This window comes from Cupriavidus sp. 05N38 (assembly GCF_056397345.1).
The window spans coordinates 1-49,163 of sequence record NZ_JBFTNF010000056.1 but is presented as its reverse complement, the minus strand read 5'-3'; the positions used below and the strand labels follow the sequence as shown (position 1 = coordinate 49,163).

43 protein-coding genes and 1 riboswitch are annotated in these 49,163 nt (G+C 66.9%); of the genes, 14 read left to right on the top strand and 29 right to left on the bottom strand.

Annotated features, from left to right (window positions below; all coding sequences use genetic code 11):
• Positions 1-200: 200 nt before the first annotated feature.
• Together AC1DK4_RS30655 and AC1DK4_RS30650 are read right to left on the bottom strand one after the other, a co-directional pair.
• Positions 201-1,202: a Bug family tripartite tricarboxylate transporter substrate binding protein gene (locus tag AC1DK4_RS30655; RefSeq protein WP_441622454.1), complete on the bottom strand. Its 1,002-nt coding sequence runs from the start codon at positions 1,200-1,202 to the stop codon at positions 201-203.
• 71 nt (positions 1,203-1,273) lie between these two features.
• Positions 1,274-2,698 (bottom strand): amidase, encoded by a 1,425-nt coding sequence (locus AC1DK4_RS30650; protein ID WP_441622452.1) that lies wholly within the window; start codon positions 2,696-2,698, stop codon positions 1,274-1,276.
• Positions 2,699-2,972: 274 nt separating this feature from the next.
• Between AC1DK4_RS30650 and AC1DK4_RS30645 the strand changes: the two genes are divergently transcribed.
• Positions 2,973-3,665, top strand: a complete 693-nt coding sequence (locus AC1DK4_RS30645; RefSeq protein ID WP_441622450.1) for a GntR family transcriptional regulator — start codon at positions 2,973-2,975, stop codon at positions 3,663-3,665.
• A 36-nt stretch (positions 3,666-3,701) separates the two neighbouring features.
• Here the strand turns inward: AC1DK4_RS30645 and AC1DK4_RS30640 are convergent, their stop codons facing one another.
• The 7 genes from AC1DK4_RS30640 to araD all read right to left on the bottom strand — a co-directional run bounded on the left by AC1DK4_RS30640 (position 3,702) and on the right by araD (position 10,904).
• Positions 3,702-3,836, bottom strand: coding sequence for a hypothetical protein (locus tag AC1DK4_RS30640; protein WP_441622448.1), 135 nt, complete (start codon positions 3,834-3,836; stop codon positions 3,702-3,704).
• 238 nt (positions 3,837-4,074) lie between these two features.
• Positions 4,075-5,013: a 2-hydroxyacid dehydrogenase gene (locus AC1DK4_RS30635; protein ID WP_441622446.1), complete on the bottom strand. Its 939-nt coding sequence runs from the start codon at positions 5,011-5,013 to the stop codon at positions 4,075-4,077.
• Between the two features lie 63 nt (positions 5,014-5,076).
• Positions 5,077-6,072 (bottom strand): Bug family tripartite tricarboxylate transporter substrate binding protein, encoded by a 996-nt coding sequence (locus AC1DK4_RS30630; RefSeq protein ID WP_441622444.1) that lies wholly within the window; start codon positions 6,070-6,072, stop codon positions 5,077-5,079.
• Positions 6,073-6,159: 87 nt separating this feature from the next.
• Entirely contained in the window at positions 6,160-7,146 is a 987-nt protein-coding gene (locus tag AC1DK4_RS30625) for a tripartite tricarboxylate transporter substrate binding protein (protein WP_441622442.1), read from the bottom strand.
• Positions 7,147-7,327: 181 nt separating this feature from the next.
• Positions 7,328-8,335 (bottom strand): Bug family tripartite tricarboxylate transporter substrate binding protein, encoded by a 1,008-nt coding sequence (locus AC1DK4_RS30620; RefSeq protein ID WP_441622440.1) that lies wholly within the window; start codon positions 8,333-8,335, stop codon positions 7,328-7,330.
• A 91-nt stretch (positions 8,336-8,426) separates the two neighbouring features.
• Positions 8,427-9,155 (bottom strand): ribonuclease activity regulator RraA, encoded by a 729-nt coding sequence (locus AC1DK4_RS30615; RefSeq protein ID WP_441622438.1) that lies wholly within the window; start codon positions 9,153-9,155, stop codon positions 8,427-8,429.
• A gap of 9 nt (positions 9,156-9,164) precedes the next feature.
• Entirely contained in the window at positions 9,165-10,904 is a 1,740-nt protein-coding gene (araD, locus tag AC1DK4_RS30610; RefSeq protein ID WP_477131974.1) for an L-arabinonate dehydratase, read from the bottom strand.
• A 270-nt stretch (positions 10,905-11,174) separates the two neighbouring features.
• Between araD and AC1DK4_RS30605 the strand changes: the two genes are divergently transcribed.
• The gene (locus AC1DK4_RS30605) at positions 11,175-11,870 is read left to right on the top strand and encodes a GntR family transcriptional regulator (protein WP_441622434.1); all 696 of its coding nucleotides are present in this window, start codon (positions 11,175-11,177) and stop codon (positions 11,868-11,870) included.
• A 260-nt stretch (positions 11,871-12,130) separates the two neighbouring features.
• Here the strand turns inward: AC1DK4_RS30605 and AC1DK4_RS30600 are convergent, their stop codons facing one another.
• Positions 12,131-13,204, bottom strand: coding sequence for an alpha/beta fold hydrolase (locus AC1DK4_RS30600; RefSeq protein WP_441622432.1), 1,074 nt, complete (start codon positions 13,202-13,204; stop codon positions 12,131-12,133).
• A 241-nt stretch (positions 13,205-13,445) separates the two neighbouring features.
• Positions 13,446-13,871 (bottom strand): hypothetical protein, encoded by a 426-nt coding sequence (locus AC1DK4_RS30595; RefSeq protein WP_441622430.1) that lies wholly within the window; start codon positions 13,869-13,871, stop codon positions 13,446-13,448.
• 689 nt (positions 13,872-14,560) lie between these two features.
• Between AC1DK4_RS30595 and AC1DK4_RS30590 the strand changes: the two genes are divergently transcribed.
• The 4 genes from AC1DK4_RS30590 to AC1DK4_RS30575 are packed head-to-tail and all read left to right on the top strand — an operon-like array spanning position 14,561 to position 19,444.
• Positions 14,561-15,778 (top strand): CaiB/BaiF CoA transferase family protein, encoded by a 1,218-nt coding sequence (locus AC1DK4_RS30590; protein WP_441622428.1) that lies wholly within the window; start codon positions 14,561-14,563, stop codon positions 15,776-15,778.
• Between the two features lie 27 nt (positions 15,779-15,805).
• Positions 15,806-17,611 carry an acyclic terpene utilization AtuA family protein gene (locus AC1DK4_RS30585; protein WP_441643416.1) on the top strand — a complete coding sequence of 602 codons (1,806 nt, stop codon included), beginning with the start codon at positions 15,806-15,808 and terminating at the stop codon, positions 17,609-17,611.
• Positions 17,608-18,408, top strand: coding sequence for a GntR family transcriptional regulator (locus tag AC1DK4_RS30580; RefSeq protein WP_441622424.1), 801 nt, complete (start codon positions 17,608-17,610; stop codon positions 18,406-18,408). The genes AC1DK4_RS30585 and AC1DK4_RS30580 overlap by 4 nt, the downstream gene beginning before the upstream one ends.
• A 55-nt stretch (positions 18,409-18,463) precedes the next feature.
• Positions 18,464-19,444 carry a Bug family tripartite tricarboxylate transporter substrate binding protein gene (locus AC1DK4_RS30575; protein ID WP_441622422.1) on the top strand — a complete coding sequence of 327 codons (981 nt, stop codon included), beginning with the start codon at positions 18,464-18,466 and terminating at the stop codon, positions 19,442-19,444.
• A 40-nt stretch (positions 19,445-19,484) separates the two neighbouring features.
• On the opposite strand, the gene AC1DK4_RS30570 is transcribed toward AC1DK4_RS30575, so the two are convergent.
• Both AC1DK4_RS30570 and AC1DK4_RS30565 read right to left on the bottom strand, forming a co-directional pair.
• Positions 19,485-19,946 carry an N-acetyltransferase family protein gene (locus AC1DK4_RS30570; protein ID WP_477131973.1) on the bottom strand — a complete coding sequence of 154 codons (462 nt, stop codon included), beginning with the start codon at positions 19,944-19,946 and terminating at the stop codon, positions 19,485-19,487.
• A 92-nt stretch (positions 19,947-20,038) separates the two neighbouring features.
• Entirely contained in the window at positions 20,039-22,012 is a 1,974-nt protein-coding gene (locus tag AC1DK4_RS30565; protein ID WP_441622418.1) for a sensor domain-containing diguanylate cyclase, read from the bottom strand.
• Positions 22,013-22,300: 288 nt separating this feature from the next.
• Here AC1DK4_RS30565 and AC1DK4_RS30560 point away from each other — a divergent pair, with 288 nt between their 5' ends.
• Positions 22,301-22,759 (top strand): CopD family protein, encoded by a 459-nt coding sequence (locus AC1DK4_RS30560; protein ID WP_441622416.1) that lies wholly within the window; start codon positions 22,301-22,303, stop codon positions 22,757-22,759.
• A 105-nt stretch (positions 22,760-22,864) separates the two neighbouring features.
• On the opposite strand, the gene AC1DK4_RS30555 is transcribed toward AC1DK4_RS30560, so the two are convergent.
• Complete coding sequence (locus AC1DK4_RS30555) at positions 22,865-24,025, bottom strand: GGDEF domain-containing protein (protein WP_441622414.1); 1,161 nt, start codon at positions 24,023-24,025, stop codon at positions 22,865-22,867.
• A 266-nt stretch (positions 24,026-24,291) separates the two neighbouring features.
• Here AC1DK4_RS30555 and AC1DK4_RS30550 point away from each other — a divergent pair, with 266 nt between their 5' ends.
• The gene (locus AC1DK4_RS30550) at positions 24,292-25,170 is read left to right on the top strand and encodes a transcriptional regulator (protein ID WP_441622412.1); all 879 of its coding nucleotides are present in this window, start codon (positions 24,292-24,294) and stop codon (positions 25,168-25,170) included.
• A 54-nt stretch (positions 25,171-25,224) separates the two neighbouring features.
• On the opposite strand, the gene AC1DK4_RS30545 is transcribed toward AC1DK4_RS30550, so the two are convergent.
• Together AC1DK4_RS30545 and AC1DK4_RS30540 are read right to left on the bottom strand one after the other, a co-directional pair.
• Positions 25,225-26,355, bottom strand: a complete 1,131-nt coding sequence (locus AC1DK4_RS30545) for a sensor histidine kinase (protein WP_477131972.1) — start codon at positions 26,353-26,355, stop codon at positions 25,225-25,227.
• Positions 26,356-26,551: 196 nt separating this feature from the next.
• Positions 26,552-27,127 (bottom strand): hypothetical protein, encoded by a 576-nt coding sequence (locus AC1DK4_RS30540; protein ID WP_441622408.1) that lies wholly within the window; start codon positions 27,125-27,127, stop codon positions 26,552-26,554.
• A 96-nt stretch (positions 27,128-27,223) separates the two neighbouring features.
• On the opposite strand from AC1DK4_RS30540, the gene AC1DK4_RS30535 reads away from it, so the two are divergent.
• Complete coding sequence (locus AC1DK4_RS30535; RefSeq protein ID WP_441622406.1) at positions 27,224-27,571, top strand: LexA family protein; 348 nt, start codon at positions 27,224-27,226, stop codon at positions 27,569-27,571.
• Between the two features lie 67 nt (positions 27,572-27,638).
• Here AC1DK4_RS30535 and AC1DK4_RS30530 read toward each other — a convergent pair whose 3' ends face one another.
• From AC1DK4_RS30530 to AC1DK4_RS30495, 8 genes are all read right to left on the bottom strand, one after another.
• Positions 27,639-28,124, bottom strand: a complete 486-nt coding sequence (locus AC1DK4_RS30530; protein ID WP_441622405.1) for a hypothetical protein — start codon at positions 28,122-28,124, stop codon at positions 27,639-27,641.
• Positions 28,125-28,516: 392 nt separating this feature from the next.
• Positions 28,517-28,858 carry a hypothetical protein gene (locus AC1DK4_RS30525; RefSeq protein WP_441622403.1) on the bottom strand — a complete coding sequence of 114 codons (342 nt, stop codon included), beginning with the start codon at positions 28,856-28,858 and terminating at the stop codon, positions 28,517-28,519.
• A 557-nt stretch (positions 28,859-29,415) separates the two neighbouring features.
• On the bottom strand, positions 29,416-30,201 hold the full coding sequence (locus AC1DK4_RS30520; protein ID WP_441643420.1) for an SDR family oxidoreductase: 786 nt from the start codon (positions 30,199-30,201) through the stop codon (positions 29,416-29,418).
• Between the two features lie 8 nt (positions 30,202-30,209).
• Positions 30,210-31,037: an SDR family NAD(P)-dependent oxidoreductase gene (locus tag AC1DK4_RS30515; protein WP_441622401.1), complete on the bottom strand. Its 828-nt coding sequence runs from the start codon at positions 31,035-31,037 to the stop codon at positions 30,210-30,212.
• A gap of 76 nt (positions 31,038-31,113) precedes the next feature.
• Positions 31,114-31,539, bottom strand: a complete 426-nt coding sequence (locus tag AC1DK4_RS30510; protein ID WP_441622399.1) for a MaoC family dehydratase — start codon at positions 31,537-31,539, stop codon at positions 31,114-31,116.
• A 1-nt stretch (position 31,540) separates the two neighbouring features.
• On the bottom strand, positions 31,541-31,993 hold the full coding sequence (locus AC1DK4_RS30505; RefSeq protein ID WP_441622397.1) for a MaoC family dehydratase N-terminal domain-containing protein: 453 nt from the start codon (positions 31,991-31,993) through the stop codon (positions 31,541-31,543).
• Between the two features lie 11 nt (positions 31,994-32,004).
• Positions 32,005-33,189, bottom strand: coding sequence for a lipid-transfer protein (locus tag AC1DK4_RS30500; protein ID WP_441622455.1), 1,185 nt, complete (start codon positions 33,187-33,189; stop codon positions 32,005-32,007).
• 170 nt (positions 33,190-33,359) lie between these two features.
• Positions 33,360-34,397, bottom strand: a complete 1,038-nt coding sequence (locus tag AC1DK4_RS30495) for a tripartite tricarboxylate transporter substrate binding protein (RefSeq protein WP_441622395.1) — start codon at positions 34,395-34,397, stop codon at positions 33,360-33,362.
• Positions 34,398-34,754: 357 nt separating this feature from the next.
• On the opposite strand from AC1DK4_RS30495, the gene AC1DK4_RS30490 reads away from it, so the two are divergent.
• The 3 genes from AC1DK4_RS30490 to AC1DK4_RS30480 all read left to right on the top strand — a co-directional run bounded on the left by AC1DK4_RS30490 (position 34,755) and on the right by AC1DK4_RS30480 (position 38,308).
• Positions 34,755-36,293 (top strand): acyl-CoA synthetase, encoded by a 1,539-nt coding sequence (locus tag AC1DK4_RS30490; RefSeq protein ID WP_477116999.1) that lies wholly within the window; start codon positions 34,755-34,757, stop codon positions 36,291-36,293.
• A 207-nt stretch (positions 36,294-36,500) separates the two neighbouring features.
• The gene (locus AC1DK4_RS30485) at positions 36,501-36,893 is read left to right on the top strand and encodes a ferredoxin reductase domain-containing protein (RefSeq protein WP_441622391.1); all 393 of its coding nucleotides are present in this window, start codon (positions 36,501-36,503) and stop codon (positions 36,891-36,893) included.
• A 290-nt stretch (positions 36,894-37,183) separates the two neighbouring features.
• The gene (locus AC1DK4_RS30480) at positions 37,184-38,308 is read left to right on the top strand and encodes a hypothetical protein (RefSeq protein ID WP_441622389.1); all 1,125 of its coding nucleotides are present in this window, start codon (positions 37,184-37,186) and stop codon (positions 38,306-38,308) included.
• Positions 38,309-38,433: 125 nt separating this feature from the next.
• Here the strand turns inward: AC1DK4_RS30480 and AC1DK4_RS30475 are convergent, their stop codons facing one another.
• The 4 genes from AC1DK4_RS30475 to speB all read right to left on the bottom strand — a co-directional run bounded on the left by AC1DK4_RS30475 (position 38,434) and on the right by speB (position 43,899).
• The gene (locus AC1DK4_RS30475; protein WP_441622387.1) at positions 38,434-39,687 is read right to left on the bottom strand and encodes a D-amino acid dehydrogenase; all 1,254 of its coding nucleotides are present in this window, start codon (positions 39,685-39,687) and stop codon (positions 38,434-38,436) included.
• A gap of 149 nt (positions 39,688-39,836) precedes the next feature.
• A riboswitch (glycine riboswitch) is annotated at positions 39,837-39,936 on the bottom strand.
• 87 nt (positions 39,937-40,023) lie between these two features.
• Positions 40,024-41,394: an MFS transporter gene (locus AC1DK4_RS30470; protein ID WP_441622385.1), complete on the bottom strand. Its 1,371-nt coding sequence runs from the start codon at positions 41,392-41,394 to the stop codon at positions 40,024-40,026.
• Between the two features lie 266 nt (positions 41,395-41,660).
• A complete protein-coding gene (locus AC1DK4_RS30465) occupies positions 41,661-42,809 on the bottom strand; it encodes a branched-chain amino acid ABC transporter substrate-binding protein (protein ID WP_441622383.1) in 1,149 nt (382 codons plus the stop codon).
• Between the two features lie 112 nt (positions 42,810-42,921).
• Complete coding sequence (speB, locus tag AC1DK4_RS30460) at positions 42,922-43,899, bottom strand: agmatinase (RefSeq protein WP_441622381.1); 978 nt, start codon at positions 43,897-43,899, stop codon at positions 42,922-42,924.
• 125 nt (positions 43,900-44,024) lie between these two features.
• Here speB and AC1DK4_RS30455 point away from each other — a divergent pair, with 125 nt between their 5' ends.
• Positions 44,025-44,927 (top strand): LysR family transcriptional regulator, encoded by a 903-nt coding sequence (locus tag AC1DK4_RS30455; RefSeq protein ID WP_441622379.1) that lies wholly within the window; start codon positions 44,025-44,027, stop codon positions 44,925-44,927.
• A 224-nt stretch (positions 44,928-45,151) separates the two neighbouring features.
• Positions 45,152-48,577 carry an AAA family ATPase gene (locus tag AC1DK4_RS30450; protein WP_477131971.1) on the top strand — a complete coding sequence of 1,142 codons (3,426 nt, stop codon included), beginning with the start codon at positions 45,152-45,154 and terminating at the stop codon, positions 48,575-48,577.
• A 232-nt stretch (positions 48,578-48,809) separates the two neighbouring features.
• On the opposite strand, the gene AC1DK4_RS30445 is transcribed toward AC1DK4_RS30450, so the two are convergent.
• Positions 48,810-49,139 (bottom strand): zinc ribbon domain-containing protein, encoded by a 330-nt coding sequence (locus tag AC1DK4_RS30445; RefSeq protein WP_477131975.1) that lies wholly within the window; start codon positions 49,137-49,139, stop codon positions 48,810-48,812.
• Positions 49,140-49,163: the final 24 nt, after the last annotated feature.

Sequence of the window (49,163 nt, the reverse complement as noted above, 5' to 3'; positions counted from 1 at the left end):
GCGTATGAGCGCGGCGGCGCGGCGGTGTGGCTTCGCGCCGACGCCCCGGCGTGCGCGCCGGCCGCGCCGGCCGCGCCGGCCGCAATACGCGCAGCCCATCGCATCCTGCGCGGCGATCTCCCGCCGGTCCAGGTCGCGCTCGCGCACATCCAGCACGTGATCTGGAGCCTGCGCGGAAACAGCGCAGGCTCAGGCCGCGCTCAGTCCTCGGCCACGAACCCCGTGGCTTCCACGATGGGCTTCCACGCGGCGCGCTCGATCTGGATGCGGTGGCGCGCTTCCTGCCCGGACTTGGGCGCCACTTCCAGCCCCAGCGCTTCGAGCTTGGCGGCGGTGGCGGCATTGCCCGAGGCGGCGATGAACATCTTCTCCACCCTGGCCACCACGTCCGGCTGCGTGCCGGCCGGCAGGAAGGCGCCGTACCAGCTGGTGGCGTACTCGTACTGGCTGAAGCCCTGCTCCTTCATGGTGGGCACTTCCGGCAGCGCCTTGGCGCGGCGCGTGCCGCTCACGCCCAGGAACTGCAGCTTGCCGCCCTTGTACAGCGGCATCATGCTGGCCACCGCATCCCAGCCGATCGACACATTGCCGCTGATCACGTCCACCAGCATCGGCGACGCGCCGCGGTAAGCCGCCGGCGTGATGGCAATCCCGGTGGCCTTGCCCAGCGCCACGGTGCCGAGGTGGCCGGCGCTGCCGATGGTGGCCAGGCCAAGGCTGGCGCCGCCCGGGTTGCGGCGCGCCCATTCCACGTACTCCTTCATGTTCTTGTACGGCTGCTGCGCGCCGGCCGCCACCACGGTGGGCACGTCGGTCAGCACGGCGGCGGGGACGAGGTCCTTGTCGGCGTCGTAGCCGAGCTTCTTGTACGTGAGCGGGAAGATGGTGAACAGCGGCGACGGACCGATGAACACCGTCTTGCCGTCGGGCTTGGCGCGCTTGACGTAATCCAGCGCCAGCCGCGCGGAGGCGCCGGGACGGTTCTCCACGATCACGGTGCCGTGCCCGTCCTGGCGCAATTGCTCGGCATAGAGCCGGGCCAGGCTGTCGGCCGCGCCGCCGGGCGCATAGCCGACGATGATGCGCATCGGCTCGCCCGAATCCGCCGCGGACGCCGGGCGGGGCAGGGCCAGCACGGCAACGGCGCAGGCCGACAGCGCCAGGGTGTGGAGCACGAGTTTGCGGCGGGAGGCTTGGATCATGGCGCGGGCGGGTTGTGTCATTCGGGAGGGGGGAAGGGTACGGCTGGCGCCGGCGGCGGGCCGGCGCGCGGTCATGCCTGCGGCCACTGGCCGAGCAGGCCGTGCGCGGATTCGAACAGCGCGGCGGCGCGCAACAGCCCGGCATCGCCGCGGAACTGCCCGACCAGCTGGAAGCCGATCGGCAGGCCGTCGCTGCCAAAGCCGCAGTGCAGGCTGATGGCGGGGTGGCCGGTCATGTTGAACGGCATGGTCCACGGGAACCAGTGCGCGCGCACGTTCTCATAGGCCTGGCCGTCGATGTCGATGGTGCCGAACAGGTCCTGCCCGATGGGCAGCGCGGTGCGCGTGAGCGTGGGCATGGCGAGGAAATCGCCGCGCGCCAGCAGGGCCTGCACGCGCTGGAACAGCTGCGAGCGGTCGAACATGGCCTGCTGGTACTCCACGCCGCTGACCTGCGCGGCCGATGCCACTTGCCTGAGGAAGGTGGCGCTGAGCTGCTCGCCGTGCTCGGCGGCGATGGCGGCGAAGCGCGCGCGCCAGACCGTATGGTTGATGGCCCGCCAGATCGGTTCCACGTCGAAGCCTTCGCCGGAGAACGCCTCCAGTTCCGCGCCCAGGCCGGCCAGCTTCGCCAGGCTGGCCTCGAACGCGCGCGCCACTTCGGCCGCTACCGGCCGTCCCGGCGGYGCCAGGCAGTAGAGGATGCGCTTGCCGCGCAGGTCGCCCTGCGCCTGCGCCGCGCCCGCGTAGTCGGGCTTGGGCACGCCGATGGACCACGGATCGCAGGCATGCTCGCCGGCCATGGCCTGCATCATCAGGCCGGTGTCGGCCACCGTGCGCGTGGTCGGGGTGACATAGGTCTGGTTGCCAAACAGGTCCTGGGCCTGGCTGTGCGGAATCACGCCGTTGCTCTGCTTGATGCCGACCACGCCGTTGCACGCCGCGGGAATGCGCGTGGAGCCGCCGCCGTCGGTGGCCACCGCCAGCGGGGCGATGCCGCTGGCCACCGCCACCGCCGCGCCGCCGCTGGAGCCGCCGCTGGTGCGCGCGGCGCTCCAGGCGTTGCGGGTGCGGCCGAACAGCGGCGAGTCGGTCAGGCATTTCGAGCCGAACTCGGGCGTGGTGGTCTTGCCGATCAGGATGGCGCCTTGCTCGCGCAGGCGCGCCACCGCGACGGCGTCGGTGTCGGGGATGTTGTCGCGGTAGGGCGCCACGCCGAAGGTGGTGCGCACGCCTCGCGTGTTGACCAGGTCCTTGGCCGTGAAGGGGATGCCGTGCAGCAGGCCCAGCGGCTTGCCGGCCATGACCGCCTGCTCGGCCGCGCGGGCCGCGTCCATGGCCTGGTCGGCGCACAGCGTGATAAAGCAGTTCAGTTCGGGCTGCAGGCGCGCCGCCCGTTCCAGCACCGCTTGCACGAGTTCTACCGGGGAGATCTCCTTGCGCGCGATGCGGCCTTGGAGTTCGGTGGCGGACAAGAAGCAAAGCGCATCGCTCATCGGCGGGCGTCTCCAGATAATGTCTCGGAGCGGATCGAAGGCACCGCCATGGCGCGGCCGCGGTGTGACGGTCGCGCCATTAATCGCGGCATCAATCGGGCGTCAATCGGGCGTCAATCGGGCGTCAATCGGGCGTCAATCGGGCGTCAATCGCGCCATTGGTTTTTGGATCCAGAATCCATTCTTTGCAGCTATAGTAGACGTGTGTCATGCGCTTGTAAACCGCGCCGACAAACTCCGGAGTTTCACTGCGCCGCGGCGCTCAGAGAGGCAAATGGCAGAAACGTTCGAATGGCAGGGGCGCACGCGCCTGGTGGAAGAGGTGGCACAGGTGCTGCGCCAGCGGATCTACCGGGGCGTCTATCCGCCCGGCAAGGCGCTGCGCCAGGTGGAGATTTCCGAAGACCTCAAGATCAGCCGCACGCCGCTGCGCGAGGCCCTGCGCATGCTGGAGCGCGAAGGCCTGGTCAGCGCCGAGACCGCGCGCGGCGTCACCGTGGTCAGCGCGGACTTCCGGCAGCTGATGGATGCCTACGCCTTGCGGGAGGTCATCGACGGCCTGGCCGCGCGGCTGGCGGCCGCCCGCGCGGGCAAGCTGGCCGGCGCGCCCTTGCGCGCCATCATCGGCACGCAGCGGGGCAGCCTCGCGCCATGGCAGCCCGAGGTCTATACGGCTGCCAACGTGGAGTTCCACACCGCGATCATCGGCCTGGCATCGAACGAGTACCTGGCGCGGCAGGTGCCCATCGTGCATATGACATCGCAGGTGTTCGCGCCCAGGATCGTGTTCGCGCAGGACCGCGCGCTGGCCGCCATCGGGGAACACGAGCAGATCGTGGCCGCCATCGAGAGCGCGGACGGCGACCAGGCGGAGTATCTGGCCAGGCTGCACATCCGTAACTCGATGGCGCGGCTCAAGGTGCTGGCACGGTCCGCCACGGACGAAAGCGCGGCGACGGGGTCCTGACGGCTGCGTTGCCGGGCCCCTGGCGGGAGAGAGCGCTCAGGGCTGCTGGCCTTCCAGCGTCGGCGGGGTATCCTGGCGCAAGGCCGGGTGATGACGGCTGACGCTTCTCGCCCCGATCAGCACTGCCAGCAGGAACGCCAGGATATATGCAGCAAAGGTGATTGCTTCCATGGTTGACCCTCTCCACTCGCCGTTGTTCTGTTTCTTCTGGTGAGCGACAAGTATGCGTAGGGGCGCACATGCCTGGATACCACTCGGCAGTGGGGGATACGGGTCAGATCGTGCGATTTTCTGACCCGTTCGGGGGAAAAATGCGGCTAAAACCGTAAATCTTCGTGTCGGCGGTGTGAGCCGGCAGGGGCGGCGCTCCGCAAGGACCGGCCGCCGCCCCGAGGCCGGCAACCCGGCTTCAGATTGCGCTCTGCTGCACGGCGCCGGTGGCGAAGAAGCGCTGCAGGTTCTCGAACACCAGGTTGGCCATGGCAATGCGGGTTTCATTCGTGCCGCTCGCGATATGCGGCAGCAGCACGACGTTGTCCAGCGCGAACAGCGCCTGGGGGACCTGCGGCTCGTTCTCGAACACGTCCAGCCCCGCCCCGGCGATGCGCTTGTTCACCAGCGCATCCACCAGCGCCGCTTCGTCGACCACGGTGCCGCGCGCGATATTGATCAGGAAGCCCTGCGGGCCGAGCGCCTCGAGCACGCTGGCCGACACCAGGTGGCGGGTTTCCGGGCCACCGGCGGTGGCGATGACGAGGAAGTCCGCCCACTCGGCCAGCGCCGCCAGCGACGGCTCGTGGCGATAAGGCACGTCGCCCGCCGGGCGGCGGCTGTGGTAGCTCACCTCCATGTCGAAGCCCAGCCCGCGCCGCGCGATCACGCGGCCGATGCGCCCCATGCCGATGATGCCCATGCGCTTGCCGCTCACGCGGGTGGTCAGCGGGAACTGGGCCTTGGGCCATTCGCCGCGCCGCACGAAGCGGTCTGCCGCGCTGAAGCCGCGCGCCACGTCCATCAGCAGGCCGAAGGCGGTGTCGGCCACGCAGTCGTTGAGCACGTCCGGCGTATAGCCGACGGCGATGCCGCGCTTGCGGGCAGCGTCCAGGTCGATCTTGTCGAGCCCCACGCCAAAGCTGGAGATGACCTTGAGCGCCGGCATGGCGGCCATCATGGCGTCGTCGGCGCCGATCGCCGCGCGCGTGGTCATGGCGGTGAACTCGCCGCCGCGGGCGGCCAGGAATGCCGCGGGATCGGTCTCGGCCCAGAACGGGTGGACGTCGTAGTGCTCGGCCAGGCTGGCTTCGAGCGCGGCCGGCAGGCGGCCGTGCTGGAGGAGGCGTTGTTTCATGAAGAGAGATCCCTTGTCGTTGATCGGGTTTGATGGGTTGGCGCCACCGTGGTGTCGATATGTTCAGTCTGCGCTGAGCTTGTTGTCCAGGATGATCCTGGCGTAGCGCTTGCGGTCGGTGGCGATCAGCTCGGCGAACTGCGCCGGCGTGCTGCCCACGGGGATGGCGCCCTGGGCGATCAGTTGCTCGCGCACCGCGGGCATGGCCACCACCTGCTTCACGCCGGCGGCGATCTTGTCGACGACCTCGGCGGGCGTGCCGGCCGGTGCCAGCAGCCCGACCCAAGATCCCGATTCGGCCCCGCTGATGCCGGTCTCGGCCAGCGTGGGCACGTCCGGCATGGCGGGCGAGCGCACCTTGCTGGTCACCGCCAGCGCACGCAGCTTGCCAGATTTCACATGGCCGGCGGTCTCCAGGATGGAGGCGAACAGCATGTCGACATTGCCCGCCATCAGGTCGCTCATGGCCGCGCCGCCGCCCTTGTAAGGCACGTGCAGCATATCAGTGCCGGTGGCGATCTTGAAGATCTCGGCCGACAAATGCGGCGAGCCGCCGCTGCCCGAGCTGGCGTAGGTGAGCTTGCCGGGCTGCGCCTTGGCCAGTGCCACCAGTTCCTTGGGCGTCTTGGCGGGCAGCTTGGGCGTGACCACGATGGCAAACGGCAGCTCGGCCATCAGGCTGACCGGCACCAGCGCGCCGGGATCGTAGCTCAGTTTCTTGTAGAGCGTGGGGTTGATCGACTGCGTGCCGACATTGCCGGCCACCAGCGTGTAGCCATCCGGCCTGGCCCGCGACACCAGCTCCAGCCCGACGTTGCCGGCCGCGCCGGGGCGGTTGTCCACCAGCACCGGCTGGCCCCACAGTTGCGACAGCCGCAGCGCCACCAGGCGCGTGCCCACGTCGGTGCCGCCACCCGGGGCGAAGGGCAGGATGATGGTGACGGGCTTGGTCGGCCAGGCAGCGCCAGGCTGGGCCTGCGCGGCGGGCACGCAGGCGCTCGCGGCCAGGGCGATCAGCAGCGCGCGGCGGCGCAGCGAGGGGGGTGTGAAGGGGCGCATCTTGTCTCTCCGTCTATGCTTGCTGACAACCGGTCTGACAACCGGTCTGACAACCAGTCGCTGGTTGCGTGAAGGCCGGGCTGGTCCTTACTCGGGCTGGATGCCGGCATCCTTGGCCACCTTGGCCCACTTGCCCATTTCCACCTGCACGAAGCTGCCGAACTGCGCGGGCGTGCCGCCGGCCGGCTCGATGCCTGCGTGCTGCAGGCGCTCGCGCAGGTCGGGCGCGGCCAGGGCCTTGTTGATCTCGGCGTTGAGCTTGTCGATCACCGCCTTTGGCGTGCCGGCCGGGGCGAGCACGCCGCCCCAGGTGCTGGTCTCGTAGCCGGGCAGGCCGGCTTCGGCCATGGTCGGCACCTGCGGCGCGATCGACGAGCGCCTGGCGGTGGTCACCGCGAGCGGGCGCACCTTGCCGGCCTTCACCTGCGGGCCGATCGCGGCCACGGTATCGAACATCAGCGACACGCGCCCGCTGGTCAGGTCCGGATGCGCCAGCGTGCTGCCCTTGTAGGGGATGTGGATCATGTCGATGCCAGCCATGCTCTTGAACAGCTCGCCGGAGAAATGCGGCGCGCCGCCCGAGCCGCTCGACGCGAACGACAGCTTGCCCGGATTGGCCTTGCCATAGGCGATCAGTTCCCTGACCGTCTTCGGCGGCAGCGAGGGCGACACCACCAGCATCAGCGGCACCACGTGGGTCAGCGCCACCGGCTCGAAGCTCTTGAGCGTGTCGAACGGCAGCTTCTTCACCATGCTGGGATTGATGGCGTGGCTGCTGGCCACCAGCGCCAGCATGTAGCCATCGGGCGGGGCCTTGGCGACGAGGTCGGTGCCGATGATGCCGGTGGCGCCGGGCCGGTTGTCCACCACCACCGGCTGACCCCAGTCCTCGGTCATCTTCTGGCCCACCAGGCGCGCCACCAGGTCGATGGCGCCGCCGGGCGAGGCGGGCACGACGATGGTGATGGACTTGGTCGGGAAACTGGTCTCGGCGGCGTGCGCGGCGGCCGTCAGCGCCACTGCCGCGACGGCGCCCGCAAGTGTGCGGAGGATGGGGTGGGGGTGATGCTGCATAGTGTCTCCTGCCGTGTTTTTGTGGCTTGTATGGTGGTGTTGCGGTGACTGCGTTGTTTCCTTTGCGGTGGACAGAGGGCTTGGGCTCGTGCAAGCCCAAGCCCAAGCCCTCTCCCCGGCCCCCCTCCCAGGCGCGGGAGCGGGAAGCAAGCCAGCGGTGCCGCTGCGCCGTGCCGCCGTATCAGTCCGCCGTCGCGCCCGATTTCTTCACCAGCTCGGCCCAGCGCGGGATTTCCTTGCTCATGAACGTGGCCAGCTCGGCCGGGCTGCTGCCCACCACTTCCATGCCGAGCTGCTGCGTCATCCGTTGCTGCACGGCCGGCTGCTTCAGGGCACGCACGACTTCGGCATTCAGCCGCTGCACGATGTCCTTGGGGGTGCCGTGCGGAGCGTAGAGCGCCTGCCATGACACCATCTCGAAGCCAGGCACGCCGGCTTCGGCCATGGTCGGCACACCGGGCGCCAGCGCCGAGCGCTTCGGCGAAGTCACGGCCAGTGCGCGCAGGCGGCCGGCCTTGATCATGGCGTCGCCCGCGGTGAGCTGGTCGAACAGGAAGGGCACCAGGCCCGAGGCCACGTCCTGGATCGCCTGCGGGCTGCCCTTGTACGGCACATGGGTCATCGGCACCTTGATCAGCTCGGAGAACAGTTCCCCGGCCAGGTGCGTGGAGGTGCCCGCGCCGGACGAGGCAAAGCTGAGCTTGCCGGGTTGCTTCCTGGCGTAGGCGATCAGCTCCTGCACGTTCTTCACCGGCAGCTTGGCGTCGACCATCAGTACGTTGGGTACGTAGGCGATCAGGCTGATTGGCTCGAAATCCTTGACCGGATCGTAGGAGAGGTTCTTGTAGAGGCTGGGGTTGATGGCGTGCGTGCTGATGGTGCCGCCGAACAGCGTGTAGCCGTCGGGCTTGGCGCGCGCCACATAGCCCGCACCCACCGCGCCGGCCGCGCCGGGGCGGTTTTCCACCACCACCGGCTGGCCCAGCGCCTTGGAGATTTCCTGGCCGATGGTGCGCGCGACGATATCGGTCGAGCCGCCCGCGGCGAACGGCACGACCCAGGTGATCGGGCGCGAGGGCCATTTGTCCTGCGCTTGCGCGGCGCCGCCGAATGCGCCGAGCGTGCCCAGGGTGGCCAGCGCGCAGGCGGCGCCGGCGCGGCGCAATGCGCTTCGCTTGCTGTGATTCATCGTGTCTCCGTCGTTGGCCGCCTTGCCCCGGCGTGTGCGGGGCGGCGGTCTCTTGCGTTTGTCCGCGCTTGTGTGCGCGGCCGTGGAAGTCCTAGCGGCCGTTCGCCTCGCGCCAGGCGGCGAAGTCCAGCCGGCTTTGCTCCTGCGTCGGCGGATAGAGGCCGATGATGGAGCGGCCCTTGTCGACTTCCTCGGTGACGAAGTCTTCGAACGCGGTCATCTCCACGGCCTCGGCCGCGATCTCGTCGGCCAGGTGGCGCGGGATCACGATCACGCCCTCCGCATCGCCCACCATCACGTCGCCGGGGAACACGGCCACGTCGCCGCAGCCGATCGGGCCGTTGATCTCGATGGCCTGGTGCAGCGTGAGGTTGGTCGGCGCGGACGGGCGGTGGTGGTACGCGGGCATGGCCATGCGAGCGATTTCCGGCGAGTCGCGGAAGCCGCCGTCGGTCACCACGCCGGCCGCGCCGCGCCGCATCAGGCGCGTGATCAGGATCGAGCCGGCCGAGGCCGCACGCGCGTCCTTGCGGCTGTCGATCACCAGCACGGCGTCCGGCGGGCATTGCTCGACGGCCTGGCGCTGCGGATGGGCCGGATCCTGGAACACCGTGATCTGGTTGAGGTCTTCGCGCGCCGGGATGTAGCGCAGCGTGAAGGCCTCGCCGACCATGTTGGCGCCTTCCGGGTTGAGCGGATGCACGTCCTGGATGAACTGGTTGCGCAGGCCGCGCTTGAACAGGGCGGTGCACAGGGTCGCGGTGCTGACGGTCTTGAGCAGGTCGCGGGTTTGCTGGCTGAGCGGGTTGGCTTGGGTCATGGCGTCAGGTCAGTAGATGCTGGGCTCGCCGGTGGGCGCGCCGAAGTCGGTTTGCAGGAAGTCGAAGTCGCAGCCGTCGTTGGCCTGGCGGACATGCTTGGAGAACATCCAGCCATAGCCGCGCTCGAAACGCGGTGGCGGCGGCGTCCACTCGGCGCGGCGGCGCGCCAGTTCTTCGTCGGACACCTCCAGGTGAATGCTGCGGCGGTCGATGTCCACGGAGATCATGTCGCCGGTGCGCACCAGCGCGAACGGGCCGCCGACATACGATTCGGGCGAGACGTGCAGGATGCAGGCGCCGTAGCTGGTGCCGCTCATGCGCGCGTCGGACATGCGCAGCATGTCGCGCACGCCTTGCTTGACCAGCTTCTTGGGGATCGGCAGCATGCCCCATTCCGGCATGCCCGGGCCGCCCTGCGGGCCGGCGTTGCGCAGGATCAGGATGTGGTCGGCGGTGACGTCGAGATCGTCGCGCTCCACCGCTTCCTTCATCGACGGGTAGTCGTCGAACACCAGCGCCGGGCCGGTGTGCTTGAAGAAGCGTGGCTCGCAGGCGCTGGGCTTGATGACGCAGCCGTCCGGCGCGATATTGCCCTTGAGCACGGCCAGCGCGCCTTCCTGGTACAGCGCGTTCTCCGGCGTACGGATGACGTCGTCGTTGTAGACCTCGGCGCCGGCGATGTTCTCGCCCAGCGTGCGCCCGGTGACGGTCAGCGCGCTCAGGTCCAGCTTGTCGCTGATGCGGTTCATCAGCGCGGGCAGGCCGCCGGCGTAGAAGAAATCCTCCATCAGGTACTTGTCGCCGCTGGGCCGGATATTGGCGATCACCGGCACGCGCCGGCTGGCCGCGTCGAAGTCTTCCAGGCCGATCTCGCAACCGGCGCGGCGCGCCATGGCGATCACGTGGATGATGGCGTTGGTGGAGCAGCCCATCGCCATGGCCACCGCGATGGCGTTCTCGAACGAGGCGCGCGTCTGGATCTGCTGCGGGGTCAGGTCTTCCCACACCATGTCGACGATGCGGCGGCCGGCCTCGGAACACATGCGGATATGGTTGGCGTCGGCGGCGGGAATCGACGAGGCGCCCGGCAGCGTCATGCCGATGGWCTCGGCGATGGCSGTCATSGTGCTGGCCGTGCCCATCGTCATGCAGGTGCCGTGGCTACGGGCGATGCCGCCCTCGATGCCGATCCATTCGGTCTTGCTGATATTGCCGGCGCGGCGCTCGTCCCAGTATTTCCAGGCGTCCGAGCCGGAGCCCAGCACGTTGCCCTTGTAGTTGCCGCGCAGCATCGGGCCTGCGGGCACGTAGATGGCCGGCACGCCGGCGCTGGACGCGCCCATCAGCAGGCCCGGCGTGGTCTTGTCGCAGCCGCCCATCAGCACGGCGCCGTCGATGGGGTGGGAGCGGATCAGCTCCTCGGTCTCCATCGCCAGCATGTTGCGGTAGAGCATGGTGGTCGGCTTGACCGAGCTTTCGGACAAGGAAATGGCGGGCAGCTCGATGGGGAAGCCGCCGGCCTGCAGGATGCCGCGCTTGACGTCGTCAACGCGCTGCTTGAAGTGCGAGTGGCAGGGGTTGATGTCGGACCACGTGTTGATGATCGCGATGATCGGGCGGTCCAGCCACTCGTCGGGCGAGTAGCCCATCTGCATGATGCGGGAGCGGTGGCCGGAGGAACGCAGGTCGTCAGGAGCGAACCAGCGCGCGCTGCGCAAAGTCTCGGGCGTCTTCTTTCGTGACGTCATTGTCTCTTCCACGGATGTTGTTATGGGGCCTCCACCCGGAGTGGAGGTATGACATCTGATATCGATGGAGCCAATTAAAGCACTAATATATTAGTGTGTCAAACCAGGAAAGTTTCCACTAGAATGCGGGGCAGGGCGCCTCGCCGCCGGTGTACGTGGCCGCATGAACCATAAGTGCACCACAGTGCGCCGCGCTGCGGCCCCGCTTTTCGCCAAACCTGATATTCCGGAGACGCATACCGCCGCCGGAGAAAGATCGCCGCTACCCCGATGGAAGCCACCGCCCCGCAAATCCAGTTCCAGTTCGACCGCACGCGCCATGCCGCGCCGCAGGTGTTCGAGCACATGCGGGACCTGATCATCTCGATGACGCTGACGCCCGGCACCGTGCTGTCGCGCACCGATCTCGCCGCGCAGTACGGCATCAGCCAGACGCCGGTGCGCGACGCCCTCATGCGCCTGAGCGAAGAGGGCCTGGTCGATATCTTCCCGCAGCACGCCACCGTGGTCAGCCCCATCAGCATCGCGCTGGCCCAGCAGGCGCATTTCCTGCGCCGCTCGGTGGAGGTGGAGATCGTGCGCACGCTGGCCGAGGCGCCGGACCCGGCGCTGGTCGAGCGCCTGCGCCTGATGGTGGCGCGCCAGCAGGCGCTGCTGGCCGCCGAAGACTATGCCGAATTCTCCCAGTTCGACCAGGCTTTCCACCGCCTGATGTACGACGCCGCGCAGGTACCCGACCTGTGGCTGCTGGTGCGCCGGCAGAGCGGCCACCTGGACCGCCTGCGCCGCCTGCATCTGCCGATTCCCGGCAAGGCCAAGGCCGTGGTGGCGGACCATACCGCCATCGTCGATGCCATCGCGCGGGGCGATGCCGGCCAGGCGCAGGACTGCCTGCGCCGCCATCTCTCCGGCACGCTGGCCAATCTCGACGAGATCCGCGCGCGCTTCGAGGACTACCTGCAGTAGGTCCGCTTGCGGGCCGCTTCGCATCTCCGTACGCCCGCACCCCGCGCTTGCACGCGTGGATGGCGGCGCGCGTGGAGACGGGCGTCTATCCCTGCGTCCGCTGCCTGCTCGCATATGGCCCTGAGCGGCGCGTCTCAGGCGGGCGTGCGGAACGGCTCCGGGAGCCGCACCAGGCGGGTCTGCCGGCGGCCCAATGCACGGCGCGCCGGTCATCATCAACATTGATGAGAGCCGTGCCGGGAATCCGCGGCAGCGGGCTGCTAAGCGCTCAGGTTGCCGAAGCCCGCCGTGCGCGCCAGCACGATGGCCTGCCCGCGGTTTTCCACTTCGAGCTTGGAGAAGACGCTGGTGATGTGATTGCGCACGGTTTTCTCGCTCAGGCCCAGGCGGGCGGCGATCTGGGCGTTGTCACGGCCTTGCGCGATCAGCTCGACGATGTCGCGCTCGCGCCGCGTGAGCACCGGGAAGACGCCGTCGGCGCCGGCGTGCGTGGGGGGCAGGAAGGCATGGACTTCGTCCAGCCAGCGCAGCCACGCCGGCTCGGTCTCCAGCAGCAGGTGGTTGTCGCTCTCCAGCGGCACGAAGTGCGCGCCGGGAATCATGCTGGCGATCAGGCGGCCTTCGTCGAAGGGCACGCGCGCATCGCGCACGGCATGCAGCACCAGCGTCGGGCAGGTGACCTGCGGCAGCAGCGAGACCACATCGATGTCGTTGAAGATGCGCATGAAGCGCGCCGCGTTGGCGGGAGAGGTGGAGACGCGCTCCAGTTCGTTGAACCACCGGTGCTGCTCGGCAGTGCCGCCGGGAATGAACTGCGTGGTGAAGAACTGGCGGAAGGCCGGGTTCTCCTGGCCCCAGCCGATCTCGGCCAGGCGGTTCATCAGCTCGGCCTCTTCGCGCAGGCGCGGGTCGGGGCTGCGCTTGAGCCTGCCGCGCGCGTAGCCGCCGTGCAGGATCAGGTGGCTGACACGCTCGCTGTGCGCCACCGCGTAGGCCACGGCGATCGATGCGCCTTGCGAAATACCCAGCAGCGGAAAGCGGTCCACGCCGGTCGCGTCGACGATGGTCTCCAGGTCGCGCAGCCAGGCCTCGAAGGAGAGTTCGACATCGCGGTCCGACAGGCCGCAGCCGCGCTCGTCGTAGCGCACCAGGGTGTGCGAAAGCGACAGCTCATTGAGCAGGTGGCTCCACACCGGGCTCTCCACGTCGAACTCCAGGTGGCTCATCCAGTTTGCGGCCTTCACCAGCGGCGGGCCCTGGCCGCTGATGGCGTAAGCCAGCCGCACGCCATCCTGGCTCGTGCATAGGTGGATCTGTTGCTTGCGCGTGGGCATGGCATTCACGCGGGCATGGGTTGACGGCGCGGCCGGCCATGGCTGGGCCGTCGCGCGGGTGACGCCGCGTGCTGCATGTAGATTAGCAAAGGAACACCGCCGCGAAAGGCGCGCGGCGAGGGTCAGGTGACGGTGGCGTGCCACGCGCGCAAAAAGCGCGCGGCACGCCCGCCAGCGCGCAGGGACGGCTGGCATTTATGGCGAAGCGCGCTGGTGGCGCGCTCCGTCTTGTCGCGCGGTGCTATGCCGCGCGTTCATCGTGGCTTGCGCCGCCCCCGTGCTGCAGGGCCGAGACGCACTCGGCGCCACTCGAGTACGGATCGGCCTGGGAGCCGCGGGCGCCGTCCGTGAAGGCATCCCGCTGCCCCATGCGGCCACCGTCCGCATAGGGGTCGCGCGGTGTTGAGCGCAGGCCGTCCTGGTAGGAATCGAACTTGCGCGATATGCATGCCGACAGGCCCTGGCGACCCAGCGCGGCCAGAGGTATGGCCTCGGGGTGCCCCGTACGCGCGCCGTCGACGAAGGCGTCGCGTTGGCCGGTGTGGGCGGGCGCGGCAATGGCGGTGGGTGCGGGTACACGCGCCTCGGCGCGTGCAAGGGCCGTGCAGAGCACGGTAGATGCCAGCGCGGAAGCGGTGAGCAGGGTCTTGGAAAAAATCTGGTGCATCTCGTTCTCCAACTGGGGTTGCCGCCCGGCGATGCGGGTCAGGCAGAGCCTCTGCGGGCAATCTGGTCAAAGCCGGCGCCGCACGGGATGCCCTTGCCGTGCGGTGGCTACCAGCGCCAGCCTGACCAGCCGCCATCCCATCCCTGGCGGGGCTTGCAGCGCTTAGCTGAATGCCTTGTGGTTCTTGATGCCTTGATGTCTCGAGTCCTGGTGTCCGCGGCCTGCCCGGCGGTGCGGTGGCCTTGATGGCGAGGACGTATTGTCGGGCGCCGCCCGCGCCGCAGCCATGAGGCCAGTGTCCCGGTTGGCGGGCATCGGCCGTCCCGGGGCCGGGACATCAGTCCCGCCGCGGGGCGGGAGTCGTCCGCGGCCAGCCTGGAATGTCTCGGATATGCCATGAAACCTTCAACTTGCTGAAACATTAGGCAGTCCGAGCGCTTTGGCGGCGGCAAGCGGGTTTGCAGGTTCCGGAGGTGCTGTTATCCACAGTAATTGTGGATAACGCGGCCCAAAAAAATGGGCTGGAGGCACAGGCCAGGCAGGCTTGTCAAGGTATCGCGCCCGCGCCCGCGACGATGTCCGCCGCTGCCGGCGCGCGCCGGTGAGGGTGCATTCTTGCCCTTGTGTCGCGGCTGCGTATTGCCCTATAGTTCTATTTATAGAACTAAACAAATATACGGAGCGAGACAATGGAGATGACGGCTGGCGCGCTGTCCGGCGTCAAGGTGGTGGATATCACCGCCGTGTTCATGGGCCCTTCGGCCACCCAGATGCTGGGCGACCTGGGCGCCGACGTGATCAAGGTGGAGTCCCCGGAAGGCGATGTCACGCGCGGCATCGGTCCCTGCGGCGACGAGAAGATGGGACCGCTCTACCTGGGCCTGAACCGCAACAAGCGCAGCGTGGTGCTGGACCTCAAGCGCGCCGAGGGACGCGAGGCCTTGCTGCGCCTGGTCAAGGATGCCGACGTGCTGGCCTACAACGTCAGGCCGCAGGCCATGCAGCGGCTGGGGCTGGACTACGAGACGCTGGCCGCGCTGAACCCGCGTCTGGTCTATGTCGGCATGTTCGGCTTCTCGCAGCGCGGGCGCTACGCGCCGCAGGCCGCCTTCGACGACCTGATCCAGGCAGCCAGCGGGCTGCCGCAGGCCGTGGCGATGGGCAGCGGCGACATCCCGCGCTACCTGCCCATCACCATCGCCGACCGCTCGGTGGGGCTGTACGCCTTCGGCGTGATCTGCGCCGCGCTGTACGCGCAGGCGCGCACCGGCCGCGGCCAGCGCGTGGACGTGCCGATGTTCGAGACCATGGTGCCCTATGTACTGGGCGACCACCTCTACGGCGAGACCTTCGTGCCGGCGCGCGGCGGCTTCGGCTACCCGCGCCTGCTCTCGCCGGAGCGCCGGCCGTACAAGACGCGCGACGGCCACGTCTGCTGCCTGATCTATCACGACCATCACTGGCGCACCTTCCTCAAGGCCATCGGGCGCGCGGACCTGTTCGACACCGATCCGCGCTTTGCCAGCATCACCACGCGCACCGCCCATATCACCGAGCTGTACGCCATGGTCAGCGACGAGATGGCCAGGCGCACCACCGAGGAATGGCGCGTGCTGCTCAGGGAAGCCGATATCCCGGTCTTTCCCATGCATACCTTCGAGACGTTGCTCGACGATCCGCACCTCGGCGATATCGGCTTCTTCCGCGAGACCGAGCATCCCGGCGTCGGCCGCATCCGCGAGATGGCGGTGCCGAGCGAATGGTCTGGCACGCCGCCCACCAGCCGGCGCCATGCACCCGCGCTGGGCGAGCACAGCCGCGAAGTGCTGCGCGAGGCGGGCTACCACGACACCGACATCGATCGCATGATGGCAGCCGGCAGCACGGGCGAGCCCGCGAAGGCTTGAGCGAGCATAAAAAGGAGACAGGCAAAGATGAATGCAAAGACCACGGCTGAGCAAGCCGCCCGCACCGTTCGCATTGGCGGCGCTTCCGGCTTCTGGGGCGACAGCAGCGTGGGCGCCCCGCAACTGGTGCGCCACGGCGATATCGACTACCTGGTGTTCGACTACCTGGCGGAGCTGACCATGTCGGTGCTGGCGGCGGCGCGCCTGCGCAAGCCGGAACTGGGCTACGCCACCGACTTCGTCGCGGTGACGATGAAAAGCCTGCTCAGGGAGATCGCCGAGCGCAAGATCCGCGTGGTCAGCAATGCCGGCGGCATCAATCCGCAAGGCTGCGCGCAGGCGCTGGCCGCCATCGCCGCGGAGCAGGGCATCGACGTGCGCATTGCCGTGGTGGAAGGCGACGATGTCATGCCGCTGCTGCCCGCGCTGCGCGAGGCCGGCGTGACAGACATGCAAAAGGGCCTGCCGCTGCCGGACAAGCTGGTGAGCGCCAACGCCTATCTCGGCGCGCTGCCGATCCGCCAGGCGCTCGACGAGGGCGCGCAGATCGTCATCACCGGCCGCTGCGTGGACAGCGCGGTCACGCTCGGCGTGCTGATGCACGAATTCGGCTGGGGGGCCGGCGACTACGACCGGCTGGCGCAGGGCAGCCTGGCCGGGCACATCATCGAGTGCGGCTGCCAGGCCACCGGCGGGCTGCATACCGACTGGGAAAGCGTGCCGGACTGGCCCAATATCGGCCACCCGGTAGTGGCGTGCCGCGCCGACGGCAGCTTCCTGGTGGGCAAGCCGCCGGGCACCGGCGGGCTGGTCAGCACCGCCACCGTGGGCGAGCAGATCCTCTACGAAATCGGCGATCCCGCCGCCTACCTGCTGCCCGACGTGACCTGCGATTTCACCGCCGTGACACTGGCGCAGGCCGGCCCGGACCTGGTCGAGGTCAACGGCGCGCGCGGCCGCGCGCCCGGCGGCCAGTACAAGGTATCGGCAACCTATGTCGACGGCTTTCGCTGCAATGCGCAGCTCTCCATCGTCGGATTCGACGCGGTGGCCAAGGCAGAGCGCACCGCGCAGGCCATCCTCGCGCGCACGCGCACGCTGTTCGCCGGGCATGGCCTGGGCGACTACAGCCGCACGCATATCGAAGTGCTCGGCGCGGAATCGTGCTACGGCCCGCACGCGCAGACACGCCACACGCGCGAGGCCATCATGCGCCTGGCCGTGATGCATCCCGAGAAAGCCGCGCTGGAACTGTTCGCGCGCGAGATCTCCGCGGCCGGCACCAGCTGGTCGCCCGGCACCACCGGCTCGGGCGGCGGCCGGCCCAGCCCTTCGCCCTCGATCCGGCAGTACGCCTTCCTGCTCGACAAGACCCGGCTATCGCCCACCGTGCTGATCGATGGCGAGCGCAAGCCGGTGGCCATGCCAGCCGCGTCGTCCGCCGAAGGCGGGCGGCCCGCGCAGGTTGCCCTGCCCGATGCGCTGCCGCCCGGCGGTGATTTCGAGGAAGTGCCGCTGATCCGCCTGGCCTATGGCCGCAGCGGCGACAAAGGCGATATCTCCAATATCGGCCTGATGGCGCGCCGCCCGGAGTATCTGCCGTGGTTGCGCGCGGGCGCCACCACCGAGCGCGTCGCGCAATGGCTGGGGCACCTGGTGAAAGGACCGGTCACGCGCCACGACCTGCCCGGCATCCACGCCATCAACCTGGTCTGCGAAGAGGCCCTCGATGGCGGCGGCATGGCCTCGCTGCGCAACGATCCGCTCGGCAAGGGCATGGCGCAGATCCTGCTGGGCATGCCGGTGCGCGTGCCGCGAGGCTTGTTGTCGTGAACCGTGCCGCGCAAACGCCTTCAGCGCAGCTGCCCGAGGACGGCGGCGGCGTGGCACGCTATCGCCAGCTGGCCAGCGTGCTGCGCCATCGCATCGTGTCAGGCGAGTGGCCGCTGGGACATCGCCTGCCCACCGTGGAGCAGCTCGCACAGGCCTATGGCATTGCGCGCGTCACGGTGCGGCAGGCCTTCGCCGTGCTGGCGGAAGAAGGCCTGGTCAGCAGCCAGCGCGGGCGCGGCACGCACGTCACGGGCCTGCCGCCGGGCCCCAGCGCCGGCATGCGCTCGGTGATCAACGACGAGCTGGTCGGCGGCAGCGACCTCGAAATCCGCATCCTGGAAAAGCGCAAGGACGTGCGCCTGCCGGCCGGCCTGCCCACGCGCGGCACGCCGCTGGACCAGTATGTGCTGCTGCGCAAGCTGCATCTGCATGATGGCGAACCGTTCTGCCTGATCGAGTTGTACGTGGCTGCCGCGGTCTTCAACCAGTTTCCGCGCGGCGCCGAGAAGCACCGCAAGATCGCGCGCCTGCTGCGCGAGGCCGTGGGCGAGCGCCTGGGCATGATGCACCAGACCATGACGGTGGAACCGGCCGACTACGCGCTGGCCCGCGAGCTGGCCTACGGCTTTGCCGCGCCCATCGCCAAGATCGTGCGCACCACGCTCGACACCGACGGCAACGTGCTCACCGCCGGCTGCTTCTGGTATCGCGGCGACCGCTTCATCCTCGACGTGGAATTCCCGGCGCAGCTCACCGAACGCTATCCGGCGCTGGCCGTACCCGACAGCCGCAGCTGACGCGGGCGCGACCCGCAAATCCGACAGATGCCGAAAAGGCACGCAAGGAGACAAGATGAACAAGCCGTACCCTTCGCGCAGGCTTGCCGGCCTGCTGCTGCCGCTGTTCATGCTGGGCGCCGCGCCAGCGCAGGCGGCCACCGACTACCCCGCCAGGCCCGTGCGCGTGATCGTGCCGTTCCCGGCGGGCAGCGGCACCGACAGCAGCGCGCGCTACGTGGCCGAGGCCGTCACCGGCCAGACCGGCAAGACGGTGGTGGTGGACAACCGGCCCGGCGCCAACGGCTTCATCGCCGCGCAGGCCGTGGCCGGCGCGCCCGGCGACGGCTACACCATGYTGGTCACCACCAACACCACGCATGCGGCCAATGCGTCGCTGTTCAGGAAGCTGCCCTACGACCCTGTCAAGGACTTCGCGCCGGTCTCGCTGATCGCCCGCAGCGGGCTGGTCCTGGTGGTGCCGCCCGAYAGCCCGGTGCATAGCGTGGCCGACCTGACGGCGCTGGCCAGGGAGAAGCCCGGCAAGCTCACCTTCGCCAGCGGCAGCTCGTCCACGCGCATCGCCAGCGAGTTGTACAAGATGATGGCCGGCGTGCAGGCGCTTCACGTGCCGTACAAGGGCGTGCCGGCGGCGCTGACCGACCTCATGGGGCATCAGGTGGATTTCATGATCTCGGACGTGTCGCCCGCCATGACGCTGATCCAGGGCGGCAAGCTGCGCGCCGTCGCGGTCACCACCGCGCAGCGGCATCCGGTGCTCAAGGACGTGCCCACCATGGCCGAGAGCGGCCTGCCCGGCTACGAGATGGTGGCCTGGTCGGCGGCATTCTTTCCCGCCGCCACGCCCAGGGCCGTGGTGGAGCGCATGAACCAGCTGGTGCGCAAGGGCCTGGCGGATCCCAGGGCGGCCGACTACTTCGGCCGCACGGGCGGCGAACCCGCGCCGTCGTCGCCGGACGAACTGGCTGCCTTCGTGCGCAGCGAAACCGCGAAATGGGCGAAGGTGATCAAGGCGGCGGGGATCGAGCCGGAGTGAGCACCGCTGCCCGGCCGGCGAGCGTCGCCTCGGCGCCGCCTCAGAACTGCTTGCGATACACCACGAAGCCCGATTTCTCCGCCACCTTGTCATAGAGCCGCATGGCCGTCTCGTTGGTCTCGTGCGTCTGCCAGTAGACCCGCTTCGCTCCCGCCGCCGCGGCGCGCTGGTAGACGGCCTCGATCAGCGCGCGGCCCACGCCGGTGCCGCGCGCGGCATCGGCGGTGAACAGGTCCTGCAGGTAGCAGCTCGGTCCGATCTGGATGGTGCTGCGGTGATACAGGAAGTGCACCAGGYCCAGCAGTTGCCCGCCGCGTTCGGCCACCAGCGCGTGCATCGGCTCGTAGGCATCGAAGAAGCGCGACCACGTCATGCGGGTGATGTCTTCCGGCAGCGCGGTCGGCCCCTTGCGGCCGTAGAAGGCGTTGTAGCCATCCCAGAGCACCTTCCAGGCCGGGTAGTCTTCCGGGCTGGCGGGGCGGATCAGGATCGGGTCGGTCACGGTGTCATCCTCATGGGTGGGGTGGTGGGCGGGCGGGTACGACAACACACACATCGGGCGGCCAGCGCCAGCCGCCGGCTCGGGCGGCCAGCTCAGGCAGCCGTGTTCGATACCGGCGGCGTGTAGCGGGCCTTGCCCGCGCGCTTGGCTTCGTACAGCGCCATGTCGGCGCGCATGAAGAGTTCGTTGGCGGTCTGGCCGTCGTCGGGGCGGTGCACGGCGATGCCGACGCTGGCCGTCGCCACGATGGTATGGCCTTCGATGAAATGCGGGCGCTGGGCGGCATGCACGATGGCCTGGGCAATGCGCTCCAGGCTCGCCGTGCTGGCGGCGTCGTCCAGCACGATGCCGAACTCGTCGCCGCCGATGCGCGCCACGCCGTCGCCCGCGCGCACGCAGGCTGACAGGCGCTCGCCGAAGGCCGCCAGCAACTGGTCGCCCACCGCGTGGCCGTAGCTGTCATTGATGGTCTTGAAGTCGTCCACGTCCACCAGCAGCAGGGCTGCGTTGAGGCCGCTGTTGCCGGCGCACGCCATGGTCTCGGCCAGGCGCCGGTCGAAGCCCTTGCGGTTGAGCAGGCGCGTCAGGTGGTCGGTCAGGGTCTGCGCTTCCAGGCTGCGGATCTTCTGGCGTTCGGTGGTCACGTTGCGGGCGAACATGTACAGGCCCTGCACGGTGTCGCGCGCGTCGTTCCACGCGGGCTGGTAGGTGACTTCCATGCACTCCGCGCCTTCCTGGCCTTCGAGGCTGAAGGTGATCGACGCCCCAAGGTAAGCCTGCGCCAGGTAGGGCTGCGATGCCAGGTACGCGGGCGTGCCCCACAGCTCCCGCACGGTCAGGCCGACGATCTGCCGCACGGGCAGGTCGAAGCGCTGCGCGTAGGCCTCGTTGACGAAGACATAGCGCTCTTGCGTGTCGATGAACGAGACAAAGTCCGGCACGTGGTTGGCGATGGCCTCGATGCGCTTCTCGCTCTCGGCGGCGCGGTCCTTGGCGGCGCTGAGCGCCGCCTCGCGCTCGGACAGCTGCTGCATCACCGTGCCGAAGGTGGTGGCCAGCTCGCCGATCTCATCGTTGCGCCCGGTGGGCAGCGCGGCCAGCGCGGCCGGATCCTTTGGCACTTCGCCCACCACGCGATGCAGCAGCTCCAGCGGCGCCAGCAGCCGGCGTATCACCAGCCACATCAGCAGCGCCGCCAGCACCAGCGAGAAGCCGGCGCTCACGATGGTCTTGTGGCGCGCCTCGATCAAGGGCGCATAGGCTTCGCTGGCCGGCAGCACGGACACGACCTCCCAGCCGTTGGCCTCGAGCAGGTAGCGCGCCACCACAGGCTGGGTGGGATGCAGGGGTTCCCAGTCGGTCTGCGGCACTTCGAGCCCGCAGCTCTCGCCCAGCGCCTTGGCCGGCGTCATGACCTTCCATGGCTCGGCATGCATGGCGTAGCGCGGGTTGCCGCCGGAGGAAACCAGGCAATAGCTGCCGGTGAGCCCGACCCGGCTATGGGCGATCTGGTCGAGGAAATTGCTTTCCGAGAAGTTCAGCGCGCCGCCCACCACGGCCAGCAGCTTGCCGTCGGGCGCGCGCAGCGGCACGGCCAGCACCACGCCGGGAGAGTCGCTCAGCCTGCCGCGCAGCAGGTCGGACATGGCAAATTCCGCACCGTGGGCGACGTCGCGGAAGTAGTCGCGGTCGGCCAGGTGGATGCGCTGCCCGTCGGGCACGGCGGTACTGAATGCCATGTCGCCGTCGGGCCAGGCGAGGAACACGGCATTGAACATCTGCGGCATGGCCACGGCGTCGGCGGCGAAGCGCTTCATGGTGGCGGGCGGCTCGCCGAGCATGGGCTGGAGCTGGTGTGCCAGGCGGCGCAGGGCCGTGGCGCGCATCTCGAACTTTTCGTCGAGCTGTTCGGCGACCAACTTGACCAGCGTCTCCTGCTGCGCCTGGCGCAGTGCCTTGAGACCCTGGAAGGCGTAGTACTGCGCAAAGAGCGCGCGCGCCAGGACGATAAGCGTCACCACGACCGCGGTCGCGATGGCCACCCGATATTTTAAAGAGTGCCGCATGGTTATCTTATTCTTCGTGTGCGGATTAGTCCTGCTGCCAGGCTTGGCTCAGCCCGGCTGCCCGTCCTCCGCCGCGGGCGACTGACCCGGTTCACAGGTTAGCAGAAGCAGGGCTACGGACCGGGCTTGCCGCAGCCTCGCGGCAGGGTATGCGTGACGCATCAGGCGCTCGCGGTGACGCGGCCGGCTCCCATGTGTGGAGTGCAGGGCTAGAATGCGGCATTCTTCCAACAGTTTTTTCTTGTCCATACATTCCTTGCGCCGCGCTTCGGCGGAGAGCCGTCATCCATGAACCTCGATCCCGTGCTACGTTTTCTGCACATTGCCGGCGCCACCCTGTGGGTGGGCGGCATGTTCTTCGCCTATGTCTGCCTGCGTCCGGCGGCGGGCAGCCTGGAGCCGCCGCAGCGGCTGCGCCTGTGGCGCGGCGTGTTCGCCCGCTTCCTGGCGTGGGTGTGGGTGGCCGTCATCGTCATTGCCTGCAGCGGCGCGGTCATGATCGCGCGGGTCGGGTTTGCCGCCGCGCCGGTCCACTGGCATCTCATGCTTGGCACGGGCCTGCTCATGATCCTGATCTTCGTCTACGTGTTCGCCGGCCCCTACGGCGCGCTGCGGCGGGCCGTGGACGCGCAGGACTGGCCATCCGCGGGCGCCGCGCTCGGGCGTATCCGGCAGGCGGTCGGGCTGAACCTCCTGCTCGGCGTGTTCACCATCGCCGTGGCGACCCTCGGCCAGATCCTGCGCTAGATCTTGCGTTAGATCCTGCATTAGATCCTGCGTTAGATCCTGCCCTGGATCTCGCGCCTGGCCCCGGGCGCGCCGGAACCGGAACGCCACGCCTGGCCTTGCGGCTCAGGCCGCCTCCATCACTGCCTCCACCCGGTTGCGGCCCGCGCTCTTGGCGCGGTAGAGCGCCAGGTCCGCGCGTCCGATGCCGGCATCGAGCCGGCTCTCGGTCTTGTCGACGCTGGCCACGCCGATGCTGATGGTGAGGTCGGCAACGCGCCTGCCGAAAAAGCGCGACGAGGTGACCCGCAGGCGTTCGGCCAGGGCCAGCGCGGCCGCCATGGTGGTGCGGGGCAGCAGCACCAGGAACTCTTCGCCGCCGAAACGGCCCGGATACGCGCCGGGCGGCAGCTCGCGCTTGAGCATGGCCGAGAAATCGCTCAGCACGCGGTCGCCTTCGGCGTGGCCCATGCTGTCGTTGATGTGCTTGAAATGGTCCAGGTCGATCAGCAGCAGCGCCATCTCGCCGCCATGTTCGGCCATGCGGGCCAGCTCTTCCTGGCCGGCATCGTAGAGCGCGCGGCGGTTGAGCAGTTGCGTAAGCGGGTCGGTCCTGGAGAGCACGTCGAGCTCCACATGCAGGCGCCGGGTGATGACCAGCATGAAGGCGACCGCCAGCGCCAGGTCCATCAACGTGTAGGCGCACAGGTAGATGGTCTGGATCACGTCGGCGGTGGCGAACAGTTTCTGCTCGGTCAGGCCCGTGAACAGGCTGGCCACGCAGCGTGCCACCATCACCACGGTCTGCACGAGCAGCAGGCAGCCAAAGAAGCGCGCGCTGAAATGGCGTCCGCCATGGCGCATCACCAGCACGCATTGCGTGCCGAAGAAGACCGACATGAGCAAGGTCACGATGGTGACGCGCGCATCATAGTCGGCGCGTCCATAGACAAACCACGCCAGCAGCAGGGTAGCCAGCACGACCACGATGGCCGCGGGCTTGCGCGCCTGCGGCCGGCCGTAGAAGGCCTGCGTGCCGAGCATCCACAGCGCCACCGCGCCGAGCAGCAGGGCGTTGCCCGCCACGATGGAGATCCAGTCCGGCGCGATATCGCGCAGCCAGAACAGGATCGGCGTGACCACCAGGACCAGCGAGCCGGCCACCCACTGGCCGATGCCCTTGATGCTCCGGGGAAAGCTGTTGTACGCGGACAGCAGCACCACGGACATCAGGGCCGACATGATCGATGCAAGGAAGACCGTCGTCTTGAGATCAAGCTGCGGCATCGCGGTGCGCACATCCCTGGCAGTGGCAAGCGGCCATGTTAACAAAGACCGGTGCCAGTTGGCATTACGTGGCAACCCTGCATGGACCCGTGCAGGCACGCTTCGCGCACCCCGGGCGCCGGCGGCATCCCGCCCGCGGATATTGGCCGATGACGGCCCGCCGATCTTATTGTTATAATTTTTATATCAAAAAAACAAACGGCGCATGACAGGCCGTCGATCGGCGCAGCGGGCTTGATGGTGCGGGCAATTGCAAGGGGAGCGGCATGAGTGACGGGAGTGAAGGACAACCCGCCTGGACCGGGGCCGGTGACCGGGCACGGTTTCCGGCGTGGCAGGACGCGATGACGACTGCGGGCCGGCGACCGCCAGCGCCGGCGCGCGGCTATCGGGAAGCCGATCCGCACAACCAGCAAGCGGCCATATCGAGCCAGTGCCTGGACGCCTACCTGGGCTCGTACTCGGGCATGGCAGGAAATCCTTCGGCTGATCTGTGGTTCTGCGATGTCAGGGCCCATGCCGAACCGGCGCCGCTCGCGAGCCTGCTGGCGCCGGTGGCCGCGCCGCTGGTCTGGGACACGGATTTCCGAATGCGGCACAGCGAGATGCTCGCGCGCTGGGCCACCCAGCAGAAGCTCGCACGCATCGCGGCAGCGGTGCGCAGTGCCGCGGATAGCGTGGAGCCGTGCGAAGCGAAACAATATTTCGAACAGCGCCTTTATGGCCCCTCGGGCCACGAGTTCAAGCTCTCGCTGTTTCCGCTGCCAACGCTCGAGGCCGGCGCAAGAGGCTGGACCCGGCTCTATGGCCACCAACCCGTGCTCAATCCGCAGGAGCGCTACCTCGGCCTGTGCCGCGAAGGCAGCCGCTTCAGGTTCATCGCCGCGCTGCGCCGGCAGTGGCAGCCCAAGGTGATCGTCTGCCTGGGCAGCCGCAACACGGACGATTTCCTGCAGGCATTCGGATTTGCCGATGCCCCGCAGACGGAGCATGTCCTGCAGCCGGCGGACCAGGGCAAGCCGATACAGGTATGCGTGGACGGGCCTACCACCTTGCTGATATGCCCGCCGCTGAGCGGCGCATCGGGGCTGAACTCGGACGTCCTGCAGACCGCACTGGGAAGATACATTGCCCGGTTGATGTAGAACCTGCTTGTAGAGCCTGCTTGTATAGCCTGCCTGTAGATCCTGATCCGGCGGCTATTTCACGCCGGCGGCATCCCTGGCGCTTCGCGGTACTTCAATACGAAAGGTCGTTCCATTCTCCGCCGTCGAAGTAACCGACACGTTTCCGCCATGCATCGTTGCAACGTCCCGGACGATGAAGAGCCCTAAGCCGATGYTGCCCTGGATCTTCATGTCAGCTTCGCCGGACGAGGCTTGCGTGAATGGATCAAAAACCCGAGCCAGCGAGCCAGGGGGAATCGGGTGGCCCTGGCTATGAATTTCCACTGACACCGTATCCTTGTCCCCGCGTGTGGTAATGCCTACCGGCGCGTCCACTGCCCCGTGGTCCATGGCGTTTCGCAAGAGGTTGTACACCGCTTGCCTGAGCCGGTGGGCGTCCCAGCGCCCTATCGTATTGCCGTCCAGCCGGGCGACAAGCTGGCGATCCGGGGAGAGCGTTTGCGCGTCGCTTATCGCCTCTTCGCAGATGCGCGACATCGATACGTCGGAGAGGGAAAGGGGCCGGTAGCGGTCAAAATGGATGCTCACGAATTCCAGCAGTTCCGCAGCCAGCTCATTCATTTGCCTCACCGATCTTCCGATGCGCAGGACCGCCGCCCTCGATTGCTCTCTGAGATCGGGGTCCATTTCGAGAAGGCGTATGTTCAGCAGGGCCGTGTTGATCGGCCCGCGAAGATCGTGACCCAGTACCCCGACAAAAATGTCACGAGAGCGATCGAGTCCGGCGACATAGGCGTTTGTGGATTCGCCCAAGGCCCGGTCCAGCGCGGCATGGAAATAAGCCATATCCGCGATTTCCTGCTGCAGCCACGAGTGCCGCACCTTCATCCACTCGCTGACCACGACGCTCCGAAGTACCCGGTATTCGGACTGAAGCTCCAGCAGGGAGTAGCCAGTCGCAAGCCGTTGGCCACCGTGATTGGAGGGGACGATTTCGGTACTTGCAGGCTGGACAGGCACGTCGGAACGGAAAGCGCCGGCCTTCTCCAGCCGTGTTGCGATTTCAAGGAGGATCTTGCGGGTGAGGTCCCGGCGCGCGGCCGCTCCAATCGGACTGCCGGATGAGCCGGCATCATTCAACTCCCGCTCCCAGGCCGTCAATATCGCTTCGATATTGGCTCGCATGAATTCATGTAGGCGCATGTTGCCCTCGGCCGCTCTGGAAGTTTGAGAACGCAGGGAGTGGATCGGTGAGCGAGCGCAGTGTGCCTGCCTACGCACTCCAGCCACTCAGGTCCAGGCTTTATTCTAAGCACTGCGCAAGCTGCGGTACACGGCCGGCACCAGATTTGGGCGGGCCGAAGCGAGTCGCGGCGGCATATTGAGCGCGCGCCGCCCGCTAGCTGCGCAGACTCCGCGCGCCAGCGCCGCGCGAGGGCAGCAGCCAGAGCACGGCCTTCATGGCGTAGATGACGATCAGCGTGCCGGTCAGGTCGCCAACGAACATGACCAGGAAACCGCGAATCAGCTCGGCGGGAACGATGTGGTCGGCGTGCAGGGCAAACCAGATGTGATGCAGCAGGGGGCTGGCGATTGCATATGCCACAACGCATGCCAGCAGCCGCGCCGGCGTCAGGTTTGTCAGCGATGCGTGCAGGCCAAAACTGTGCCGGGCAAGCCGGTAGACCAGGTACGGCGCAACGCTCGCCAGGATTCCCCCCATGAACGCGCGTGCAAAGTCATTGGGGAAAAAGTAGAAGAAGCTCACCGCCCAGGACACGATCAGCAACCCCAGCGCGCCGGCCTCGCCGAACAGCAGGGTGCTCAGCAGGCGTATCCCCGCCGGCAGGTAGACCCAGTTAATGCCCGGCACAAACTCCAGTTGCCGGAAAAGCCACTCGTTGAGGGCGAGCGTCAAGACAAACATGGCAATTGTGGCGAACACCATACTCAATTGCAGGCGGACATGGGGCATTGCCGTAAAATGCGTCGGGGCATATTCAAAATGGGGCCTGATGATAGTCGATCCCGCTTACAGCAAGCCGCAACCCATTTCCGGCAGGATATCGTCGTGACGCGGCCGGCCGATATCTACCTGCGCTTTCTCCAGTTGGCGGAGGCATTGCGAGGACTCCCCTCGCTGCCGGCGCTCGATCCCCTCGAAGAGCGGATTCTCGAGCTGATCGCGCGTGCCAGCCAGACGCAGGAACGGCTGTCGGTCAGGGACATGATGGCCAGGAACGAACTGGGCTCGCCTGCCACGCTGCACGCCCGCCTGAAATCCATGCGCGAGAAAGGCTGGATCATGCTGACGGACACGGAAGACACTCGCCGCAAGCAACTCGGGCTCACGCCCGAAGCGCTGCGCCATTTCGACAGGCTGTCCGAGTGCCTGGTGAACGCAACGAAAAAATCCTGAGGGTTTGCCGCTGCGTGGCGCGCGGGGAAGGCGAATCCGCTGGCTTCCCCACTCACTGCCTCGCCTGCTAGCCCGCCTGCGATTCCTTGGCGGGGCCGCGCGCATTCCTGCGTCGCAGCGTCTCGCTGGCCACCGATTCGGACAAGAACAGCCACAGCGTGCGCACGCGGATCACCCCGTCGCCCGGGCCGTCATGCGTGAGCCGGCCCGCCACTTCCTCCAGCTTGTCGAACATCTCCGGGCGCAGCTGCCCGCGCAGCACCGCCAGCCGGGCCCCGGGCACGGCCACCTCGTCACGGTTGCCGAACACGCGGCGCTCGACAAAAAACAGCACCGCCGCCAGCGCCGCCGCGCCGATCCCGATGTTCGCCATGGCCTCGAGCTCGAAGCTGCTGGCAGCAAAGCACAGCACCGCCACCACCGCGAGCGTCACAAAGGCCGCGCGCAGCAGCACAAAGGCACGCGGATGCGAAACAGCGCGAGCCAGGTCACGCACGGCGTCGATCTCGTCTTGCTCCAGCACGTTGAGGACATTGGTGGTCGAAACTTTCATTGTCTTGTTCTAGGTTTGGTTTCGTGAGGTGCGCTGCCAAAGTCACATGCGCGGGGAGAGCCGGCAGTGTATACGCATGGCGGCAAGGACGCTGCGCGCGTGGAATCTGCGCCGCATTGCGGAAATCGGCCGGCCTCGGGTGCCAGGATCGCCTACGGACAGTTGCGGGCGCTTAACGGAGATATTAGCCCGCAGGCCGTCGCGGTCAACTCTCCCTTTGCCCTAGCTCTGTCATCCATTCGGCTGGGCGCGGCGCATGTGGCGAGAGAGGACAACGCAAAGAGGCGGGCGTGGACAGCAGGACGCGCGAGAAGCCGGGCGGCAGGGCAATCCTGCCGCCGGCCTCAAGGCGTCAAGGCGTCAAGGCCTCAAGCCCTCAAGGCGTCAAGGCCTCAAGGCGCAAGGCCGGGCACGCGCGGCACCCGCTGCGACCTCACATTGAAGTGCGGCTCGCCAAACACCTCCAGCAGTCGCGCAATCTCGCGCGCCGAATTCGCGCGCGTGGTGCGGATCTCGCTAAGCCGGCGCGGCGCCGCGGCCGCGCCCACCAGGAAATGCCGCCGCACCGTCAGCAGCGACTCACCCGGCGGTGGAATCAGCACGGGACGCGCGTCCTCATCCTTATAGCTGCCGTAAATCCAGCCCGATGGTGTCAGGTGTGCCTCGATCCAGGCCTCGCCCGACGCAAACGTATCCGGCGCAACCGCGCCGCGCTTTACCATGGCTTCCTGCATTTTGCTGCCTCTCATACGTACGTCACGCATCAGTGGCCCCAAGCGGCCACCGGTCCGCCATGTGCCATGCGGACCGTGTCGTGTCTGAGAAGAATTCTGCGGCTGCGCTCCCCATGCGGGTACCCCGCCTTGGTAGGTGGCGCGCACGCAAAGGGTATCAATGTCTGCGCGACGCGGCATCCGCTGCGCAAGTCAATGGCAGGCCGACCCGGCCATCGTCGTTCTATCCCCACCTAAGCGTGGGTCCCACCAAAGCAGGGTAAGAGCGGTCGGCACGCCCATCAATAATCCACCCCGGCAAGCTTGACCCCTTGCTAATTCCCGATAGGGTGTAGGCACTCCCCGCGCCTACACCCTCTTTTTTTGGGGCGATCAACGAGGAATTCCGGGGAATGCGCCCTCGTCGCGGTAGCCGTAGGCCACCTGCCGAGCGCCTTGAGCCGCAAAAGCAGGAAGGGAAACCCGCGGGGTTTCCCTTCCCGGTTGGTTCGCTGCACACGATCAATGCACGTTCAGCGCACGTTCAGCGCAAGATCAGCGCAGGGAACCCGCCCCCCTTAAGCCGCCACCGCGGCCGACAGATCCCGCGCCCCGCCCAGCGAACTCCCCCCGTCCACCGGAATCACCGCCCCCGTCACAAACTGCGCGCGCGCGGAACTGAGAAAGCGCGCCATGTCGGCAATGTCCTCCACCGCGCCAAAGCGGCCCAGCGGGATCGATGCCTGCATGCGCGCCAGCGCCTCGGGCGTGGGCGCCAGGCGGCGCACGCCTTCGGTGTCGCCGATCGGGCCCGGCACGATGGAGTTCACGCGGATGCCGTCACCACCCCATTCCATCGCCAGCACGCGGGTCAGCATGTCCACGCCGGCCTTGGCCGCGCAGACATGCGCCTGGTAGGGCGTGGGGTTGTAGGCCTGCGGCGCGGAGATACTGAGCACCGACGCGCCCGGCTTGCGCAGGTACGCATGGGCCGCGCGCAGCACGTTGAAGGTGCCGTTGAGGTCGATGTCCACCACCGTGCGAAAGCCCTTGGCGGACATGCCCAGCGCCGGCGCCACGAAGTTGCCCGCGGCGCCGGACACCAGCACGTCGATATCGCCAAAGGCTTCATGCGCCTGCGCCAGCGCGGCGGCAATGGCCTCGGCGTCGCGCACGTCGGCGGCCAGGCCCAGCGCGTCGGCGCCCAGCGCGCGCAGCGCCTCGGCGGCGGCCTGCACCCGCTCCGGCGTGCGGCTGGCCACGGCCACGCGCGCGCCGGAGCGGGCGAAGGATTTGGCAATGGCGAGGTTGATGCCGCTGCTGCCGCCCGCCACGAAGACCGTCTTGCCCTGGAAGTCGTCCATCGCCGCGCTCACGGACGGCCGCCGCCGCAGACCAGCACCTGGCCGCTGACGTAGTTGGACTCGGGGATGCAGAACATATAGACCGCGCCCGCCGCTTCTTCCGGCGTGCCGCCGCGGCCCAGCGGGATCAGGGCCTCGGCGTTCTTGAGCACCTGCGGGTTCACGCCCACCTTGATCTGCTGGCCGGCAATGTCGATGCTGGCGTCGGCGTCCGCCGGCGTCTCGGTCAGGCGCGTCATGATCAGGCCGAAGGCCACGCTGTTGACGTTGACCTTGTAGCGGCCCCATTCCTTGGCCATGGCGCGGGTCAGCCCGTTGATGCCGGCCTTGGCGGCGGCGTAGTTGGCCTGGCCGGCATTGCCGTACACGCCGGAGGTGGACGAGATGTTCACCACCTTGCGGAACACCGGCGTGCCGGCCTCCGCTTCGCGCTTGGCCGCCTCGCGGATAAAGCCGGATGCCGCGCGCAGGATGCGGAAGGGCGCCGTCAGGTGCACCGCCAGCATGGCTTCCCATTGCTCGTCGCTCATCTTCTGCACCACGTTGTCCCACGTGTAGCCGGCATTGTTGACGATGATGTCCACGCCGCCAAAGCTGTCCAGCGCCTGCTTCACAAAGCGGTCGGCAAAGCCGGGTTCGGTCACGCTGCCCACGCAGGCCACCGCCTCGCCGCCGGCCGCGCGGATGTCCGCCACGGTCTGCGCGGCGGGGTCCGCATCCAGGTCGTTGATCACCACGCGCGCGCCTTCGCTGGCGAGCTTGAGCGCGATCTCGCGGCCAATGCCGCGCCCGGAGCCGGAAACCAGCGCCACCTTGCCTTCGAGTTTGCGAGTCATCGTTGCCTCCTGTTGTCTGTCTCTATGTGTCTGAACTGCACTGATCTGATCGGATTGAGTAGGGGGGCGCCGGCCTTCACGCCAGCGCAATCACCGCTTCGCCCGCCAGGCGGGTCTGCCCGTCCTGGTTCACGGTAGACACCACCACGCGCGCGCGGCGCTCGCCGTCCTGCTGCAGCAGCTCCGCCACGTGGCCCGAGCACGTGATGCGCTCGCCCACCTGCGTGATGGCGGCAAAGCGCACGCTGAACGCGCGGATGGCCGGCTGCGGCGCCCAGTTGGTCAGCACGCGGCCCAGCCACGCCATGGACAGCATGCCGTGGGCAAACACGTCCGGCATGCCGGCCCCGCGCGCAAAGTCCGTATCCACGTGGATCGGGTTGTGGTCGCCCGATGCCCCGCAATACAGCGCCAGCGCCAGGCGGGAGATGGGCGGGGTCTCGAACGCGGGCAGCGCATCGCCCACCTTCAGGCTGGCCAGGTCGATTTCAGCATGGCGCATATCAGGCTCCCACGGCGTTGCGCACCACGGTCACGCAGCGCAGTTCCGCCACGCGCTCGCCGCGCTGGTTGGTGACATCGGTGGTGCGCACCACAAACTCCAGCGCGCCGCCTTTCTTGTCGTAGATATCGTCGATGCGCTGGCGGAACGTCAGCGTGTCCCCCGCATACGCCATCGCGTGGTAGGTAAAGCCCTGCTCGCCGTGCAGCAGGCTGCGGTAGTCCATGCGCAGCAGCTCGCGGATCGCCGCCGGGTCGGGCGACTCCATCTCCAGGCAGAACAGGAAGGTCGGCGGCACCGGCAGCGCGGGCATGCCGGCGGCGCGCGCCGCGGCTTCGTCGCTGTAGACGGGGTCGGTCTGCCCGGTCGCCTTGGCAAAGAACCGCAGGCGGCCAGCCTCCACGTGCGCGCTGAACGGCGGGAACACATGCCCGATGTATTGCTTGTCGATCATGGCGTCTTTCCTCACGCGGCCTGGTACAGGGTCACCACGCAGGCGCCGCCCAGGCCCAGGTTGTGCTGCAGCGCCGTGCGCGCGCCCTCTACCTGGCGCTGGTCGGCCGTGCCGCGCAGCTGCCACACCAGCTCCGCGCACTGCGCCAGGCCCGTGGCGCCCAGCGGATGYCCCTTGGACAGCAGCCCGCCCGACGGATTGGTCACCACGCGCCCGCCGTAGGTGTTGTCGCCGTCCACGATGAACTTCTCCGCCGTGCCCTCGGGCGTGAGGCCCAGCGCCTCATAGGTGATCAGCTCGTTGGCGCTGAAGCAGTCGTGCAGCTCCACCACGTCCAGGTCTTCCGGGCCCACGCCGGCGGCCTCGTACACCTGGCGTGCGGCGGCGGCCGTCATGTCATAGCCCACCACCTTGCGCATGTCGCCACTCTCGAACGTGCTGGGCGTATCGGTGGTCATGGCCTGCGCGGCAATCACCACGCGGCGGTCCAGGCCGTGCTTGCGCGCAAACGCCTCCGAGCAGACGATGGCCGCGGCCGCGCCGCACGTGGGCGGGCAGCACTGGTAACGCGTGAGCGGCCCAAACACCGCGGGGGACGCCATCACCTCCTCCAGCGTCAGCGTCTGGCGGAACACCGCCAGCGGATTGCGCGCCGCGTGCTGGCGCGCCTTCACCGAAATACGGCCGAAGGTATCGGCACGGATGCCGTGCTCCTTCATGTAGTCCAGCCCGGCCCCGCCGAAGAACTGCGCGGCGCGCGGCGCATCCGGCTGGTAGCCCTGCTGCGCGGTCATGGTGTCGACAAAGCGGGCCATCGGGGACGGCCGGTCGTCATAGGCGCCCTTGAGCGCGCCCGCCACCATCTGCTCGAACCCCAGCGCAATCGCGCATTCCACCTGGCCGCTTTCCACCGCCTGGCGCGCCAGGTACAGGGCGCTTGAGCCGCTGGAGCAATTGTTGTTCAGGTTGAACACGGGAATGCCGGTCAGCCCCACGCCGTAGACCGCGGCCTGCCCGGCGGTGGAGTCGCCGTACACGTAGCCCACGTACGCCTGCTGCACGTGCTGGTACGCCACGCCCGCGTCATCCAGCGCCAGCCTGGCGGCGCGCGCGCCCATCACGTGATAGGGCTCGCTGGCGCCCGGCTTGCTGAAGGGAATCATGCCCACGCCCACCACGTGGACGGCGCGTTTCATCTGGGTCATTCTCTGGTCTCCTGGTCTGGCGGCCGGGCCGCCCCTCGCAATGCAGTGTGCCCCGCGTGCCCGCGCCCGCCAATCGCCGATCGGGACAAAACCATTGGCAAAAAGTATCAAGCTGCAGCATGGGCAAGCAGCTGGCACGGCGGCATGCCGCGCCGCGCGCTTCAGTCCAGCCGGATGCCCAGCTCGCGCACCACCACCTTCTCCCGCTCGTACTGCTGCGCGGCGAACTGCGCATACTGGTCGTTGCTCAGGTACACCTCCTGCAGGTCGATGGCCTCCAGCGCGGCCTGGTACGCCGGCGACTGCGCGGCCTTGCGCAACGCGTCATGCAACTGCCTGACCACGGCGGGGTCCATGCCGCGCGGCCCCACCACGCCCACCTGCGAGCTGGCGGTAATGTCAAAGCCGCGCTCCTTCAGCGTGGGCACGTCCTTGAAGCGCGGAAAGCGCGCGTCGCCCACAATCGCCAGCGGCCGCACCTTGCCGGCCACGGCATACGGGCCCCAGCCGGGGTCCAGCACCGCGTCGATATCGCCCGCCATCAGCGCCATCAGCTCCTCCGAGCCGCCCTTGTACGGCGCGAAGGTGAACTTGGCGCCGGCGGCCTTGCCCAGCTTCTCCATGGCGATATGGCCCGAACTGCCGGTGCCCACCGCCGCGTAGGTGACCTTGCCCGGATTGGCGCGGGCATACGCCAGGAAGTCTTCCAGCGTCTTCCACGGCGCGTCGGCGCGCACCACCAGCCCGTAGCGGTAGTTGGTCAGGCCGATGATGTAGGTGAAGTCCTTGCGCGGGTCGTACACCGTCTTCTGCAGGTGCGGCATGCGGAAGATATTGGCCGCCACCAGCGCCAGCGTGTAGCCGTCCGGCGCGGCGGTCTGGCTCATCACCGTGGCCGCCAGCGTGGCGCCGGCGCCAGGCTTGTTGATGGGCACGATGCTTTGCTTGAGCTCCTTGCCGGCGGCATTGAGCAGGGCGCGCATCGGCGCGTCGGTGGGGCCGCCCGGCGGGAACGGGATCCAGAACTCGATCGGCCTGGCCGGATAAGGGCCAGCGGCCAGCGCCGGGGCAGACACGGATACGGACACGGCCGCCGTCAATGCCGCCAGCGCCAACATACCCCCCAGGCCACCCAGGCGCCGCGCCAGGCTACGCCAGGCCGGGCGGGGCAGGGCGCCCGCCTTTGTTTTGTCTTGCATGGTTGTCTCCTTTGTTCTTGTGTGCGTGTCGCAGGCGCTTGGCTCCTGTCGCGCCAAGGCTAGCCGGCCGGCACTCCCGCCCACAATTGCCGGAACGCCCAAACCGATTGGCAGAAACGCTCATGCCCGCGCGGCTGCCCGCCGGGCCGGTGTCATTTCYTGCCAATCGCGTTGAGCGGTTCCGCAATTGGCGTGGGCGCGCTGCGGCGCTTAAATGTGCGGAGACCTGCAGACCATCACGCCGATCCGCGCTGGCCCGCGCCCGCGGGCGCAGGCGCAGGCCAGCGCCGCCCCGCACCGCTGGCGCATGCGCCACGGGGCGAGGCAGCCGCCACCCAGCACAAGGAGACAATACCCATGCACCTGACCGCCGGACTACACCGCTCCCTGCAACGCCACCCCGACAAGATCGCCCTGGTAGACGGGCAGACCCGCCTGACCTTCCGCCAGCTGGCCGCGCGCGTGGCGCGGCTGGCCGGCGCGCTGCAATCCCTGGGCGTGGCGCGCGGCGACCGCGTGGCCGTGCTCGCGCCCAACGGCGCGGCGTACGTGGAAACGGAGCTGGCGGTCTGGTGGGCCGGCGCCGTGCTGCACCCCGTCAACACCCGCTGGAGCCAGGCCGAGATGGCCTTCGCCCTGCACGACTGCGGCGTGCGCGTGCTGCTGGCGGGCGAACCCTTCGCCGCGCTGGCCGGCGCGCTGCGCCGCCAGGTGCCGGGCCTGCAGGCCATCGTCCATGTCGGCCCGCAGCCGGCGCCCGCCGGCATGCTGGACTACGCCGCGCTGATCACCGACGCCCAGCCGGTGGCAGACGCCCGCGCCGCCACGGCGGACCTGGCTGCCATCCTCTACACCGGCGGCACCACCGGCTTCCCCAAGGGCGTGATGCTCTCCCACGGCAACCTGTGGGCCTCGTGCATCGGCCGCATGGCGGACGTGCCCAACCCGCCCGACTTTGTCTCCCTGCTGGTGGCGCCGCTGTTTCACGTGGCCGGCCTGGGCCGCCTGGTGGGCCAGCTGGTGGTGGGCGGCACCTGCGTCATGCTGCCGGGCTTCCAGCCCGACACCGTGCTGCGCACCATCGCGCAGGAAGGCATCTCAGACATGGTGCTGGTGCCCAGCATGATCCAGATGCTGGTAGATGCGTCAGGCTTTGCCGGGTACGACCTCACCAGCCTGCGCCGCATTGTCTGGGGCGCCGCGCCCATCGCGCTGCCGCTGCTGGAGCGCGCCATGGCCGCGCTGCCCGGCGTGGAATTTCTCCACGCCTACGGCATGACGGAGACAGCCGCCTCGGTGTCCGCCCACCACATCGGCAGCACCCCGCAGGCGCGCGAAGGCGGCCGCCTGCGCTCTGCCGGCCGCGCCGGCTACGCGGCCGAGCTGCGCATCGCCGGCCCCGACGGGCGCGAGGTGCCCACCGGCAGCATGGGCGAGATCCTGGCGCGCGGCCCCGCGGTGATGATGGGCTACTGGAACCGCCCCGAAGAAACCGCGCAGGCCCTGCGCAACGGCTGGCTGCACACCGGCGACAGCGGCTACATGGACGACGAGGGCTACCTCTACGTGGTGGACCGCATCAAGGACATGATCATCTCCGGCGGCGAGAACGTGTACCCCGCCGAGGTAGAGGAAACGCTGGGCCGCCACCCGGCCGTGGCCACCAGCGCCGTCATCGGCATCCCCGACGAGAAATGGGGCGAGGCCGTGCACGCCGTGGTGCTGCTGCGCGAGGGCGCGCAATCCACCGCGGATGAGCTGCGCGCGCACTGCCGCACCTGGCTGGGCGCGTACAAATGCCCCAAGAGCTTCGCGTTCCGCAGCAGCCTGCCGTTGTCGGCGGCGGGGAAGGTGCTCAAGAGTGAGTTGAGGAAGGAGTTTGGGGATGGGGTTTGAGTGTTTTCCGCCCCGCCTCCCGGCGCAGCACGGCGCCTTTGCCACAGACCCGCTGCTGCCAGGAGCCCGGAATCGAACGGAGCGCATGCCAATACGACGGTAAATTGGGGTACCAGGAGGCAATCGGCCAGATTGCTGGCGGACATGCTTCAGACTGGCAGGATCGAGACGTCTTCGAAGTCTCCATAAGAAAAGGGCCCGGCTGGTATGCCGGGCCCGCACTTCTTTACTTCGTCACCTCAGGGGTTCGCCGATCTGGCTGCGCGCCATGTAGATAGCGGCGCGCAGGGGCCGTCCGACACATATCGCATCGCCGTACAGCTCGAAGTGCATGGCAAAGGCGGCGCCCGATGCCTGCATGATGAACTCGCGGTGGGAAGCACCATCGAGATGACGGGGCCATTCAACAGCTTTCCACTTCACGCCATGGCGTCGTCCCGCGTCAGTGTCGTGGCCGGTGGTATTGGCGTAACACCTTTAGTCTCGATGGCCCACGCACTCAGAGCGCAAGGCATCCCGTTTGAATTGCACCGCATGCACGCCGCAGTTCTCATGACCGAGGAACGGACTATTACCGCCCCCGTGATTCCCATCCGCTGATCGCACGGCACCTTCCCTTCAGAGAGAAGAGAGAACCACATGGGAGAAGCAGAGCATTGCCGCCAGAGATGGCCGGTGCTAACGATGCCGCGTGCGAATCCGGTGCTGGCCATCAACTTGCACCAACTTGTCCCCGGTCGCATTCGTATAGTGTTCTAGAGGCAGGTCGTCAGGAGTTTGGTCACACGATTAGTGCTAATTGCATCACATCGCATCGCATCACCCGGGATGGCCTCGCATGCGCGGGTCAGGCGATCAGACAAGAGGTCCACCAAAAAGAACCAAAGACCATGGAACCCTCAAACCACGGAAGTATGCTTGGCACGCTGCGCCTTGCAAGGCTGGCGAATCGCAGGCCCCGCCTGTGGCTCGGGGTGTTCGCGCTGCTCGCTGGCTGTGGGTCTATCGGCCCCACGACCATCGTTGCGGACCGCTTCGACTACAGCGCGGCGATCGCGGACTCCTGGAAGCAGCAAACGCTGCTGAACATCGTCAAGCTTCGCTACATGGACCTGCCGGTCTTTGTAGACGTGGCGTCGGTTGTCAGTGGTTACTCGTTGCAGACTGGTGTGTCTATGAACAGCACTGTCTCCTCGGCCAACACCGTACAGGGCAATTTCGTTTCCGCCGGGGTACAAGGGGTATATACGGACCGGCCTACCATTACCTACACGCCAGCGACCGGGCAACGGTTTGTGCAGGGGCTGATGGTGCCGATCGAGCCCAGAAACATCTTCTTCATGCTTCAGAGCGGCTATGCCGCAGATTTCCTGCTGAGCATGACCGTGGAGTCGCTCAATGGCGTGCGCAATCGTTCGACGGTTGCAGGGGCGATGCGCGAGGCGGATCCCGCGTTTCTGCGAGCCATCGCATTGCTGCGCGACGTGCAGGGCGCCGGCGCGTTCGGGATGCGTGTTGAGGATAGCAAGAGCAAAGGTTCAACCGCCGTCGTGCTTTTCCGGCGTGACGGCGTGACTCCCGACATCGAGGAAAAAATGACCGAGATCCGCCGCCTGCTCAGAATGCCACTGACCAGGCAGGAGTTCATCCTCCGGTATTCCCCAGCCCGCGGCGCGGACGACGAACTTGCGGTGAACAGCCGCTCGATGCTGCAAATCATGAGCGCCTTTTCCAGCTACCTGGACGTTCCGGAGGAACACATCAGAGACCACAGTGCGCTGCCTGCGGTTGCGCCGGGCACAACTGAGAGGCAACAAGGCGCCCTAAGGATTCACAGTGGCAAGGAAAGGCCCGCCGAGCCATATGCTGCGGTACGGTACCGTGGCTACTGGTTCTGGGTTGAGCAAGGCGACCTGACAACGAAACGCGCCCTTGCGGCCATCATGTTGTTCTTCACGCTGGCGGATACCGGCAGTAAGGAGTCGCAGCCGTTGATCACCATCCCAGCCCAGTAGCGCGGCTCCCCAGCACGGGGCCGCCAGTCGACGTAGGCGCAGTAAAGGAGCCCCCGGCGCCGACATGCGAAGCTCGCTCCTGCCCGGAGCGAGATACCTGACTTGCCTTGCTGTCCGACTGCCTCCTACCCAACGGGATAGCTCTCGGCGATGGTCGTGCCGATCGTTGCCGCTGTTGCAGCAGACAACGTCCATCCAAGATGGCCATGGCCGGTGTTGTAGAACACCCGTGGCGCCCTGCCTTTTGACACGCGCGGCATCATGTCCGGCATCATCGGGCGAAGCCCCGCCCAGGGGACTACGCGGGAGGTATTGATTCGGAAGTTGCGACGCGTCCATGACACGAGCGGCTCGATGCGGTCGGCTCGGATGTCTCGGTTTTGTCCATTGAATTCGGCGGTACCTGCCACGCGGAACCTGTCCTTGCCAAGTCTGCTCGTCACGATCTTTGCGCTTTCGTCGAGCAGGCTGACCCACGGCCCGTTCGCCACGCTGTCGGCATCGTCCAGGTGCACGGTAATGGAGTATCCCTTGACCGGATAGACATTGATCCTGTCGCCCAGCATGCCGGCAATATGCCGGCTGCCCACACCGGCACAAACCACCAGCGCATCGCCGGCGATCTCGTACGCGGCACCGGCGTGGACCGATGGCGACGCCACACCGTCCACCGCCTGCAGGCCGATACGCACGCCGCTGGCGGATAGGTCGATGCTTCGCACGTCCCAGCCCTGCAGGAAGCGCACGCCGCGGCGCTCGCAAGCGAGCGCCAGGCCGCGCGTGAACTTATGGATATCCCCGGTTGAATCGGATGGCGTGAAGTACCCGCCAAAGTATTGGCCTTGCAACGTCGGCTCGATCGCCCGGATCTCCTGCGGCGACACCGCAAAGCGCTCCAGTCCGCCTGCCACGAGTAGCGCGTTCGTCCTGCCCGCGGCCTCGAAAGCCGCTTTGTCATGATAGAAGTGCAGGATGCCGCGGCGCTCCAGATCGAACTGGATATTCTCCTGCTCGGCCATGGCAAAGAGATGCTGGCGGGCGGCAATCGCCAACTTCGTCGTTTCGATGGTGTTCTCCCGATAACGCGCGATGTTCGACACAAACTCCCCCATCCACGAGTATTTGTGCCACGACGGCTTCGGGTTCACCAGCAGCGGCGCGTTGCGTTTCAGCATCCATTTCAGCCCTTTTAGTATCGTTCCCGCGCTGTTCCAGACTTCCGCGTTACACGCGGAGAGCTGGCCGCCATTGGCGAACGACGTCTCCATGGCGGGATAAAGATGGCGGTCGACGACAGTCACCTCGTATCCGAGTTTCGATAGCGTGTAGGCGGTGGTGACGCCGGTAATGCCGGCGCCTATGACTATGATTTGAGACATGGCAGGGTCCTCTGTCAGGCAAAGCGATGGCCGAATCCTCGGCTTCCTACCCCATCTGTCCCGGTACCTGAGAGCTTTGGCAGCGGCCGGTGACCGGTGCCGTCCCCTTCGGTGGGCATTCCTTGCAATGCCACTCTCCAGATTCTTGAATCGACGCCACAGTCCTTTTGCCTGAGAGTTTCCGGGGTGGTTGCTCCGTCGGCGCCGGGGATGGCACGTACCATCCCCGGTCTCTCCTGCGTCGTCTTGCAGCCGCTTAGTGGCCGCTTAGCGGCCGATTTGCGGCCGGGCTGCCCGGGATCACAGCCGATGCGTCAAGCTGCGCCCCTTGCTTGCTTAGTCCGGTAACGCACCGCCCGAAGGCGTACGGCTGGCCAGGATGGCAATCAGCGACACCACCGCAGCCCCGACCAGGTACCAGGCTGGTGCAAGCTTATTGCCCGTGGCGCTGATCAGCCAGGTCGCGACCAGGGGGGCGGTGCCGCCGAACAAGGCGTTCGCGCTGTTAAAGCACAGTGCAAAGCCGCTATATCGCACGCGGGTCGGAAAACTCTCCGACAGGAAGCACGGCAGCGTGCCGTCGTTGATGGTGAGGAAGGCGCCCAGTGCCACCTGAATCAGCAAGATGCCGACGATGCTGGCGCTCGACAGCGAATGGAACAGCGGCACCGTGAAGAGCGCGAACAGGATGCAGGCGGAAACCAGCATCGTCTTCCGCCCGAACCGGTCGGAAAGCAGGCCCATCACGAAAATCATCACGACATAGCTGGCCAGCGATACGGTAGAGACCAGGAAGGACACCGAGTCGCTCATGCCGAGTTCCTTTGACAGGTACACAGGCATATAGCTGAGCAACAAGTAAAAGCCGACGGCGTTCAGGCAGGTCACGCCGAAGCCGACCAGCATGGTACGGCGATGCGAGGTGAGCAACTCGCGCAGCGGCGCCTGCGGTGCGTGATTGGCGTGCTCCATCGCGACGAACTTCGGCGTATCTTCTAGTTGAAGCCGGATGTAACGGCCAACCAGCCCAAAAGGGGCGGCCAGCAGGAACGGCACGCGCCAGCCCCATTCGAGCAACTGTCCGGAGGTCAGCACCGTATGCAGCCCGGCGACGAACAGCGACGCGAACAGCAGGCCGGCGGCTTCCGCGGCAGGGATGACACTGGTGTAGAGCCCGCGCTTGCGGTTCGGTGCATATTCGGCAAGAAAGGCCGAGGCGCCGGCGTATTCGCCTGAAGCCGAGAAGCCCTGGACCAGCCGGATGACAAGCAGCAGTACCGGCGCCCACAAGCCCACCTGCCCGTAAGTCGGCAGGAAGGCGATCAGGAAGGTCGAGCAGGACATGATCATGATCGACAGCGACAGCGTATTGCGCCGGCCGAACTTGTCGCCGAAATGCCCCCAGATCACCCCTCCGATCGGACGCACGACGAAGGACAGCGCGAATACGGCATAGGTAGCCATCAGGCTGGTGGTCGGGTCGCTCTTGGGAAAGAACACTACCGCAATGACGGTTGCAAGAAAGCCGTAGGCGGCGTAGTCGAACCACTCGATAAAGGTGCCGATAAAGCCTGCCGCGGTAGCGCGGCGCAGTACCTGCCTGGTGTCGGCATCCACGGCGCTGCTGCGGGCCTGGCTCGCCGGGTATCCCGGGCGATTGCCACCTGGTAGCACCTCCGCGCCGCGCAAGGATTTCGTGTTACTCATACTCTGTCTCCGGATTATTTTGTCCTGGTCGCGCTACGTCTATCCAGGCATGGGCTTTTGCCGCATGCAACCGGCGACCAGTCTTGTGGTGTGTCTTGTTGTGTGTCTTGTGGATCTGCTCTGTGGGTAATAAGGGGTGTTGAACTCCTTATGCAGGGTAAGAAGGCGCAGCGATACAGCGGATCGCCGATCCATCGACAAGAAAACGAAATCCCGATGCCACGGCTATGTCGCGCCCGCCGACGAGGCATGCCAGCGAACTGGCGCTACCTGTCCTGCGGCAATGGCACCAGGGCGCTGTTGCGGTAGGTGTAGATGGTGATCGGCGAATCCCGCAGGTCGCGGTTGGGGTCGAAGCGGTATCGGCCGGCCACGCCCTCCATATCGATACCCGCCAGCGCTGCCCGGTACTGCGCCGACTCGACCGAGTTGGCTGTCTTCATCGCCTGGGCTACCAACCTGAGGCCGTCATAGATAGACGCGCTGTAAGTGAGCGGATCGGTGTTGTAGCGCTTCCTGTAGTCGCTCTTGAACTGGCGCCCCGGGCCGGTGTTCTCGAGCACGGGACCGCCCTGCGGGCAGTACACATGCTCGTCCACGGCATCGCCCCCCAGCCTGGCCAGTTCGATATTGCACATCGCATCGCCACCGAGCAGATAGGCGTCGGCCATGGCGAGCCGCTTCATCTGGCTGCGCAGGGGTCCGGCCTGCGAGTAGTAGCCACCATAGAAGATGCCGTCCACCTTCATGCCGCGTATTCGGGTCAGAATCGGGACGAAGTCTACGGCCTTGTCCGAGGTGTATTCGCGGGCGACGATCTCGATGCCTTGCGCCCTGGCTGCCTTGACGAACTCGTCCGCCACACCCTGGCCGTAGGCGGTCCGGTCGTCGATGACCGCGAAACGCCTGGCGCGCAGTTTGACCGAAGCAAACTCGCCCATGCGCTTGCCAAGCTGGCTGTCATTGGCCGAGATCCGGAAGACATAGGTGTACCCGGACTGGGTGACTGCCGGGTTCGAAGCCACCGTTGCCATCACTACCCCGGCCTGGTCCAGCAGGCGGGAGATCGGGATGGCGACGCCCGAGTTGAACGGCCCGAACACCACCTTCACGTCCCCGTCCACCAGGCGCTGGGCAACCGACATGCCGGTGCGCGGATCTGCGGCGTCGTCCTCGGAGACCAGGCTAAAACGCACGGCTTTGCCGTTGACGACAAGGCCTTGCGCATTCAGTTGATCGATGGCCATGCGCAGGCCGTTTTCATTGTCCTTGCCAATGGCGGCCTGCGGGCCGGACAGTGGCCCCGTCAGGCCGACCTTGACGACCTGCTGCTCCGCAGCCATGACGAAGGACGGCAACGGGCACGCCAGCACGCCGGCGGCCAGGCCTGCCCAGAAACGAGATTGACGAAACATTGCGGCTCCCCTTTTTTGCCAGGTCGCGCGACGCCGCTGAATGGCGCGCTGCATGGCCATGTAAAGACGACGGCATGCCTGATGACGACGCGGCCCCTTTTGCGTTCAGCGCTCAGCGCGCAGCGGCGCGCTTGAGCTTGCGCTGGTGCATCACCCGGCCGATCGTGTTGAGCAAAAGCTGCGCGGCAAGGATGGCGGTGGATCCCGTATGGTCATAGTCGGGAGCGACTTCTACCAGGTCGATCCCCACCACGTCGCCCTGCTCGGCCAGGCCAGCGAACAATTCCAGACCCTCGTAGTAAGTCAGCCCGCCATGGCTCGGGGTACCTGTGCCAGGCGCGATGGAGACGTCGAACCCGTCGATGTCGATGGTCAGGTAATAGCGTACGCCCTTCGGGATGCGGTCCAGCACCCCCTGGATGCCGAGCTTGCGAAGCTGGCGCACCGAGATGATGTCCGAGCCCATCTCGCGTGCTTGGGCATACCCCTCGCGTGCAGTAGAGGACACGTTGCGGATGCCGATCTGGGTCATGCCGCTGACGACGCTCTTCTCCGCGGCGCGGCGCAAGGGGTTGCCGTGACCGTGACGCACGCCATGCCGCTCGTCGACAAAGTCCAGGTGGGCGTCGATATGGACCACGTGGAACGGCTCCTGGCCTTCGAAGGCCGCGATGCAGGGGATATTGATCGAATGATCCCCGCCTAGCACCACGGGCAGCGCGCCGGCCTTCAGGATCTTGCGCACCCCGTATTCGATGTTGGCATGGCACTTTTCGGTATTGGTATGCACCATATCGGCGTCGCCAATGTCGACCATCCTGACCTCGCTGGCCGGCATGTACACGACATCGTCCTCGAAGTCATAGGCGCCACTGTGGCCGAAGGAGAACAGCGTGGACGCCTCGCGGATCGAGCGCGGCCCGAAACGCGCGCCGGCTCGCCATTGGGTGCCACAGTCGAACGGCGCGCCGATGACCGCCACGTCGGCGTCGATGGCATCCCAGTCAAGGCAGAGCGGCGATTTGCCGAACGTGCAGATACCGACGAATGGGAGGTCGAGCCGGCCCTTCTCATATTGATTTTCAGACATCGCGTTCACTAATCCTTTCTTCGTTGATGCGGTGGGGACGAGTTCATTCTGGACAACGGCATGGTCCGGTACAATCAGAATGTTTAGAACTTCAGTTCGTTAAAATCCGAACTAAAGACGGGAACGTGAAACTCCGCGATGTGGACCTCAAGCTACTGAGAATCTTCGAAACTATCGTGGGATGCGGTGGCTTTGCCGCGGCGCAATCGCTGCTGGGCATTGGCGCGTCCAGCATCAGCGAGCACATGACGCAACTCGAGACCCGACTGGGTGTGCGCTTGTGCGAGCGCGGGCGCAGCGGGTTTCGCCTGACCGAGGAGGGCCAGCAAATGCACGCTGCGGCCCAGCGACTGCTCGCGGCAGTGGACACCTTCCAGATGGAAGCCGGGACCATCCGCCGTGAGCTTCACGGCGTACTTCGCCTGGGGCTGATCGAGGCCACGCTTACCGACCGTGGGGCGCCTCAACTGGCCGCCATCCGCAGCTTTGGCCAAGCCGCGCCGAAGGTGCAGCTACATATCGAGATCGACTCGCCCAACCGCCTCGAACAGCGGGTGCTGGATGGCAGCCTCCACCTCGCGGTCGGACCGTTTCCGGACCCGGTAGCGGGCCTGGACTACCGCATGCTCTATCGCGAGGAGCAAGGACTTTACTGCGCATCGCCGCATCCGCTCTTCTCCCATGCCGGTCAGAAGGGCCAGGCGGAGCAGGTTGCCAGTGCGAACCTGGCGACGCGCGGCTACCTCGGGCGCCAGGAGCTTGACCTGCTCGGGATGCAGGAGGCTGCAGCGATGGTGGATAACGTCGAAGGGCGCGCCATGCTGATCCTGTCCGGGAACTACATTGGCTTCCTGCCGCCGCACTATGCCGATGCGTGGGTGGCGCCCGGCCTGTTGCGCCGTATTGCGCCAGAGCGCTACACCACGCATCTCGATTTCAAGATCATCACGCGGCGGGGCGCGCGCGAAACGCGGACCGTGCTGGCGCTGATCGATCACCTTGGAGAGGCCGCAAAGAAGGGGAGGTAACGGGTAACGTCCGGGGGCCTCGGCGGCTGACGCATCACACCTGATTCGGCGCGTTCTTGCTTAAAGCATCCTGGCGCCCCCCGCGTTTGTGCACGTTTTGCGCCGCTCCACACCAGAAGAGGGTATGCATGCACTCCGCGTGTGAACATATCTCGATTTCTGGGGCGCAATTGATAACATCTAATAGGTGAATCTTCCATGCGCCCGGAAAGGGTGCCTAGCCCATGCGCTGTGCAATCTGCGGGTTCGAGAATGCGGCAGGCGCAAAGTTCTGCGAGGAATGCGGCGCCAGGCTTGTGCGCGTCTGCCCGGCCTGCGGCCAGGGGGCGGCTGCGAGCGCCAAGTTCTGTAGCGAATGCGGCGCATCGCTAAGTGGACCTCCTGGCGGCACGCTCCCTGTCTCGACCTGTGCGCCCAACACGCCAATCGACTACACGCCTCCCTATCTGGCCGAGCGCATCCGGGCGGCGCAAGCAGAGATGGAAGCTCGCGGTCCGTCAGACGGCGAGCGCAAGACAATCACCGCGCTGTTCGCCGACATGGCCGGCTCGACCGCACTGATCCATGACCTCGATCCCGAAGATGCGCGACGCCTGATCGACCCGGTGCTGGCGCTGATGATGGAGGCCGTGCATCACTACGAGGGCTATGTGGCCAAGTCGATGGGCGACGGCATCCTGGCGCTGTTCGGCGCGCCGATCGCGAACGAAGACCATCCGCAGCGGGCCTTGCTGGCGGCGCTGCGCATGCAGGAGGCCATGCGCCGTTACGCCGACGGAGTGCGCCTGGCCCAGGGGATCGCGCTGCAGATCCGCGTCGGCATCAACTCCGGCGAAGTGGTGGTGCGCGCGATCCGCACCCAGGACTTGCACACTGACTACGACCCAGTGGGCAAATCGATCCACATTGCTTCGCGCATGGAGAGCATCGCGGTGCCCGGTTCGATCGTCGCGAGCGCACACACCCACAACCTGACCGAAGGCTATTTCGCGTTCAAGGCGCTCGGCGCGACGCCGATCAAGGGGCTGCCCGAGCCGCTCGCGGTCTTCGAAGTGCTCGGCCCCGGCCCGCTGCGCACCCGGCTGCAGGTGTCGGCCAGCCGCGGGCTGGCGCGCTTTGTCGGCCGTGCCCGCGAGCTTGAACAACTATATGAGGCGCGCGCRAGGGCGCGGGCCGGACATGGTCAGATCGTCGGCGTGGTCGGCGAGCCAGGGGTCGGCAAGTCGCGGCTCTGCCATGAGTTCAAGCTGCTCGCGCCGCGCGATTGCCTGGTGCTGGAAACCTTCTCGGTGTCGCACGGCAAGGCCTATCCGTATCTGCCACTGATCGAACTGCTGCGCAACTACTGCCAGATCACGGCGCAGGACGATGAGCGCCGGCGGCGCGAGAAGCTCACCGGCAAGCTCCTGACGCTGGACCGCGCGCTCGAAGACAGCCTGCCTTATCTGTTCCACCTGCTGGGGGCCGCCGAGCCTGACTCGGCGCTGGCGCCGATGGACGCCCAGATCCGCCAGCAGCGCACTTTCGAGGCGATCAAGCGGCTGCTGGTGCGGGAAAGCCTGGCCCAGCCGCTGGAGCTGATCGTCGAGGATCTGCAATGGCTCGACCGGGAAACCGAGGCCTTCCTCGGCTTTCTCGGCGAGAGCGTGGCCAGCGCCCGCATCCTGCTGCTGGTCAACTTCCGGCCCGAGTACCGGCACGACTGGAGCCGCAAGAGCTACTACACCCAGCTACGCCTGGGTCCCCTGGGCGAAGCCGAAGCCCGGGAACTGCTGCGAGCCCTGCTGGGCGATGCCGCCGGAATTGCTCCGCTCGAGCACCTGATCCTGGCGCAGACCGAAGGCAATCCATTCTTCATCGAGGAAGTGGTGCAGGACCTGGTCGAGGGGCAGGTGCTGCGAGGCGAGCGCGGGCATTACCGTCTCGAGCAGATCCCGGGCAAGCTGCACATCCCGGCCACCGTGCAGGGGGTGCTCGCCGCCCGCATCGACCGCCTGCAACCAGCCGAGAAAGCACTGCTGCAGACCCTGGCGGTGATCGGCAAGGTATTTCCATGGAGCCTGCTCGCGCGCGTCGTCGAGCAGCCCGAGGACACAACGAGGAGCCTGCTGGCGCGGCTGCAAGCCGGGGAATTCRTCTACGAGCAGCCGGCGTTTCCGGAGGTGGAGTACAGCTTCAAGCATGCGCTGACCCAGGAGGTGACCTACGGCTCCCTGCTAAGCGAGCGGCGTCGTGCGCTGCATGAGTGCACGGCCCAGGCGATCGAGGCCCTGTTTAGCGCCCAGCTCGAGGAGCACTGCAGCGAGCTGGCATATCATTTCAGCCGCAGCGGCAACACGCCAAAAGCCGTGGAGTACCTGCACCGTGCCGGACGCCAGGCAGTGCAACGCTCCGCCGACGCAGAAGCCGTCACCCACCTCACCATGGCGCTGACCCTGCTCGCGACGCTGCCTGATAGCAAGGAACGCGCACAGCAGGAACTTGCACTCCAGATCACCCTCGGTCCGGCCTGGATGGCCACCAGGGGCTTCGCCGCCCCGGAAGTGGGGGCAGCGTACGCGCGCGCCCTGGAGCTGTGTCGGCAGCTCGGCGAAACCCTCCATCTATTCCCTGCAATACTGGGGCTGCGCACGTTCTACACAGTTCGGGCTGAACTCCAGACCGCGCGCGAATTGGCAGAGCAATTGGTGACGCTTGCCGAAACGTCGCAGGATCCTGCGTTATTGGTCCAGGCGCGTCGGGCGCTGGGAACCGCCTTGTTCTATCTTGGCGAACTGGTGCCCGCCCGTGCGCATCTGGAGCAAGCCATGGCGCTCTATGACCCCTCACAACACCATTCGCATGCCTTCATCTATGGATTGGAGCCCGGTGTGCAGGGGCTGAACCACATTGCCATGGACCTCTGGCTGCTTGGCTACCCGGATCAAGCCCAAGCGCGCAGCCAGGAGGCGCTCGCCCTGGCCCAGACGCCTTCCCATCCCTCGGACTCGGCCGACGCGCTATTTTTTGCCGCCGAAGTCCGCCTGCTCCGCGGGGAAGTGCAGCCGTCAATGGAGCTCGCGCAGGCGCTCGTCGACCTCGCCACCGACTTCGGCCTGCCGTTCGGATTGGCGTGTGGAACCATTCTTCTTGGCTGGGCGTTGGCCGGGCAGGGACGCGCGACAGAGGGCATTGAATTGATACAGCAGGGCTTGAGCGCGTACCGCGCCACGGGGGCCGAAGTGTTGCGGACTCACTTCCTTATGCTGCTGGCCGAAGCCTTCGCAAAAACGGGGCAAACTGAAGCAGGGCTTGCGACGCTTGCCGAGGCACTGGGCCAGGCCGACCGCACCGGCGAGCGCGTGTACGAAGCCGAATTACATCGGCTCCATGGCGAGCTAATGCTGATGGAGCCGTGCCCCGAACGCGCGGGGCACATCAGCCAAGGCGAAGCCGAAGCCAGCTTCCTGCGAGCGATCGCGCTCGCTCGCCGCCAAGGCGCCCGATCCCTGGAACTGCGCGCGGTGATGTCTTTGAGCCGGCTTTGGCAGCAGCAAGGCAAAAAGGATGACGCCAGCCGGCTGCTGGCCGATCGATACAGCGCATTCGACGAAGGCTTGGATACACACGACCTGCGCGAAGCGAGGGTGCTGCTTGCCGAGCTCAAATGACGGCTAGCTAGCGGGCCCGGAGGTCCTGGGAACAGCCATTCCCTGAGGCAGCCGCTTCGAACGGCCGACCTCGGATGACTAGGGGACGAAGCGCAATGCCGGCTTAAAGGCGGAGACACCTCAGAACAGAAGCAAGTCCGCAATACTTCAAAATGCAGACCGTAACGCTCGACATCGGCATCGGCGGCGCAAAGCCGTGGAATCCTGATCGCTTCATTCCTTGCATGCACTGCTATCCAAAACGTGCACAAATGTGCGCGTCCGGTTCCTGCCCCGAACCCCCTGACTGGCCAGGCTCGTATCTGACAGGCGTAACTTTCCCGATAGCCTCAGGTAGAAAAACCATTTGTTCGAGGTTTGCGCTCGCGTTAAAGTCTCTGTCATGGCGCGTGTCACAGCTTACGCAAGTCCACTCTCGATCCTTTAACATCAAAGCCGAATTTACCTCGCCGCAGCATGAGCAACGCTTTGAGCTAGGAAAGAAGCGATCCGCCGTCACTAGCGTTGTCCCATACCAAGCACTCTTGTATTCGATCTGGCGGCGAATCTCCCCAAATGCCACGTCGAGAATGGCGCGGTTCAGGCC

Coding starts and splice junctions, on each gene's coding strand:
- AC1DK4_RS30655 (WP_441622454.1), bottom strand. CDS start 1,202: ATGATCCAAGCCTCCCGCCGCAAACTCGTGCTCCACACCCTGGCGCTG.
- AC1DK4_RS30645 (WP_441622450.1), top strand. CDS start 2,973: ATGGCAGAAACGTTCGAATGGCAGGGGCGCACGCGCCTGGTGGAAGAG.
- AC1DK4_RS30640 (WP_441622448.1), bottom strand. CDS start 3,836: ATGGAAGCAATCACCTTTGCTGCATATATCCTGGCGTTCCTGCTGGCA.
- AC1DK4_RS30635 (WP_441622446.1), bottom strand. CDS start 5,013: ATGAAACAACGCCTCCTCCAGCACGGCCGCCTGCCGGCCGCGCTCGAA.
- AC1DK4_RS30630 (WP_441622444.1), bottom strand. CDS start 6,072: ATGCGCCCCTTCACACCCCCCTCGCTGCGCCGCCGCGCGCTGCTGATC.
- AC1DK4_RS30625 (WP_441622442.1), bottom strand. CDS start 7,146: ATGCAGCATCACCCCCACCCCATCCTCCGCACACTTGCGGGCGCCGTC.
- AC1DK4_RS30620 (WP_441622440.1), bottom strand. CDS start 8,335: ATGAATCACAGCAAGCGAAGCGCATTGCGCCGCGCCGGCGCCGCCTGC.
- AC1DK4_RS30615 (WP_441622438.1), bottom strand. CDS start 9,155: ATGACCCAAGCCAACCCGCTCAGCCAGCAAACCCGCGACCTGCTCAAG.
- AC1DK4_RS30605 (WP_441622434.1), top strand. CDS start 11,175: ATGGAAGCCACCGCCCCGCAAATCCAGTTCCAGTTCGACCGCACGCGC.
- AC1DK4_RS30600 (WP_441622432.1), bottom strand. CDS start 13,204: ATGCCCACGCGCAAGCAACAGATCCACCTATGCACGAGCCAGGATGGC.
- AC1DK4_RS30595 (WP_441622430.1), bottom strand. CDS start 13,871: ATGCACCAGATTTTTTCCAAGACCCTGCTCACCGCTTCCGCGCTGGCA.
- AC1DK4_RS30590 (WP_441622428.1), top strand. CDS start 14,561: ATGGAGATGACGGCTGGCGCGCTGTCCGGCGTCAAGGTGGTGGATATC.
- AC1DK4_RS30585 (WP_441643416.1), top strand. CDS start 15,806: ATGAATGCAAAGACCACGGCTGAGCAAGCCGCCCGCACCGTTCGCATT.
- AC1DK4_RS30565 (WP_441622418.1), bottom strand. CDS start 22,012: ATGCGGCACTCTTTAAAATATCGGGTGGCCATCGCGACCGCGGTCGTG.
- AC1DK4_RS30560 (WP_441622416.1), top strand. CDS start 22,301: ATGAACCTCGATCCCGTGCTACGTTTTCTGCACATTGCCGGCGCCACC.
- AC1DK4_RS30555 (WP_441622414.1), bottom strand. CDS start 24,025: ATGCCGCAGCTTGATCTCAAGACGACGGTCTTCCTTGCATCGATCATG.
- AC1DK4_RS30550 (WP_441622412.1), top strand. CDS start 24,292: ATGAGTGACGGGAGTGAAGGACAACCCGCCTGGACCGGGGCCGGTGAC.
- AC1DK4_RS30540 (WP_441622408.1), bottom strand. CDS start 27,127: ATGCCCCATGTCCGCCTGCAATTGAGTATGGTGTTCGCCACAATTGCC.
- AC1DK4_RS30530 (WP_441622405.1), bottom strand. CDS start 28,124: ATGAAAGTTTCGACCACCAATGTCCTCAACGTGCTGGAGCAAGACGAG.
- AC1DK4_RS30525 (WP_441622403.1), bottom strand. CDS start 28,858: ATGCAGGAAGCCATGGTAAAGCGCGGCGCGGTTGCGCCGGATACGTTT.
- AC1DK4_RS30520 (WP_441643420.1), bottom strand. CDS start 30,201: ATGGACGACTTCCAGGGCAAGACGGTCTTCGTGGCGGGCGGCAGCAGC.
- AC1DK4_RS30515 (WP_441622401.1), bottom strand. CDS start 31,037: ATGACTCGCAAACTCGAAGGCAAGGTGGCGCTGGTTTCCGGCTCCGGG.
- AC1DK4_RS30510 (WP_441622399.1), bottom strand. CDS start 31,539: ATGCGCCATGCTGAAATCGACCTGGCCAGCCTGAAGGTGGGCGATGCG.
- AC1DK4_RS30505 (WP_441622397.1), bottom strand. CDS start 31,993: ATGATCGACAAGCAATACATCGGGCATGTGTTCCCGCCGTTCAGCGCG.
- AC1DK4_RS30495 (WP_441622395.1), bottom strand. CDS start 34,397: ATGCAAGACAAAACAAAGGCGGGCGCCCTGCCCCGCCCGGCCTGGCGT.
- AC1DK4_RS30490 (WP_477116999.1), top strand. CDS start 34,755: ATGCACCTGACCGCCGGACTACACCGCTCCCTGCAACGCCACCCCGAC.
- AC1DK4_RS30485 (WP_441622391.1), top strand. CDS start 36,501: ATGCCGGGCCCGCACTTCTTTACTTCGTCACCTCAGGGGTTCGCCGAT.
- AC1DK4_RS30480 (WP_441622389.1), top strand. CDS start 37,184: ATGGAACCCTCAAACCACGGAAGTATGCTTGGCACGCTGCGCCTTGCA.
- AC1DK4_RS30475 (WP_441622387.1), bottom strand. CDS start 39,687: ATGTCTCAAATCATAGTCATAGGCGCCGGCATTACCGGCGTCACCACC.
- AC1DK4_RS30470 (WP_441622385.1), bottom strand. CDS start 41,394: ATGAGTAACACGAAATCCTTGCGCGGCGCGGAGGTGCTACCAGGTGGC.
- AC1DK4_RS30465 (WP_441622383.1), bottom strand. CDS start 42,809: ATGTTTCGTCAATCTCGTTTCTGGGCAGGCCTGGCCGCCGGCGTGCTG.
- speB (WP_441622381.1), bottom strand. CDS start 43,899: ATGTCTGAAAATCAATATGAGAAGGGCCGGCTCGACCTCCCATTCGTC.